This is a genomic window from Mycobacterium sp. PO1 (genome assembly GCF_017312405.1).
Lineage (GTDB): Bacteria > Actinomycetota > Actinomycetes > Mycobacteriales > Mycobacteriaceae > Mycobacterium.
The window spans coordinates 1-57,671 of record NZ_BLTG01000045.1; the positions used below are offsets into that span (position 1 = coordinate 1).

Sequence of the window (57,671 nt, forward strand, 5' to 3'; positions counted from 1 at the left end):
GGCCCACGGCGAAACACCAGTCGGCACCGGCCGGCACCGACTCGACGGCCGAGGTGCTCGCCACCCCCGCCACGGCGGAGAACTCCGTCACCTACACCGCGCCACCGTCGCTGTTCGACAAAGTGGCCCTCGCGGGTCTGTATGTGCTGAAAGGCATTTCGAAGCTGATCGGCGTCGACCTCTACAGTGCCTTCGGCAAGGCCATCACCAGCGACCGGCCGCCGTCGTTTCTGACCCGCGGCCTGCACGCCCATGGCCCGCGACACCGGCGCCACGGTGATCGTCCCGCTCTACCCGCTGGCCACCACCGAGGCCGGATCGGCCACCAGGGTGGTGCCGGCGATGGCGCAATTCCTGTCCGACCGGATCTCCGAGTACGGCGCCGACAACGTCAGCGTCTACGCCGACTCTGCGGGCCCCATCCTGGCGCTCTCGGCGGTCCGCCAGCTCGTGCTCGCCGGCAAGCCGCTGCCCGCGAGCATGGTGTTGCTGTCGTTCGCCCCGGATGCCACGCTGTCCAACCCCGCCCTCCGCGAGATCAACGATCCGGTCTTCGACCTCGATGATCTCGACTTCTACAACGACGCCGACAGGTGGACCGCCGGGCTGGCGCTGACCGATCCGCTGATCAACGTCATGTCCTTCGAGGACGCCGTGCTGGCGGCGCTGCCGAGCACCACGATGTACGTCGGGTCACTCGAATTCGCCTTGCCGGATATCCTTGCGCTGCAGCAGAAATGGTCGGCGGCCGGCGGCGCGGTGTCGACAGTGGTGGGGCAGAGCCAGATCCACGACTGGGCGCTGGCAGGGTCGCCGAACTCCCAAGCCGCCACAGTGCGGCCCGACATCTACCGCCAACTCGGCCTCAACGGCGTCGCCGCGGGCCCGCGCACCGTCACCACCGCGCCGCCGTCCTACAGCGACCGGCTGGTCGCCGACACGCTGCGGTTCCTGCGCTGGTTCTCCGAGACCACCGGCATCAGCCTGTTCAGCGGCGTGGTCGGCAGTGTCACGACTACCGACCCGCCGGTGCTCGCCACTCTCGGATTGACAGTCACCGAGCGCGAGTTCAACGGCTGGACGGTGTGGGAGCTCGCGCCGCCGCAGCCCTCCGGTGAGTACGTCGTCGCGCTGCACGGCGGCGGTTTCGCCGCCGAGGCGAACATTCTGCACTGGTCGGACTACGGGCAGATGGCCCGCGACACCGGCGCCACCGTGCTGGTGCCGATCTACCCGCTGGCCCCGCCGTTGGGCACCGGCACGGCCACGACGCTGGTGCCGCCGATGGCCGACTATCTGTCGTTGCTCATCGACGAGCACGGGGTGGACAACGTCAGCGTGTACGGCGATTCGTCGGGCGGGTCGTTCGCCGTGCTCGCGGTGCAGGAGTTGATCCGCCGTTGCCGCGCCGCGATCAGCTGCGTGCTCACCGAGTCGCAACCCTCCCGGATGGTGCTGGTGTCCCCCGCCCTGCACATCACCTTGCGCACCCCCGAGGTCGAGGCGATCGACGACCCGATTCTGCCGCGCTGGGATCCCGACGAAATTCCCGGCTACAACGGCGAATTGGACATGGACGACTATCGGGTCAACCCGATCTCCAGCGACGACCTGACGGGGCTGCCGCCGACGGCGCTCTACATCGGCACCCAGGAACAGCTCTACCCGGGCGCGCTGGCGTTTCGGGACAAGCTGCTGGCCCAGGACCCCGACGCCGACTTCACCGTGATCATCGGTGACGGTCAGTTGCACGGGTGGGCGCTGGGCGGCCTCGTCATCAACTCCCAGGCGCCCATCTGGCGGTCCACCGTCTACCGGCAGCTGGGCCTGCTCCACGAGGTGAATTCGGCGCGAATTGCGACCGTGACCGTCGCATAACGCGCCCGATTTGCAGTCCGGCGTCCTAGGCTCGGCGCATGAGCCTGACGGAATACCCGCCCGGAACCACATTTCCGGGCCGGATCGGTCGCACGATCGGCGACTCCGATCCGGCGTGGCCGACCCCCAACCGCGCGCGACCGGACGCCCCGAACGTCGTCTACATCGTGCTCGACGACACCGGTTACGGACAGTTCGGTTGCTACGGATCGCCGATCAACACCCCCAACCTGGACCGGCTCGCGCAGAACGGGTTGCTCTACACGAACATGCACACCACGGCGCTGTGTTCGCCGTCGCGGTCGTGCATGCTGACCGGGCGCAACCACCATTCCAACGGCATGGCGTGCATCACCGAGGGCTCGACCGGCTATCCGGGCTCCAACGGGGCCATCCCGTTCGAGAACGGGTTCCTCTCGGAGATGTTGCTGCCGCACGGCTACGCAACCTACTGCGTGGGCAAATGGCACCTGACCCCGGCCGAGCAGATCAGCGCCGCGGGCCCTTATGACCGGTGGCCGCTGGGCCGCGGCTTCGAGCGCTACTACGGCTTCCTCGGCGGGGACACCCATCAGTACTATCCCGACCTGGTCTTCGACAATCACCAGGTGGAGCCGCCGAAGACGCCCGAGGACGGCTATCACCTGACCGAGGATCTCACCGATCGGGCGATCAGCTTCATCGCCGACCTCAAGCAGGTCGCGCCGGAGAAGCCGTTCTTCCTGTACTTCGCCACCGGCGCCAACCACGCCCCCCACCAGGCACCGCCGGAATGGGCGGCGAAATACCGCGGCAAGTTCGACGATGGCTGGGACGCCTACCGGGAGAGGGTCTTTGCGCGCCAGAAGGAGCTCGGCATCGTGGCCCCGGATGCTCAGCTTTCCCCGCACGACCCTGACGTGCAGCGCTGGGATGAACTGTCCGACGACGAGCGTCGGCTCTATGCGCGGATGATGGAGGTGTTCGCCGGGTTCTTCGAGCACACCGACCACCAGATCGGCCGCCTGCTGGATTACCTGGAGAAGTCCGGTCAGCTGGACAACACGATGGTGATGGTGATTTCCGACAACGGGGCCAGCGCCGAAGGCGGTCCCCACGGTTCGGTCAACGAGAACAAGTTCTTCAACAACGTGCCCGACGATCTCGAGCAGAATCTGGCGGCCATCGACGAACTCGGCGGACCCGAGCACTTCAACCACTATCCGTGGGGTTGGACCTTCGCCGGCAACACGCCGTTCCGGCGGTGGAAGCGCGAGACCTACCGCGGCGGGGTGGCCGACGGGTTCCTCGTGCACTGGCCGGCCGGCATCAGCGCCAAGGGTGAAGTGCGACACCAGTACGGCCATGTCATCGACATGGTGCCCACGGTGCTCGAGTCGCTGGGCATCGATCCGCCGACCGCGGTTCGCGGGGTGACCCAGTCCCCGATCCAGGGGGTCAGCCTGGCGCACACCTTCGACGATGCCGACGCCCCGTCGAAGCATCACACGCAGTACTTCGAGATGTTCGCCCACCGCTCGATCTATCACGACGGCTGGCGCGCGGTGTGCCCGTTCCCCGGCACCTCCTTCGCCGAGGCGGGAGTCAGCTTCGGCATGCTCGAATTGACCGAGGAGAAGCTGCGCGAACTCGACGCGACGGGCTGGGAGCTCTACCACGTCGAGGTCGACCCGACCGAGACCCAGGATCTGGCCGCGCAGGAACGTCCACGCCTGATCGAGATGATCGCGTTGTGGTACACCGAGGCCGGTAAATACAACGTGCTGCCGTTGGACAGCCGCGGCACGATGCGTTTCGCCGATCCGCGCCCGCAGATCGCTGCGCCGCGCGACACCTACGTGTATCGGCCTGACACGCAGGTGGTTCCGGAGAACGTGGCGGCCAAGGTGCTCAACCGGGCGCACAGCGTCACCGCGCAGGTGGAGCTGGCCGACGGGGACGAGGGGGTGGTGGTCTGCCACGGCAGCAACACCGGCGGCTACACCCTGTTCATCCAGGACGGGTTGCTGCACTACGTGCACAACTACGTCGGCGTCGAGGAGTTCAGCGTGAGCTCCACCGATCCGGTGGGCGTCGGGAAACATACGCTGCGTTACGAATTCGAGCCGACCGGGCTGCCGGACTTTGTGTCCGGCAAGGGCACGCCCGGCCATGCGCGGCTGCTGGTCGACGGTACCGTGGTCGGCGAGGCCGACTTCCCGGTGACCATTCCGCTGGCGATCGGCATCGGTGGCGGCCTCGTGGTGGGGCGCAACGCCGGTTCCCCGATCACCCGGCGCTATACCTCGCCGTTCCCGTTCACCGGCCACGTCGAGGAGGTCACCGTCAGCACCGCAAGCCCGGAGCATGCCGACGCGGACGAACAGAAGCGCGCCGAGGCCCGCATCGCCATGGCCCGTCAATGATTTCGGCGTGATCGTCGCTCAGCGCGGACACCGACGCCGCCGTCACTCCGGAGCGGCGCCCATCGTGTAGGACTGCAGCACCACGGCGTCGTGGGTGTCGTCGAGAAACACCCGGGTGCTCTTGCCTTCCCCGCCGAACGCCATGTTCAGTTCGACGCCGCTGCGGAACGGTCCCGGTGGCAGCTCGGGCTCGAGCACCGCCTGCACGGCGGGTTCCTGGCCGCGCGCCTCGGTGGGGTGCTCGGCGACGAGGCGGTCCATCGTCTGCGGGGACACCTGGGCAACGGCGTCGATCCACACCACCTTCACCCGGGAGCCTTCGGCGACGCGGCTGTTGTCCCACATGATCCACGACGCCGACTCGGGTTCGCCGAGTAGGGGGAACATCTCGGCCAGCGGCGCGGTGTCGTGACGCACCTCGAGCGCAGGCGCCGTACTGGTTTCCGAATCCTCCTGCGCGCCTTGGCCACAGGCACTCAACATGAGCGCTGCGGCCAGCACCGACGCAAATCGGGCGCGCACGCCGACCGCGGTGGTCGTGGTGCGCGCCCGATTCATCGAGACCATGTCAGTAGCGGTAGTGCTCCGGCTTGTACGGGCCTTCGACGTCGACACCGATGTACTCGGCCTGCTCCTTGCTGAGCTTGGTCAGCGTGCCGCCGAGTGCCTCGACGTGGATGCGCGCCACCTTCTCGTCGAGGTGCTTGGCCAGCCGGTAGACGGCGTTGTCGTACTCGTCGTTCTTGGTCCACAGCTCGATCTGGGCGATCACCTGGTTGGAGAAGCTGTTGCTCATCACGAACGACGGGTGGCCCGTCGCGTTGCCCAGGTTCAGCAGTCGACCCTCGGAGAGCACCACGATCGACTTGCCGTCGTCGAACACCCACTGGTCGACCTGCGGCTTGATGTTGATGCGCTTGGCGCCGGAGCGCTCCAGGGCGGCCATGTCGATCTCGTTGTCGAAGTGGCCGATGTTGCCCAGGATCGCCTGTTCCTTCATCTGGCGCATGTGGTCGAGGGTGATGATGTCCTTGTTGCCGGTGGAGGTGATGACGATGTCGGACGAACCGATCGCCTCCTCGACGGTGCGCACGTCGTACCCGTCCATCATCGCCTGCAGCGCGTTGATGGGGTCGATCTCGGTGACGGTGACCCGCGCACCCTGACCGGCCAGCGACTCCGCGCAGCCCTTGCCGACATCGCCGTAGCCGCAGATCAGGACCTTCTTGCCGCCGATCAGTACGTCGGTGCCGCGGTTGATGCCGTCGATCAGCGAGTGGCGGGTGCCGTACTTGTTGTCGAACTTGCTCTTGGTGACCGAGTCGTTGACGTTGATCGCCGGGAACGGCAGCTCACCCTGCGCCTCGAATTGGTACAGGCGGAGCACACCGGTGGTGGTCTCCTCGGTGACGCCCTTGACGGCCTCGGCGATCTTGGTCCACTTGGTCTTGTCCTGCTCGAAGCGCTCGCGCAGCACGCCGAGGAACACCTTCCACTCGGCCGGGTCGTCGTCCTCGGCGGGCGGCACGACGCCGGCCTTCTCGTACTGCGCGCCGCGCAGCACCATCATGGTGGCGTCGCCGCCGTCGTCGAGGATCATGTTCGCCGGCTCACCCTCCCAGGTGAGCATCTGCTCGGCGGCCCACCAGTACTCCTCGAGGGTCTCGCCCTTCCACGCGAACACCGGGATGCCCTTGGGCTCCTCGGGGGTGCCGTGCGGTCCGACGACGACGGCCGCGGCGGCCTCGTCCTGGGTGGAGAAGATGTTGCAGGACGCCCAGCGGACCTCGGCGCCGAGGCTGGTCAGTGTCTCGATCAGCACCGCGGTCTGCACGGTCATGTGCAGCGAGCCGGAGATCCGTGCGCCCTTGAGCGGCTGGACGTCGGCGTACTCGTAGCGCAGTGCCATCAGACCGGGCATTTCGTGCTCGGCCAGGCCGATCTCCTTGCGGCCGTACTCGGCCAGCGACAGGTCGGCGACCTTGAAGTCGATGCCGTTGCGGACCTCGACGGTCATGTTCGATGCAGTCATATAGAGCCCCTTTTTGTCGTTCGTCGATGCTGGTGTCGCAGCTCATCAGCGACACCCATGCGGACACGGACACCCATAGCCTGCGGGCTCGCGGGACAGGCGCTGAGGCGCTCTGCCGGCTAAGCGGTATCTATGACACCGTACCGTTCGGCGAACGGTGACATCAGCCGGGCCAGATCGCGTGCGACGTCGTGGTCGGCTTCCGGGGGCATCGAGACGTAGCTCATCGCCAGCCGCACGATGGCGCGGGCCAGCACGCCGGCGTCTTCCTGGCTGCACCGCACCCAGCTGGCCATGAACGATTCGGTCAGCCGCGCCGAGCAGTGGTTGATGATCGGCGCGCTGTCGGTGGTGATGATCTGGAGCAGGTCGGGCTTGGAGCCGCCGGTCAGCAACGAGATCACCAGCGGGTCGGCGGCCGACTCGGCGAAGAAATCGCGGAATCCCTGCAGGAAGGCGGCGTAGACGTCGCCGATGTTGTCGTTGATCGCGTCGTGGATCTGGTCGACGAGCCGGTCGGCCAGCCGCAGCGCGTAGCCCTGGGCCAGGCCCTGCCGGGAGCCGAACTCGTTGTAGATGGTCTGGCGGCTGATACCGGCGGCGCGCGCCACATCGGACAGCGTGATCGACGACCAGTCGCGGTTGAGCAGCAGTTCACGCATGCCGTCGAGGATGGAGTCGCGCAGCAGTACCCGGGACGCTTCGGCGTAGGGCACGCGCTGCGCGACTCGTCGATTCGGGGCGCTGCTCACACGCGCGACAATATCGCTTCTCGGTGCCGCGCCGAGTGAGGCGAGCCGCCCCGTGACGACCCCCGCCCACGCGGTCACGGCCGTACGACCTCCACCATCTCGAAGTCCGACTTCGCCGCACCGCAGTCCGGGCAGCTCCAGTCCTCGGGGATGTCGTCCCAGCGGGTGCCCGGGGCGATGCCGTCCTCGGGCCATCCCTTGGCTTCGTCGTACTCGAAGCCGCACTGCACGCAGACGAACAGTTTGTAGTCGTTGTCACTCATCTCGACGTTTTCCTTTCTCAGATTGCGTTGAGGCTGCGCCCACGGCGGCCGCTACTCGCACTTTGTCGCCGTGGGCGCATTCTCAACGTTGTAGAGCGGGTTCGAAGTCGACCTTCTCGAGTACTGCGCAGTCCGGGCAGCACCAGTCGTCGGGCACGTCCTCCCACGGCGTCCCGGCCGGGAAGCCCTCCCGGGGCTCGCCCTTGGACTCGTCGTAGACGTAGTCGCAGCCGGGACAGCGGTAGGCACTCATCGGGCCGCCTCGGTGTTGCTCTGCTCCTCGCGCGAGCGCTCGTCGGTGCCGTAGCGGGCCAGCACTTTGTCGCGCACCCGCGGGTGGATGTTCACCCGGGTGATGTCGCCGTCGTAGTGCTCGAGCACCCGGTGGTCCATCACCTTGCGCCACAGCGGCGGGAAGTACGTCAGCGCGATCATCGACGCGTATCCACTGGGCAGGTTCGGCGCGCCGTCCATGCTGCGCAGCGTCTGGTAGCGCCGGGTCGGGTTGGCGTGGTGGTCGCTGTGGCGCTGCAGGTGGTACAGGAACAGGTTGGTCACGATGTGATCGGAGTTCCAGCTGTGCACCGGCGCGCACCGTTCGTAGCGGCCGCTGTCCATCTTCTGCCGCAGCAGTCCGTAGTGCTCCAGGTAGTTCACCGTCTCCAGCAGCGTGAACCCGAAGACCGCCGAGATCAGGATGTAGGGGATCAACGCCCAGCCGAACACCGCGATCAGCACGCCGTAGAGCAGCGCCGACATCGCCCAGGCGTTGAGCACGTCGTTGGACGGATGCCACTTGCTCTTGCCGGCGCGCTCCAACCGCTTGGCCTCGATCTCCCAGGCCGAGCGCAGGCTGCCGAACACGCTGCGCGGCAGGAACTCCCAGAACGTCTCACCGAAACGGGCCGACGCCGGATCCTCCGGGGTGGCGACGCGCACGTGGTGGCCGCGGTTGTGCTCGATGTAGAAGTGCCCGTAGCAGGTCTGGGCCAGCGTGATCTTCGACAGCCAGCGCTCCAGCGAATCCTTCTTGTGCCCCATCTCGTGCGCGGTGTTGATGCCCACGCCGCCGAGCACGCCCACCGACAGCGCCAGGCCGATCTTGGCCGGCCAGCCCAGCCCGCCGTCGAAGCCGAGCCAGCTCAGATTCGATGCGGTGAACAGGTAGGCGCCGAAGATGACGCTGGCGTACTGGAACGGGATGTAGATGTAGGTGCAGTAGCGGTAGTACTTGTCGTTCTCCAGCCGCTCCATCAGTTCGTCGGGCGGGTTCTGCCCGTCGGGGCCGAACTTCAGGTCCAGGCTGGGCAGCAGGATGTAGACCAGGATCGGACCGATCCAGAACGGCGCCTGCGCCGCGGCGTGCCAGCCGAACTGGTTGAGCCCCCAGATCAGCGGCAGCATCACGAACAGCGCCGTGGGCGGGATCAGACCCATCAGCCACAGATAGCGCTTCTTGTCGCGCCAGTTCTCGATGTCGATCGCCGGCATGTCTTGCGTGGTCACTCGATGCCTCCTTGCTGTGAGTGCAGTCACCTCGTGCCGTTGACTATAGAGCCTGTTTTGTCGCGTGTCTATACAAAGCAGCTCTTTTGTAAAGCTCGCCGTGGTGAATCGGGCGCGCAATGCGACAGCAGCGGTGCTTCAGCGCGCCGAAATCGCCGAGCGGATCAGCGCGATGACCCGGTCCGGATAGGCGGTGAGGTCCAGCCAGGTGAACCTCAGCACCTGCCAACCCAGCAGGACGAGGTCGTTCTGCCGCTGACGATCGATCTGAAACGCGTCTGCGTCGCTGTGAAACGCGAACCCGTCCACCTCGATCGCGACCTTCTGCGCCGCGAACCCGACGTCGACCCGATAACCGCCGACCCGATAATTGGCCTTCCACCCGCCGATACCGGCCTCCCGTAGCAGTTGATGCAGAATCCGCTCTGCCACCGAGTGGGCTCCCCCGGCTGCGGCTTGTAACAGCAGCCGAGACCGCGGCGCACCGGTGCGACCCTTGTTGCGCAGATGGGTGCGCCAGAGGCCGGGGAGGTCGACGTGGCGTTGTTGCAGTGCGGTGTCGAGCAATTTCGCCCCGCCTCCGCGCTGCGCGGCGGCTTCCACGACGGTCAAGCTCAGCGACGTCACCCGCATGCCCTTGAGCTCGATGACGTCGCAGCGCTGCAGGTCACGGCGACGGACCCGGGTGTCCTCATGGCGTCGGCCGTGGCTGTCGCGCGGCACCGTGACCTCGACGATGTCAGGGGCGAACCGGGTCAGGCCATGCCATGAGGCCGCGGTCAGGCCGCTGGCGGCGGCCTGTGACCCGTGCCCCCACACCGCCGCGCGGATGCGGGCCGCGTCCGAGAACGGACGGTCGTCGACGAAGTACACGCCTCGGCCGCAGCGGCGCCACTGGCCGGATTGCACGCGACGTTGCACGCTGCGTCGACTCAGTCCCGCGGCCCGAGCCTGCTCGGAGGTGATGACTCCGTCCTGGCGCCGCAGATAGTCGCTGAGCATGCCCGGTGTGACGCACCGCAGCCCGCCACGGTTCCACCGACGGCGGATTCGGCGCGCTATGCGACAGCGTGGGTGCTTTAGCGCGCCCGATTCGCAAGGATCGAGTGGCGGCGGCCGTAGACGAAGTAGACGACCACGCCCAGGGCCATCCAGATGCCGAACCGGATCCAGGTCAGCCCGGTCAGGTTCAGCATCAGCCACAGGCACGCGATGATCGCCAGGATCGGCAGCACCGGCACCCACGGCACCCGGAACCCGCGCTTCAGGTCGGGTCGCGTCCGGCGCAGCACGATCACCCCGGCCGACACCAGCACGAACGCGAACAGCGTGCCGATGTTGACCATCTCCTCGAGCTTGTCGATCGGGAACACCGTCGCAGTCACGGCGACGACCAGGCCGACGATCAGCGTGATGCGCACCGGCGTGCCGTGCCGCCCGGTCTTGGCCAGCTGTGTGGGCATCAGCCCGTCGCGCGACATCGCGAACAGCACCCGGGTCTGGCCGAGCACCAACACGATGACCACCGTGGTCAGGCCCGCCAGTGCGCCGATCGAGATCACCTTGGCCGCCCAGTCCACGCCGTTCAGCGCGAAGGCGGTGGCCAGGTTCTGCGTTTCGGCGTCGCGCAGCTGGGTGTAGCTGACCATCCCCGACAGCACGATCGCCACGGCGACGTAGAGCACGGTGACGATGCCCAGCGAGGCCAGGATGCCGCGGGGTATGTCGCGCTGCGGCTGTTTGGTCTCCTCGGCGGTGGTCGCGACGATGTCGAAGCCGATGAACGCGAAGAACACGATCGAGGCGCCGGCCAGCAGCCCGTACCAGCCGTAGTGGCTGCCTTCGGCGCCGGTAAGCAGCGAGAACAGCGACTGCTCGGTGCCGGTGCCGCCCTCCCCTGCCTCGGCGGGCGGGATGAACGGCGAGTAGTTCTCGGTCTTGATGTAGAACGCGCCGACGGCGACCACCAGCAGCACCACCCCCACCTTGACGGCGGTGATGGCCAGGCTGACCCCGGCGGACAGTTTGGTGCCCCAGGCCAGGATGGCGGTGACGAACGCGATGATCAACAGCGCGCCCCAATCCAGTTGCAGCCCAAACACTTCGGCAGATCCGCCGGCGAAGCCGAACACGGTGCCCAGGTAGCTGGACCAGCCCTTGGCGACAACCGCCGCGGCGACGGCGAACTCCAGGATCAGATCCCAGCCGATGATCCAGGCGATGAACTCACCGAACGTCGCATAGGAGAACGTGTAGGCGCTGCCGGCCACCGGCACGGTGGAGGCGAATTCGGCGTAGCACAGTGCGGCCAGCCCGCAGGAGATCGCGGCGATGATGAACGAGATCGAGATCGCCGGTCCGGTGATGTTGCCGGCGGTCGAGGCGGTGATGGTGAAGATGCCGGCGCCGATCACCACCGACACCCCGAAGACGGTCAGATCCCACCAGTTCAGGTCCTTGCGGAGCTTGGTGCTGGGTTCGTCGGTGTCGGCGATCGACTGCTCGACGGACTTGGTCCGCCATCGCCCCACGGTCTGCGTCACCGGTTCCTGAACCATCGACCGTCCCCTTTTCGTCATCGTTTCAGCGGAATGTACCCACTAGCGTGTGATCCGATGGGTCCAATGAGACACGCAGTGGTGATAGGCGCCAGCATCGGCGGGTTGTGCGCCGCCAAAGTGCTGGCGGAGTTCGCTGACCGGGTGACGGTGTTCGAGCGTGACGACCTGCCGGCGGAACCGGCCAGCCGCGCTGCCACGCCGCAGGACCGTCACGTGCACCTGTTGATGGCGCGCGGCGCCGAGGAGTTGGAGTCGCTGTTCCCCGGGCTGCTGGCCGACATGGTGGCCGACGGGGTGCCGATCTTGGAGAACCGGCCCGACTGCATCCATTTCGGGGCGGCCGGTCATGTGCTGGGCACCCAGCACCGCCTGCAGGACGAGTTCACCGCCTACGTGCCGAGCCGACCGCATCTGGAGTGGCAGATCCGCAGCCGGGTCACCGCCCTGTCCAACGTCACGGTGCAGCAGCGTGGCGTCGACGAGCCGGTCTTCGACGGGCACCGGGTCACCGGGGTGCGCACCGCTGACGGCGAGGTCGTCGACGCCGATCTCGTCATCGACGCGACGGGTCGCGGCACCCGGCTGCCGGCCTGGCTGCCCCAGTGGGGGTTCGAGCGGCCGCGCGAGGACAGCGTCGCGGTCGGCATCGGCTACGCCACCCACCGGCTCACCATCCCAGAGGATCTGGTCCGGGAGAAGGTCGTGGTGGCGGGCGCGTCGCGGGAGCAGCCGCTGGGGCTGGGCATGCTCTACTACGAGGACGACGTCTGGACGATGACGACGTTCGGGGTCGGGAAAGTGCCTCCGCCAGAGGATTTCGCGGGGATGCAGGCCTTGGCCGAGGAACTGTTGCCGGCTCATCTCAGCGCGGCGGTGCAGCAGGCGCAGCCCGTGGGTGAGGTCGCGGTGCACAAGTATCCGGCGAGTCGGTGGCGGCGGTTCGACGAACTCGACCGCTTCCCGCCGGGCATCCTGCCGTTCGGGGACGCAGTGGTGAGCTTCAATCCGACGTTCGGGCAGGGCATGACGATGACGTCGCTGCAGGCCGGGCATCTGCGCCGTGCGCTGCAGGGCCCGCCCGACGAGCTGGCCACGACGTTTCTGGCCGCCACCACCAAGACGACGTGGCCGGTGTGGACGATGAACGCGATCGGCGATCTGATCCTGCACCGGGCCGAGGGCCCGATGCCGTGGTGGTACCGCCCGGTGGGCTCGCTGTTCGACCAGTTCCTGGGTGCTGCGGAGTCCGATCCTGTTCTCGCGGAATGGTTTCTGCGCCGGTTCAGCCTGCTCGACAGCCTCTACATGGTGCCGTCGGCGAAGCTGGTGGGCCGCACGGTGCGCCACAACATGCGGCTGTGGATGCAGGAGCGGCGGTCTAGATCCCGACGGTCACCCGGAACAGCCGGGTCGGCTCCTGCGCGCTCAGCCTGATCGGTCCGTCGTCGGCGGCAACCCAGGCCGCCTTGCCGCGTTCCAGCACCACCGAGCGGGTCTTGGCGTGCACGGTGACCGCACCCTCGGCGCACAGCAGGATCTGCGGTCCGTCGTGGCGGGTGGGGGCGTCGATCTCGTGGCCGAGGTTGCCCTCGTCGATGCGCAACACCGACACCGCGAACTCCGGCGCCGGCGTGCGGTAGACGAGTTCTTCTCCGTCGGAACATGATTCGGGCCGGACCACGACGTCCTCGGCGGGGGTGAAGTCCAGCACGCGCAGCAGTTCGGGCACGTCGACGTGCTTGGGGGTCAGGCCGCCGCGCAGCACGTTGTCGGAGTTGGCCATCACCTCGACGCCGATCCCGTGCAGGTAGGCGTGCAGGTTGCCCGCGGGCAGGTAGATCGCCTCGCCCGGCGCCAGCGACAGCCGGTTGAGCAACAGCGAACACAGCACGCCGGCGTCACCGGGGTAGCGTTCACCCAGCTCGAGCACCGTCTTGGCTTCCCGCTCGAATTCGGTTGCCCCCGAACGCACGTAGTCGATCGCCCCGTCGATCACCGCGGGCACCAGCACATCGAGGTCGGGCTGCGGGAACGTGATCCACGTGGTGAACAGTGCGCGCAACCCGTCGCCGTCGGACTGTCCGTCCAGCAGACCGATGAACGGGTCGAGGTCGGCGACCCCCAGCGCACGCATCAGCTCGACGGTGCGCGCGACCGGCCGGAATCCGGCGAGCGCCTCGAACTGGTCCAGAGCGACGAGGATTTCGGGTTTGTGGCTGCGGTCGCGGTAGTTACGGGTGGGCGCGGTGATCGGGATGCCCATGCGTTCTTCGCGGGTGAAGCCCTCGAGCGCCTGCTCGCTGCTCGGATGGGCCTGCAGCGACAGCGGCTCGTCAGCGGCCAGCACCTTCACCAGGAACGGCAGCGTGTCACCGAATCGGCCGCGCACCGCCGGCCCGAGTTCGCTTTCCGGATCGGCGCGCAGCGCGTCGAGCAGTGAGCGCTCGGTGTCGTCGTCCTGCAGCCACGCCGGGTCGCCCGGGTGGGCACCGAACCATAGTTCGGCCTCCGGATGCGGTGTGGGACTGGGCGCCCCGGTGAAATCGGCAATCGCGGTTCGCGAACCCCATGCATAGGTCCGGACCGCTCCCCTCAGCAGATGCACTTACCTCAACCTCGAACCAGCCGCAGGTAGACCGCCGCCATTTCGAGGCGGACCGCCAGCAGCGCTAATTGTTGTTCGAGACGTCCCGGCGCGGTGGCCGGCACCTCCCGATCTCCCCCCGCCATCACGACGTCCGGGACGTCGTTGGCGTTGACGACCTTGATGTCGTCGAAACCCCTGAGCCGCGCGGAGATCTCGGGCCGCTGCGCGTCGGATGCCAGCACGAAGGTGCGGGTGCGCGCCGGTCGCGGTCCGTCGATCTGCTCGTCGTGGAAGATGGACAGCTCGTCACTGTCGGATGAGGGCCCGCGGCCCCACCCGGTGCCGATCGCGACCAGCACATCGGCCAGGTCGACGGCGGCGACGGTCTGGTGGGCGACGCGCAGCATCACCGTCGCGGCATGACGCGCCAGCGCGAGGGTGGCCGCGCAGTCGCCGGCGAAGACGACGTCGTAACCCGCCATCTGCTCGGCGAGCACCTTGGCCGGGTTGGTGAACAGGTCCCGCGCGGCGCTGTTGTGCAGCGCTTCGTCGTCGAGTTGGTCGGCCAGCGTGGCCAGGTCGGCCTGCGCGCCGGGCGTGATCACCTGCACGACCGCCAGGCCGGCGGCCAGGTAGCGGGTCAGGGTGAAGTCGTCGGGCATCGGCACCCGCGGCGGCAGCGCGACCGAGCGGCCGGAGGTGGCGTCGCGCAGCGGGCCTTCATACGGCGCGATGACGACGACGCGCGCACCGCGGCGCACACCGGTGGCCGCAGCGGAGACCAGCGCGGGCTCGCCCGGGTCGTCGCCGGCGAGAATCAGGACGTCGAGGGCGCCGATCCACATCGGTGGCTCGGACACGACGACGAACGGGGCGCCGACCGATCCGCCGAGCATCGCGGCCAGCATGGTGCCGGCGGTGTGGGCGTTGCCGCGCCCGGCCATCCACACGATGGTGCGCGGCGGGGAGTCCGACGCCACCGCGTCGAGGTCGCCCTCGTCGAGGGCGGCGGCGGTGGCCCGCACCTGCGCGCCTGCCATCGAGGCGGCGCGCAGCAACCCCATCCGGTCGGCTTCGAGCAGGCCCTCGGCGTCGTCGAGGTCCACCACAGCGGCCGAGGCCGGCGTGCTCACGTCAATTCCCTGGTGCCGGCGCGGATGTAGCCGCCGATCTCGTCGACGAGGCCGCTGACACCTTGGGCGGTCAACGCTTCGACGTTGAGTCGCAACAGCGGTTCGGTGTTGGACATGCGCAGGTTGAACCAGCTGCCGTCGCCGAGGTCGACGGTGACCCCGTCGAGGTGGTCGATGCCGTGCACGCGCGGCCCGAACGACTTGAGCACCGATTCGACGACGGCGGGCGCGTCGGTGACGGTGAAGTTGATCTCGCCGGAGGATTCGTAGCGTTGGTAGTCGGCCATCAGGTCCGACAGCGGGCGGTCCTGTTCGCCGAGCGCGGCGAGCACGTGCAGCGCGGCCAGCATGCCGGAGTCGGCGCCCCAGAAGTCGCGGAAGTAGTAGTGCGCGGAGTGCTCGCCGCCGAAGATGGCGCCGGTCTCGGCCATCAGCCCCTTGATGTAGGAGTGGCCGACCCGCGAACGCACCGGCGTGCCGCCGCGTTCGGTGACCAGTTCGGGCACCGCGCGGGAGGTGATCAGGTTGTGGATGACCGTCGCGCCGATCTCGCGGCTCAGTTCGCGGGCGGCGACCAGCGCGGTGACCGCCGACGGCGACACGGCCTGCCCCTTCTCGTCGACGACGAAGCAGCGGTCGGCGTCACCGTCGAACGCCAGGCCGATGTCGGCGCCGGTCTGCACGACGAACTCCTGCAGATCCACGAGGTTGGCCGGTTCCAGCGGGTTGGCCTCGTGGTTGGGGAAGGTGCCGTCGAGCTCGAAGTACAGCGGGAAGACCGTCATCGACGGGATGGGCCCCAGCACCGCCGGGGTGGTGTGGCCGGCCATCCCGTTGCCGGCGTCGACGGCCACGTTGAGCGGGCGCAGGCTGCCGACGTCGACCAGCGAGCGCAGGAACTGCCCGTAGTCGACGAGGACGTCGCGGTCGGACAGGGTTCCGCGGGTGCCGTCGTAGCCGGGGACGCCCGCGATGACCTCGTCGCTGATCGTGGTCAGGCCGGTGTCCTTGCCGACCGGTTTGGCGCCGGCCCGGCACAGCTTGATGCCGTTGTAGGCGGCCGGGTTGTGGCTGGCGGTGAACATCGCACCGGGGCAGTTCAGCAAGCCGGAGGCGAAGTAGAGCTGGTCAGTGGAGGCGAGGCCGATGCGCACGACGTCGAGGCCCTGGTCCATGACGCCTTCGGCGAACGCGGCGGCGAGCACCGGCGAGCTGGCCCGCATGTCGTAACCGAGGACGACCTGCGTGGAGTTCTCACCGTCGCGCATCAACCGCGCAAAGGAGGCCCCGACTTCGCGGACGAATGCGTCGTCGATTTCCTCACCCACGAGCCCACGAACGTCGTAGGCCTTGATCACGCGCTGCACCGCCGCGGCGGACCGGGACATAGGGCTCCTTGGACGACAGGACTGGTGGTTCCAGCCTAGCCGTCGCCGCGCATCAATATGGCCGCCCCGGGATTGCGAAATCGCATTCCATCAGCGACGTCCCTGCTGGGGAGCGATTTCGGGGATCGGGTCAGTCGGTGGGGTCGGGCAGAACGCGCAGATGGCCGCGACGACGGCCGTTGGTCTCGGGTTTGCGGGTCGGCGGTGCCATCAACGCGCCGCTCTGGGCGCCGCTGACGGGGTCGGTGAATCCGGTGAAGCCGTGTACCGGGCCCCCGCCCGCTCCTCTGCCCTCGCGGCCTTCGCGTACGGCGTCGGCCAGGGCGACCAGGTCGTCGTCATCGGGGTGCGACGGCAGCGGGCCGGCGTGGCGGACCAGCTCCCAGCCGCGCGGCGCGGTGATCCGGCCGGCGTGCATGACGCACAGGTCCCAGGAGTGCGGCTCGGACACGGTCGCCAGCGGCCCCACTACGGCCGTCGAGTCGGAGTACACGAACGTCAGCGTCGCGACCGCGTAGTGAGGGCACCCGGGCCGGCAGCAGCGACGGGGAACATTCACGGACGTGAGGTTATCGTGCAGCGTCGTCGGCATCGCGGCGGACACGCGCAGCCGCGGGCGCGCCGACTCTCAACCGTTACGATCTTCTGCGTGACGCGGCGCAACCACCGGGGGTCGCGGCGGGGCCGCGAGATGCGTGGACCACTGCTTCCGCCGAGCGTTCCGGGTTGGCGCAGTCGCGCCGAGCGCTTCGACATGGCGGTGCTGGAGGCTTACGAGCCGATCGAGCGCCGGTGGCAGGACCGGGTGGCGACGCTCGACGTGGCGGTCGACGAGATTCCCCGGCTGTCGCCGAAGGATCCGGACAGTGTGCAGTGGCCACCGGAGGTGGTCGCCGACGGTCCGATTGCGCTGGCCCGGCTGATACCCGCCGGGGTCGATGTCCGCGGAAACGCCACGCGGGCGCGAATTGTGCTGTTTCGCAAGCCGATCGAGCGCCGAGCCAAGGACACCCTGGAGCTGACCGAGCTGCTGCACGAACTGCTGGTGGCTCAGGTGGCCACCTATCTGGGGGTCGAACCGTCGGTGATCGATCCGAGCATCGACGACGACTGAGAGGGATCCGGGCGCTCGCGCGACGTGCCTTCGGTTGCACGGTGAGCGCCTGCGCGCGTGCGCGGCGGCTAGATGATGCCGCGCTTGAGGCGACGACGCTCCCGCTCGGAGAGTCCGCCCCAGATGCCGAAGCGCTCGTCGTGAGCCAGCGCGTACTCGAGGCACTCGTCGCGCACCTCGCAGCCCTGGCAGATTCGCTTGGCTTCACGGGTCGAGCCGCCCTTCTCGGGGAAGAACGCCTCGGGGTCGGTCTGCGCGCACAGCGCGCGTTCCTGCCACTGGTCTTCGATCGACTCGGTGTCGTTGTCGAAGAAGTCGTCGGTGCTGCTGCTGGGCACCAGACTCAGCTGCGGACGACCGCTGATCTCTGCCGGCATCGGTCCGGTCTGGATGTGCGAAGCACTCCCCACCGATCCGAGGAGCCTGTTGTCGAACCGGACCGAATCGCCGAAATCGGCCTGCTCAAATGCCATGTTCCCCTCCTCCAGGTCTCGTAGATCCGTTTAAAAATAAGCCCCACTATGAAGGTGCGGCCATCTCAATTCGAACAAGTGATCGAATCTCGGTCTGCGACACCGGAACCGGCCGGCCAACCGCGAAATGACACTGCTGTGATTACACACGGGTAGGCAGCGTGGGTCAAGCGCTAGAACAGGAATTCATATCATTCCGTGACATCAATTCGGCGCGTCGCGCAATGGCGTGTCGGTCACGTTCGGGTCACCCGTGATCTCCGCAACCCACCCGGCGAAACTCTTCGGCGCACAGCGCCTACTCTCGTTCGGTGTGAAAGTCACTGTACTGGTGGGCGGCGTGGGAGGCGCACGCTTCCTGCTCGGGGTGCAGCATCTGCTCGGCCTCGGCCAGTTCGGCAGCGGTGACGAATCGCCGCATGAGCTCACCGCGGTGGTCAACATCGGTGACGACGCGTGGATGTTCGGGGTGCGCATCTGCCCCGACCTCGACACCTGCATGTACACCCTCGGCGGGGGTATCGACCCGGAACGGGGTTGGGGACACCGCGACGAAACCTGGCATGCCAAGGAGGAACTCGCGGCCTACGGGGTTCAGCCGGACTGGTTCGGCCTGGGCGACCGCGATCTGGCGACGCATCTGGTGCGCACCCAGATGCTGCGCGCCGGCTATCCGTTGTCCGCGGTCACCGAGGCGTTGTGCGCCCGCTGGCAGCCCGGTGCGACGTTGCTGCCCGTCAGCGACGACCGTGCCGAAACTCACGTCGTGATCACCGATCCGGCCGACGGGGAGAAGAAGGCCATCCACTTCCAGGAGTGGTGGGTGCGCTACCGCGCTCAAGTGCCCACGGACAGTTTCGCGTTCATCGGCGCCGACAAGGCGACCGCGGCGCCGGGTGTCACCGAGGCCATCGAGGGCGCCGATATCGTGTTGATCGCGCCGTCGAACCCGGTGGTGAGCATCGGGCCCATCCTCGGCGTCGGCGGCGTGCGGGCCGCACTGCGCACGACGCCCGCACCGGTGATCGGCTACTCCCCCATCGTCGCCGGAAAGCCGTTGCGCGGCATGGCCGATACCTGCCTGAGCCTGATTGGGGTGGATACCACCTCCGAGGCGGTCGCGGCGCACTACGGCGCACGGTCGTCGACCGGGATCCTGGACGGCTGGCTGATCCACGAAGGCGATCACGCCACGGTGCCCGGTGTCGACGTGCGGGCGGTGCCGTTGTTGATGACCGAGCCGGCGGTGACCGCCGAGATGGTGCGCGCCGGCATGGAGCTGGCCGGGGTGAGGCCGTGACCGACCACGGCACGTCGGCGCGGGTGGAACTTCTTCCCGTCGCGGGCCTGCCGGAATTTCGGCCCGGCGACGATCTGGCCGCGGCGCTCGCACAGGCGGCGCCGTGGCTGCGCGATGACGATGTGGTCGTGGTGACCAGCAAGGTGCTCTCCAAGTGTGAGGGCCGGATGGTCGACGCGCCGACCGACCCTGAGCTGCGGGACACGTTGCGGCGCAGGCTGATCGACGCCGAGTCGGTGCGGGTGCTGGCCCGCAAGGGGCGCACGCTGATCACCGAGAACGCGCTCGGGTTGGTGCAGGCTGCGGCCGGGGTGGACGGCTCCAACGTCGACTCCGCCGAACTGGCGCTGTTGCCAGTCGATCCCGACGGCACCGCACGACAGCTGGTGCAGGAGTTGCGTGAGCGACTGGGCGTGCGCGTGGGTGTGGTGATCACCGACACGATGGGCCGCGCCTGGCGCACCGGCCAGACCGACGTCGCGATCGGCGCGGCGGGATTGACGGTGCTGCACGGCTACGCGGGCGAACACGATCGGCACGGCAACGAGCTGATCGTCACCGAGATCGCCGTCGCCGACGAGATCGCCGCGGCCGCCGACCTGGTGAAGGGCAAGCTGACAGCCGTGCCAGTCGCCGTGGTGCGGGGGCTGCACCTGCACGACGACGGGTCCTCGGCGCGCACGCTGGTCCGCGCCGGTGAGGAGGACCTCTTCTGGCTGGGCACCGAGGAAGCCATCGCGCTCGGTCGTTCACAGGCCCAGTTGCTGCGCCGCTCGGTGCGCCAGTTCAGCGACGAACCCGTCGACCCGACGGTGATCGAGGCCGCGGTGGCCGAGGCGCTGACCGCCCCCGCTCCGCATCACACGCGGCCGGTGCGGTTCGTGTGGGTGCAGGACCGGGCCGTGCGGCTGGCGTTGCTGGATGCGATGAAGGATCGGTGGCGCGACGACCTGGCCGGCGACGGCCGTGACCCCGATTCAGTGGAGCGTCGGGTCGGCCGCGGTCAGATTCTCTACGACGCGCCCGAATTGGTGATCCCGTTCATGGTTCCCGACGGCGCGCACACCTATCCCGACGAGCGTCGTACCGCCGCCGAGCACACGATGTTCACGGTGGCGGCCGGCGCGGCGGTGCAGGGGCTGCTCGTCGCGCTCGCGGTGCGCGGGGTGGGCAGCTGCTGGATCGGGTCGACGATCTTCGCCCCGGATCTGGTGCGCTCGTCACTGGAGTTGCCCGAGGAGTGGGAGCCGCTGGGTGCGATCGCCATCGGGCATGGCTCGGGTGGGCCGCCGCCGCCACGGGATCCGGTGCCGACCGACGGTCTGCTGGTGCGCAAGTGAGTGTGGCGATTTCGGCGTGCTTGTCTGCGCCACGCGTCGACAACCACGCCGAAGTCGCGTCGATGAGCGCTTGCGCGAAGAGCAGACGGTCCCGATGAGCGTTAGCGAAGAACAGACGGTCCCGATGAGCGTTAGCGAAGAACAGACGGTCCCGATGAGCGCCAGCAGCCAGTCCCGATGACTCTGCATCAGTCCGCGGTCGACGTGCTGGGCGCCTGGCGCCCGGAGGATCCCGCGCAGGATTCGCTGCGTCACGCGGTGTTGGCATTCCTCGATGCCCGCGCCGACGCGTGCCTGCGCGAGTGCGTGCCCGGCCACATCACCGCCTCGGCGCTGCTGCTCGACCATGACGGCACCCACGCGCTGTTGACGCTGCATCCCCGGGTGGGGCGCTGGCTGCAGCTGGGTGGTCACTGCGAGCCGTCGGACGACACCCTCGTCGCGGCGGCGCTGCGCGAAGCCACCGAGGAGTCCGGCATCGACGGGCTGGCGATCGCCCCCACGCCCGCGGCGCTACACGTGCACCCGGTGACGTGTTCGCTGGGCGTGCCGACCCGTCATCTCGATGTGCAGTTCGTCGTCCGGGCTCCCGCCGGCGCGCAGATCGTCGTCAGCGACGAGTCACTCGACCTGAAGTGGTGGCCGCTGGCCGAGCTGCCCGCCGACACCGACTTCGGCCTGGCCCAACTCGCCCACGCCGCCAAGCCCCCTGGACCCGCCTGAGGTGCCGCGAACGTGCATTCCCTGTAGTCAGGAAGCGATACCCGCTACGAGGAATGCACGTTCGCGGCTAGCTCTGGCGGCTCTCACTCGTTGAATGATCTCGAACGGTCGATCTTCGGCGATGACCTTGATGTGCAGCCACCCACGTCGGCAGATGCGTCGCACTCGACGCTGGTCGCGCACGTAGCGTTCTCGATCGGTCTGATGCTGCTTACCGTCGTATTCCACGGCGATCATGAGGTCTTCCCAGCCCATGTCCACACGGGCGAACGGCACACCGTGCTCGTCGAGCACCGGAATCTGCGTGGTCGGGCGGGGAAAGTGTTTCATCAGGAGAAGCCGCAGCCGGGTCTCTTGTGGCGACTCGGCTCCGCCGTCCATCAGGTCGAGCACCTTGCGCAGCGTCTTCATCCCCCGCGCCCCGCTGTACTGATCTGTCAGCGGTTTGACTCGTTCGGGCGTCAGACCTGTGGCATTGGCTAGCGCGTCCAGGTGCTCGACAGCTCTCTCCAGGGGCAGAAACCTGCCGAGGTCGAATGCAGTTCGGTGGACTGTCGTCGCGGCCAGATCGCCGATCTGGATCACCTCGTCGCAGCCGACTCGTTCGTTGCGGGCGATGATGCCCGCCGGCGGGCGTCGGCAGTTGAAGTTCAATTCGACCGGCGAGTGCTCATTCACCCACAGCGCCCCATGGAGTCGCGCCGCGGCTCGACCGGTGACTATTCCACGGCGGCCCGACCACAGCCAGGCACCTATTGCGTTGTCGGTCAACGATGGAGGTTGATGCCGCGGGACGTAGACGTTGGGATACAGCCGCCGGTACCCGTATCGAAGCTGGCCGGCCGTCACCAGCCCACCGGCAACAGCTTCTGTCCCAAGAATGACTTTCCCCATGCGTGGAGCCTGCGCAGCCGGACCGACAGGTCGACGGATACGACAACCGGTTATCCACAGGCCCAGCCGCCGCGAACGTGCATTCCCTGTAGCTCCGGCCGCTCTCGTGCTACAGGGAATGCACGTTCGCGGCAAAAGGCAAAAGGCAAAAGGCCCCGAGGCTAGATGTCGCTGGAGAAGCGCACGCCGCCGTCGGGAATGGTGATCCCCGGCCACACCCGGGCACCGCGCAGCAGCTCGCAGCGGGCTCCGATGTCGGCGCCGTCGCCGATCACCGCGTCGCGCAGCAGCGCCCGCGGCCCGATCCGCGCGCCGAAGCCGATGATGGAGCGTTCGATCACCGCGCCGGCACCAACGGTGACGCCGTCGAAGATCACCGCCCCGTCCAGGCGCGCTCCCCCGGCCACCTCGGCGCCTCGGCCGACGACGGTGCCGCCGATCAGCAGGGCCCCGGGGGCGACGCCGGCGCCGTCGTGCACCAGCGACTCGCCGCGATGGCCTTTGAGCGCCGGCGACGGAGCGATGCCGCGCACCAGGTCCGCCGAGCCGCGCACGAAGTCCTCGGGGGTGCCCATGTCGCGCCAGTAGGTGGAGTCGACGTAGCCGCAGACTTTGAGCCCGTCGGTGAGCAGGCCGGGGAACACCTCGCGTTCGACCGACAGCGCGCGGCCTTTGGGGATCCGGTCGATCACCGACTTCTTGAACACGTAGCAGCCGGCGTTGATCTGGTCGGTGGGCGGGTCCTGGGTCTTCTCCAGGAATGCCGTCACCGCGCCGTCGGAATCGGTTGGCACGCAACCGAATGCGCGGGGATCGCCGACGCGCACCAGATGCAGGGTGACGTCGGCGTCACGCTCGGCGTGCGAGTCCAGCAGCGCACCCAGGTCGCAGCCGCTCAGCACGTCGCCGTTGAAGACGATCGCGGTGTCGTAGCGCAGCTTCGACGCGACGTTGGCGATGCCGCCGCCGGTGCCCAGCGGTTCGTCCTCGACGACGTAGTCGATCTGCAGTCCGAGCTTGGAGCCGTCACCGAATTCCTGCTCGAACACCTTCGCCTTGTACGACGTGCCGAGCACGACGTGTTCGATGCCGGCGTCGGCGATCCGGGACAGCAGGTGCGTCAGGAACGCCAGACCGGCGGTGGGCAGCATCGGTTTGGGTGCCGACAGCGTCAGCGGCCGCAGCCGCGTGCCCATTCCGCCGACCAGAATGACGGCGTCCACTTGTGCAGGATTGACCATCAGCGCTGCCCTTTCGCCTGCGCCCTGCGGGCCTGTCGACGTGAACTCCGGACGACCAGGCGGGCTCGCGCCCCCAACGCCCCCCGAAAAGCCCACCGTAGCGGCGCCTGCCACCACTTGGGGTAGCGATCCGCGAGAAAAGTGTAGGTGCTGACGTGGTGGGCGGCGAGGTTGCGGGCCGGGTCGCGGCCGGTGGAGTGGCCTTTGGCGTGCAGCACCTCGGCGGCGGGCACGTAGACGTTCTGCCAGCCGGCGCGGCCGAACCGATCGCCGAGGTCGACGTCTTCCATGTACATGAAGTAGCGCTCGTCGAAGCCCGATACCTCCGCGAACGCCGCGCTGCGCAGCAACAGACACGATCCGGACAGCCAGCCGACGGCGCGTTCGCTGGGGGTGGCCCGGTCCTGGCGGTAGGCCGCGGTCCACGGGTTGGACTTCCACACCGGGCCGATCACGGCGTGCATGCCACCGCGGATGATGCTGGGCTGGTGGCGCGCCGACGGGTAGATCGAGCCGTCGGGGTCGAGGATCAGCGGCCCGAACGACGCCGCCGAGGGCCAGCGCCCGGCCGCCTCGATCAGCAGGTCGATGCTGTCGGGGCCCCACTGCACGTCGGGGTTGGCGACGACGAAGAAGTCGGTCGACGAGGTCAGCCCGTATTCGGCGACCGCGCGGTTGATGGCGCTGCCGTAGCCGAGGTTGCCGCCCATGCGCAGCAGCCGCGCGTTCGGGTAACGCTCGACGGCTTCTTCGGGGGCGCCGTCGGTGGAGCCGTTGTCGGCCATCAGCACGGTGACGGGCCGCTCGGTGGCGTGGGCCAGCGACGCCAGGAACCGGTCGAGGTGCGGGCCCGGCGAGTACGTCACCGTCACGACGTAGAGTTCGTCGCTCACGCGCGGCCTGCCCATCTCACGGCGTAGAGGGTAGCGGGCGCAGCGCCGTAAATCGCCGCCACCGTCAGCGCGACGCCCCGATCGCCGCGGCCAGGGCGGCGCGCCAGTCCCGCAGCGGGGTGAGCCCCGCCTCTTCGGATTTCGCCGCAGACAGCGCCGAATACGGCGGGCGGGGCGCGGGCCGGGGCTGCTGTTCGCCGGTGACGGGCTTGACCCGCTCGGGGTCGGCGCCGAGCTCTTCGAAGACGGCCCGGGCCTGTTCGAAGCGGCTGACCGCCCCGGCGTTGGCGGCGTGCAGGACGGGTTCGCGGATCGCGCTGTCGGCGATCTGCAGCAGCGCCGTGCACAGGTCGGCGACATAGGTGGGTGAGCCGATCTGGTCGGCGACCACCTCGATGTCGTCGTCGCCCGCGGCGATCCGGCGCATCGCGGCGACGAAGTCGGAGCCGTCGGCGCCTTCGTAGACCCAGGACGTGCGGACGACGCCGGCGTCGGGCATCGCGGCCAGCACGGCGACTTCGCCGCGCAGCTTGGTGCGGCCGTACACCGACAGCGGCCCGGTGGCGTCGTCGATGTCGTACGGGCGCGGCCCGCCGCCGGGCACGTCGGAGAAGTCGCCGCTGAACACGTAGTCGGTGGAGATGTGGATCAGGTCGGCGCGGGTGCGGGCGCAGGCGTGGGCGACGTTCTCGGCGCCGGTGACGTTGACGGCGAACGCCCGGTCGGCGTCGGCCTCGGCGTCGTCGACCTTGGTGTAGGCGGCACAGTTGACGACGACGTCGCCGGGGGTGATGAAGCGTTCGGCGGCGGTGGCGTCGGTGATGTCCCACTCGGCTGACGTGAGCGCCACCACGTTGCGGCCCTGGGCGCGGGCCTGAGCTGCCAACGCGCGTCCCACCATGCCGCCAGCTCCGGAAATAACGATTCGGCGGTCCATGTCACGAGTTTGGCACGCCCGTGTCACCTCCCGGGCTGGCGGGGCATCCGCCAGTAGCCTGGGCAAATGCCTGCTGCTCAGTTGATGCGTGTCATCTCCGTGGCCGTGGCGATGTTGATCGTCGTGACCACGGGGGTCGCGTGGGGCAAGATCCGCTCGTTCGAATCCGGGATCAACCACATCAACCCGGTGGCGCTCGGTGAGGGCGGCGAGGACGGCGCGATCGACATCCTGCTGGTCGGCAACGACAGCCGCACCGACGCGCACGGCAACCCGCTGTCGGCCGAGGAGTTGGCGGTGCTGCGCGCCGGCGACGACGTCTCCACCAACACCGACACGATCGTGTTGATCCGCATCCCCAACAACGGCGAGTCGGCGACGGCGATCTCGATCCCCCGCGACTCCTATGTCGAGGCCCCGGGCCTGGGCAAGATGAAGATCAACGGGGTGTACGGCTCGGTGCATCTGGAGGAACTGAAGAAGCTCGTCGAGGATCAGGGGGTCGACCCGGCCGTCGCCGAGCCGGAGGCCATCGCGGCGGGCCGCGAGGAACTGATCAAGACCGTCGCGAACCTGACCGGGGTGACGGTCGACCACTACGCCGAGATCGGGCTGCTGGGCTTCTCGCTGATCACCGACGCGCTGGGCGGGGTCGATGTGTGCCTGAACGAGCCGGTCTACGAACCGCTTTCGGGTGCGGATTTCCCGGCGGGCTGGCAGAAGCTCAACGGCCCGCAGGCGCTGAGCTTCGTGCGCCAGCGCCACGACCTGCCGCGCGGCGACCTGGACCGGGTGACGCGCCAGCAGGCGGTGATGGCCTCGCTGGCCCACGACGTCATCTCGAGCAAGACGCTGTCGAGCCCGGCGACGCTGAACCGGCTGGAAGAGGCGGTGCAGCGTTCGGTGGTGCTGTCCGACGACTGGGACATCATGGACTTCATCACCCAGCTGCAGGAGCTGGCCGGCGGCAACGTGGCGTTCTCCACCATCCCGATCGTCGAGGAGGCGGGCTGGAGCGACGACGGCATGCAGAGCGTGGTGCGAGTCGACCCCGCCGAGGTCAAGGACTGGGTGTCGGGCCTGCTCAACGACCAGGACGAGGGCAAGACCGAGGAGCTGACCTACAGCCCGGATCAGACGGTCGCCGAGGTGCTCAACGACACCGACGTCAACGGCATGGCCGCCGCGGTGTCGCATGTGCTGTCGACCAAAGGCTTCACCGCCGGCAACGTCGGCAACAACGAGGGCGAGAAGGTGACCACCAGCCAGGTGCAGGCCGCGGCGGCCGACGATCTGGGCGCGCAGGCAGTGGCCGCGGATCTGGGCGGGTTGCCGGTGGTCGAGGACCAGACGGTGCCGCCGGGGTCGGTGCGGGTGGTACTCGCCGACGATTACACCGGCCCGGGTTCGGGCCTGGACGGCTCGGATGTGACGTTGATGGGCGGCGATTCCCTGGAGACGGGCGTGGTGACCGACACCGGTGAGCTCGCGCCGGCGCCGCCGCAGATCATCACGGCGGGCACCGACGACCCCAAGTGCGTCAACTGACGTGACGAATCTGAGCTCGGAGATCCTCGATCCGCTGCTGGCCGCGAACCCGGCGGGTCCGCGCATCACCTACTACGACGACGCCACCGGTGAGCGCATCGAACTCTCATCTGTCACTCTGGCGAACTGGGCCGCGAAAACCGGAAATTTGCTGCGCGACGAATTGGGTGCGACTGCGGGCAGCCGGGTCGCGGTGCTGCTGCCGGCGCACTGGCAGACCGCGGCGGTGCTGTTCGGTATCTGGTGGATCGGCGCCGAGGTGGTGTTGGCAGGCGGTTCGGACTGCGACATCGCGCTGTGCACCGCCGACCGGCTGGACGACGCCGACGCTGCGGTCGGCATGGGCGAAGTTGCGGTGTTGTCGCTGGACCCGTTCGGCAAGCCGGTCCCCGATCTGCCCATCGGAGTGACCGATTACGCAACAGCCGTGCGTGTGCACGGTGACCAGGTGATCCCCGAACGCGCCCCGGGCCCGGCGCTGGACGGCCGGTCGGTCGACGACGTGCTTGCTGCGGCCCGGGCATCGGCGGCAGCGCAGGGCCTGACGGACTCGGACCGGGTGGCGTCGACGGCCGCGTGGGACACCGCCGACGAGCTGATCGCCAACCTGCTCGCGGTGTACGTCACAGGCGCCTCACTGGTACAGATGGCGAACTTGGACAGCTCTTTGCTGGACCGCCGAACCGTTAACGAGAAATTGACGCGCTCGATACCGTGACCATATTGTTTCCGTAGTCACACTCTGTTCTCAGGTTGATCATCGAGGCTAGAGTGCGTCAGGGGGTTACAGTTCTGGCAAAGACGGAGGCCGCCGATGTCGTCGACCATCACCGCGATCGCGGTCATTGGAGTTCTGGCGGCCTGGCATGTCCGCAACGCCCGTCATCCCGGCTGGCGCGCCAGCTCCGAGGGACGGTTCAACATCTACTGCGGCTACTTCCTCGTGATCATCGCCGCGTACTGGTTGGTGAGTGCACCCACCGCGACAGCGTGGGAGTGGGCGCTCGGTAATGCGTGGGCGCTGGCGGCGATGGTGGCCTTCGTGTCGGGCTTCGCCCAGCTGAATCGGGCCACGGCGCGCCATGCGGAGTTCGCGCAGCTGCTCGAGACCCTGGAGACGGTGCCGGCCGGCGAGCCGCGCGATTAGGTCCGGCTAACTTTTCTTTCGTCACTGGCATGCGTTGTCGCCCTTATTGTTTGGGGCCTCAATCGCGCCGCCCCGGTGATTGTCGCACCCTTTGTGCATCATCACCCAAGCCTTCGACCAGCGGTTTTACCGGATCGCCCCCGAGTCCGGAACCGCAACCAGCAAAGCGGCGAACCCCTCTAATTCAGACCTATTTCGTTTGCTGACCACCGGAGTAGAACCTTAATGAGTAGCTGCCCTAAGTGGCCCCACGGCGAGGAAACCCTCCTGAACAGGTAATTCACTTCCAGATGAATGAGCCAGCCCTCCCATCTCGCGGCCCTATCCGAATAGCGAAAATTTACTGATTAGCTCCCCAAAACATAACGTCGGCAATATTGACGTGCTTGAATACCGCCCGTGAAACTGAGCACCTGGACCGCCACGGTCCTTGCCACCCCGGCGGTCGCCACCGGCGTCTGCCTTCTGTGTGCGTCGACGGCGCAAGCTGCGCCCGATGATGCCGGCTCCGAGACGAGCAGCGCTGCTGCCTCGTCGGCCGCGGATACCTCTGCCAGCAGTTCCACCGACAGCGACGGCGCCTCGACCAAACCCAGGGCCAACGACACCACCGACGGCGGCGGCTCAGGCAACGATTCCGACGACGCCGGCGATTCGGGCGACCTCGACAACGACGACGAGGACGCCGACGGAGACACCCGCGGGGACTCCGACGACGCCGACCTCAACGCCGAGATGGACGCCGACATCGCAGACGCGGCACTCGACGACTCCGCCGTCGACGACTCCGCCGCCGATCCCGGCCCGCACTACGTCCCGACGACGGTGCGCGAGACGCTCGTCACGGGCGACGCCGTCGACGTCGACGGCGACGGGGTCGATGACGGCCCCGTCGATGAGGACGACGAAGACACCCCGGCCGACGACGAGCCCGCCGACGACGATCCCGTCGATACCGTTCCGATTGCGCTGGAGCAGATTTCGGACGCCAAGGAAGACCTGCGGGAAGCGACCTGGGACAGCGGCAACGTGCTGGCCGGGCTGGCGGCGATGTTGCCGCAGATGTACCTGTCTGGCGCATCCGCCTCGCTGGAACGCTGGCAGCAGAACCACGCGTTGCTGCAGCAGCGCTACGCCGAAACCTATGACGATCCGTTCGCCCACTGGCTGGCCGGAGCACGCATCGAGAACAGCATCCAGCGCACCATCCGCGTCCAGGACCAGCTCGAGGCAGCGGAGAAACTGCTCACCGTCGTCGGCTGGTTCGGAACCGCGTCCCAGATGGAGGCGATCGGCCAGCTGATCGGCACCGCCGCCGACAACGGCCTCGTGTACCAGATCGTCAAGATGGAGCTGCAGTACAACGGCGACAACCCGGTCCGCACCGAGCCCGTGATCTACATCTCGGTCAACGGCGGCAAGCCGGCTCCGGTGCTCGTCGACACCGGGTCACTGGGCCTGATCATCGACCCACGAGACGTCGGTGTGGACGGTATCGGTGAACCCACCGGCACCGGCACCGCCAGCTACGGCGACGGGTCTTCGGTGTTCTTCTGGGACTCCTACGACATCCCGATCTCGGTGGATGGCGTGGAATCGTCGCCGACTCAGATCCTCGTCGTCGAGCTGCAATCCGCACAAGGGTTCACCGACTACAACGGTGACTACGTGGGCGTGTTGGGAATCGGCGCGAACGCCGGAGGGCCGGGCAACTTCAACCCGTTCCTGTCCATGCCGGGCCTGCTGAGCCAGGGGGTGCTGTTCGACGAACGGCGTCGTCGCCTGATCCTGGGGCCCAACCCGTACGGCGCACGGACGACGATCCCCGGGGCTCCGTCGAGCCAACTGCAGGTGAAGATCGGTGACGGTGAGAAGACGCTTGTCGACACCTGGGTGGATTCCGGCGGCATCCTCGGCTCGGTGCCGGACAACGTCTATGGCGACGGTCCTGAAGTGCCGCCCGGAACGGTGGTCTCGGTGTACACCGAGGACGGCGAAACCCTGCTGTACTCGTACACGACGACGCGCAAGAACACCTTGAGCGTCACCGACAGCGAGGACGATCCCCGCTTCAACACCGGGTTCACCCCGTTCAGCCTCGGCACGCTGTACTTCAGCTTCGCCGGCGCAGGATCGACCAGCTTCAACTACTGACACCTCTCGCCTTCGCGCCGTCACTCCCCGGGGTGGCGGCGCGTTGGCGTTTTGGGGTGAATGCGCTGTCAGATCCGCTGCCCCGATACCCTCAGCGGCATGGCCTCTGCTGACCGCTCCCCCCTCGACGCAGCCCTGCTCAACTCCGCCATCTCGGACACCGAATGGCGCCGCGTCGAGGTGGTCGAGGAGACGGGGTCGACGAACGCCGACCTGACGTCGCGCGCGGCGGCCGGGGAGGACATCGGCGGGGCGGTGTTGCTGGCCGAATACCAGAGCGCCGGGCGGGGACGGCACGGCCGCAGCTGGTCGGCGCCGGCCCGCTCGCAGATCTCGATGTCCGTCGCGGTCGCCACCGAAGGGGTCCCGCCCGTGGGCTGGGGCTGGCTGCCGCTGCTGACCGGGCTGGTCGTCGCGCAGACCGTCCGCGACCTGGGCGTCGACGTCGGGCTGAAGTGGCCCAACGATGTCCTGGTCGGCGACGGCAAGCTGGCCGGGATCCTGGCCGAGGTGTCAGCCCCGGTGGTGGTGATCGGGCTGGGGCTCAACGTGTCGTTCGACGAGACCGAGCGACCGGACCCCAACGCGGTGTCGCTGTCGATGCTGGGCCATGCCGCGGACCGCAACGAATTGGCAATCTCCCTGCTGCAAGGCCTCAGCGCCCGCCTCGCGCACTGGCGCGCCGCAGCCGGCGCGGATGCCGACCTTGCCGCCGACTACCGCAATGCCAGCACCACGATCGGCACCCAGGTGCGGGCGGTGTTGCCAGGAGACTCCGAAATCGTCGGCCTGGCAACGGGTATCGACGACGCCGGCAGGCTGCTCATCGACGACGCCGGGACGACAGTCACCGTGTCAGCCGGCGACATCACCCACCTGCGTCAGGCTTAACGCTCCCGCATGATCGTGGTCAGCATGTCCACGATCCGCTGCTGCCCTGCCGCGGCCGCATCGAACCTGCCGCGCATCTCCATGAAACCCTGATCAACCTGCTCGAATCTCCGGTCGACGTGCTCGCGTAGATCGGCGAAGTCCTGGCGCAGGTCGACGAAGTCCTGGCGAAGCGCGTTGAAGCTGGCAGTCGTGGCGTTACGAAAGTCACGAAGCTCACCGCGGATCTCGCTGACGTCGCGATCGGCAGCGCCGGCCAGCACCCGCGCGGCCGCCGCGTCCTGCTGAGTGACCTGCACTTTGGCGGTCAGATCGCGCACCTGGTTCTCCAGGGCTTCGACGCGCGGTTCGAGGTCGCCGGACTCCATATGGGGAGCTTACCGAGACGAGCAGGCATCGAGGAGCACCAATTGCCCGCGAGCGTGCTCCCCCGGTAGCGGTAACTCGAGATCCACTACAGGGAATGCACGTTCGCGGACCAGCAGCGGCAACCTACTTCAGCAGGGCGCGGCTCATCACCACGCGCTGAATCTGGTTGGTGCCCTCGTAGATCTGGGTGATCTTGGCGTCGCGCATCATCCGCTCGACCGGGAAGTCGACCGTGTAGCCGGCGCCGCCGAACAGCTGCACCGCGTCGGTGGTGACCTCCATGGCCACATCCGAGGCCAGGCACTTCGACGCCGCGGAGATGAAGCCGAGGTTGCCCTCGCCGCGCTCGGCGCGGGCGGCGGCGCTGTAGACCATCAGCCGGGCGGCTTCGACCTTCATCGCCATGTCGGCGAGCATGAACTGCACACCCTGGTTGTCGGCGACCGGGCGACCGAACTGCTTGCGGTCCTTGGTGTATTCGATCGCTGCGTCCAGTGCACCCTGCGCGATGCCGACGGCCTGCGCGCCGATCGTCGGGCGGGTGTGGTCGAGGGTGGCCAACGCGGTCTTGAAGCCGGTGCCCGGCTCGCCGATGATGCGGTCGCCGGGGATGCGGCAGTTCTCGAAGTACAGCTCGGTGGTCGGGGAACCCTTGATGCCGAGCTTCTTCTCCTTGGGTCCGACGGTGAATCCTTCGTCGTCCTCATGGACCATGAACGCCGAGATGCCGTTGGCGCCCTTGTCGGGATCGTTGACCGCCATCACGGTGTACCACGACGATTTGCCGCCGTTGGTGATCCAGCACTTGGCGCCGTTGAGGATCCAGTCGTCGCCGTCGGCCTTGGCGCGGGTACGCATCGAGGCGGCATCGGAGCCGGCTTCACGCTCGGACAGCGCGTAGGAGGCCATGGCCTCGCCGGAGGCGATCGCCGGCAGCACCTTCTTCTTCAGCTCATCGGAGCCACGCAGGATCAGACCCATGGTGCCGAGCTTGTTGACCGCGGGGATCAGCGACGCCGAGGCGTCGACGCGGGCGACTTCCTCGATGACGATGCAGGCGGCCACCGAGTCGGCGCCCTGCCCGCCGAACTCCTCGGGGACGTGCACGGCGTTGAAGCCGTTGGCGACGAGCGCGTCGAGCGCCTCCTGGGGGAAGCGCGAGTTCTCGTCGACGTCGGCGGCGTGCGGAGCGATCTCCTTCTCACACAGCGCGCGGATCGCGGTGCGCAGCTCCTGGTGTTCCTCCGGCAACTGGAACAGGTCGAACGACGGATCTCCGGCCCAACTAGCCATCATCATCTCCTTGCTACTCGCCGGTAACTTTACCGTTCTCGCCGCGCGAAACGAAGTCGGGTCTTCTCAGTAACGACTCAGCTTCGTCGAGGTTGGCTCTCATAGTCGGTGGGTACTTTTCAAATTATGAGCATGCAGGTGTACATCGAGGGCCCCGCCTTCCGCCGTACCGCGCAGTGCGAGTGTGGTTGGCACGGTACTCCGCGCCGGATGCGGGCATCAGCCGTTGTCGACGCCGGAATCCACGCCGCGCAGACGGGCCACATCCAGACGCCCGTGCCGGCGCTGGCTTCCGCAGCGCCGGTCGTCGTCCTCAAGGCCTCCTGAGGCCGGCCCGGGTCCACGGCCCATGCGGGCAACCCTGCATTGAGCCTGCGCCGAGCAGCGCAGCGCTCAGTGTCGCGTGAACTGCTGAGCGTGGACCGGTTTCTAGGCACCCGAAAGCGGTGCTCACTCCCGGACAACACGACGCACTTCCGCTACCTACTGCGCACCCGACATCGACGGCAGAAAGCTGACGATTCCGGGGAAGGCAATCAGCAGCGCGACCACGACGAGGTCGGCCAGCACGAACGGCACCAGTCCGCGGAACACCCGGTCCAGACCTGCTTCGCGCACCGCTCCCGAGTAGACGAAAGCGTTCATCCCCACCGGCGGCGTGATCAGCGCCATCTCGGCGACCTTGACGATCAGCACACCGATCCAAATGCCGTCGAAGCCGTACCCGGTGAGAATCGGGTGCAGCAGCGGCGCGGCGATCAGGATCATCGAGATGCCGTCGAGAAACATGCCGAGCGGCAGCAGGATGGCCAGGCAGGCCACCAGAACCACATAGGGCGGCAGGTCGGCGGCCGTCACCGCATTCACCAGCGAGGTGCTGGCGCCGCTCAGGGCCAGTACATAGGTGAACACCCCGGCGCCGACCATCAGCAGAAATGTCATCGCGGTCAGCCCGACCGCTTCGCGCAGCGATTCCTCGATGGTGCGCAGCCACGCCGAGGGGCGGCTCCGCAGCAGCAGGATGATCAGCGCGGTGAACGCACCGAACGACGCCGCTTCGGTGGGGGTGGCGATGCCCAGGTAGATCGTGCCGACCGACACCGCGAAGATGACGACGAGGTAGCCGACGCCGGTGATGTCGCGCCCGATCGTCTCCCCCGGCTCGTCGGCGACGTCGGGTGCCGCCGAACCGGATCCCGCACCGACGAGCGCCTCGGCGCGGTCCGGGGTTCGACGTCGCTGCCAGGCGACCAGCGCGAAGATCGTCAGTGCGTACACCGCGATGGTCAGCACTCCGGGCCCGATTCCGGCGATCAGCAGCTGCCCGATGCTTTCTTCGGTGACCACCCCGTAGAGCACCAGGACGATCGACGGTGGAATGAGCACGCCGAGCGTCCCGCCGGCGCACACCACACCCGCGGCGAGCCGAATGGTGTAGCCCGCGCGCACGATCGCGTCGGTCGATACCCGGGCCATGGTCGCGACCGTCGCGACGCTGGACCCGGTGACCGCGGCGAACATCCCGGATCCGGCCAGCGAAGCCAGCGCGGGTCCGCCGGGAAGCCGCCGGAACGCCGAGGTCGCCAGATCGAAGGCCGCCTTGGCGAGTCCGGCCCGGACGGCGAAGACGCCCATCACGATGAACAGCGGGATGATCGTCAGGGAGTAGTCGGCCGCGGTGGAGAACGGTTGGTTGGACACGGTGCTGACCGCGGCGCCGGTGCCGCGCAGGATGAGGACGCCGGCCAGTGCCGACACCATCAGCGCGAGCCCGACGTGCAGACGGATCGACAACAGCGCGAAGAACAGGACCAGGACGACGACGAGCGCGCCGACGGTGGCGGCGGTCATCGCGGACCACCCGTCTGTGCGGCCCGCTCGGCCGAAAAGGTGTGCAGCTCACGCCAGATCGCGACGACGAAGAACGCCGCGAAGGAGATCAGCAGGACGATCTTCGCGGGCCAGGTGGGCAGCCGCAGGATGTCGTTGGTCGTCTCACCGCGCTCGACGGCGCTGATCAGGACCTCGCTGAGCCCCCACGTCATCAGGGCGCCGAGCCCCACCAGCACGGCCGAGCGCAGCGCGGAGAACACCAGCCGGGCGCGCGCGCCGAAGCGGCGTTCCACCAGTTCCACCGAGACGTGCCGCCCGTCAGCTTCCGCCGACGCCAGGCCCAGGTAGGCGGTGGCGACCAACAACATCGTCGACATGTCGACGACGCCGACGATCGAGCGGTCCCGAAGATTCCTGCTGACCACATCGCCGACGGTGAGAAGAATGATGACCAGCAGCAGCACCCCGGCCACCAGGCCCATCCCGCGGATGAGCAGGGTCAGGGGGCGGGGCAGGGCGGTTTCGGCACTCATCGGTTCTGCCCTTCCAAACACTCGATGAACGGGTCGGCGTAGGTCGACCGTGCGGTCTCCTCGGCGACGATCCGGCGGAAGTCGGCCAGCACACCCTCGGCGTCGTACCCGCGCTCGGTGTATCGCTGCACCCACTGCCGGTCGATGCCCGCCTGCTTCTTCCACTGCTGCGCCGCGTCGGCGGGCATGGCGGACAACGGCGTTCCGGCCTCACGCAGTTCGGCGCAGGCACGCTCGCCCAGCGCATCCATCTCCTCGAGCCCGTTGGCGATGGCGTTCTCGGAGGCCTGGGCCAGCGCATCCTGGGTCTCTGCGGGCATCCGCGCCAGCAGTTCGGAGTTGATCACCACGATCGACGAGCCGTACGTCCCGATGCCCGGGTCGACGAGGTAGGGCGTCGTGCTGGCCAGCCCGAAGGTCGGCAGGTTCGCGATCGCCAACGAGGTGTAGCCGTCGACGACGCCGCGTTCCATCGACTCGTAGACGTCGGTCGCCGTCATCGCCACCGGGTTGGCGCCCACGGCGAGCAACGCCTGCGACGTCAGACCGCCCGACCGGATGCTGCGGCCGGCCAGATCGGCGGGCACCGCGGCGCCTTCTTTGAGTCCCACCACGGCGATACCCACCGGCAGCGGGAACAGCAGGCTCACCCCCTGACGGTCGAAATCGTCGCGGTAGGTCTGGTTTTCGGTGTAGAGCCGTGCGGCCGTGCGCATCTGGACTTCGGGGTTGTTGGTCTCGAAGGGCAGCTCGATGACGGTGTACATCGACAGGTCCGAGGCCGCGTAGATCGAGCCGACCTGGGCCAGGTCGGCGCGGCCGTCCAGGGTGGCCTGCACCGATTCGTCGGCCCCGACCAGGCTCTGCGAGTAGTGGAAGCGCACCTGCACGTCCCCGTCGGTGAGTTTCTCGACGTCCTGCGCCCACCGCTGCACCGTGCGCGACTGATCCGACGTCGGCGAGGAGTACGTGGTGTAGTGCAGCACGTACTCGCCGTCGCGCTGCGCGCACGACACCAGTGCCGACGCGGTCAGCGCGACCAGCGCCGCCGCGGCTGCCCGCCGCACCCGAGCCACGTCAGTGGTCCGGCTCGACCCGGTAACGCCGCAGCGTCAGGGCCGGGTTGATGGTGCGGACGCTGTCGAGGCGGTCCCGTTCCAGCACCGCGACTCCGACTCCCGCAGCCTCGCCGAGCGCGGCCAGCGGTGTGCCCATCGGGTCGAGGATGGCGCTGTTGCCTGATCCGCCGGGCGCGATCTGGTCGGCGGCCACGACATAGACGGTGTTCTCGATCGCCCGCGCCCGCAGCAGCGTGTTCCAGTGATACTCCTTCAAGGGGCCCGGAACCCATTCCGCCGGAAGCGCGATGACGTCGGCGCCGGCGTCGACAAGCCACCGCGTGGTTTCCGGGAAGCGCAGGTCGTAGCAGGTCTGCATGCCGATCCGGAACCCGTTGAGCTCGAGCAGCTCTGGGGTCGACGGGTCAGCGGCCAGCACCCGGTCGGACTCCTTGTACCCGAACGCGTCGTAGAGGTGGACCTTGCGGTAGACGGCGGCGATGGCGCCGCCCTGCAGGGCCACCAACGTGTTGTGGATCCGCCCGTTACCTGCGGGCTCGTTGAGCCCGACCACGACGCTCAGACCGAGCTCGGCCGACGCCTGGGCCAACCGGGTGACCGACGGACCGTCCAGTGGTTCGGCGCTGTCGACGAAGCGGTCGTCCATGGCGGACGCGGTGAAGACGGCGAATTCGGGCAGCACGACGAGGTGCGCGCCGTGGTCCGCGGCCCGCGTCAGCAGGCCGATCATCGTGTCGACGTTCGCCGCTTTGTCCTCGCCGGGCGCGAACTGGGCGATCGCTGCGGTCAGGCTCATCGGATGCTCCCCATCTCGGCCTCGATCCGGCGCAGATTCTGTCGTGTCGCGGTGAAGCCACTCAGCATGGCGCCGAATTGCATCACCGCGACGATCGTGTGCGCGCCTTCTTCCACGGCGAGCTGCTGCTCGGGTTCGGTCCAGGCGGGCAATACCCAGGGTTTGCCCGCGGCGTTCGCGGAGCGGCCGAGGTGACGCAGGTCGGCGAGGTCGGCGTCGCCGGCCGAGTAGGCGCCGCGGTCACGGCGCAGCGACAGATCCGACGGGCCGATGAAGATTCCGTCGACGACGGGCAGCGCCAGGATCGCGTCGATCTCGTCGAAGGCCGAGCCGTCCTCGACCATCGGGTAGCAGTGGGTGGCGGCGTCCTGCGTGGCGACCCAGTCGTCGGTGAAGCCCCGGTAGTTGGAGGTTCGGCCGCCGGCGAACGAGCGGTCGCCCAGCGGCGGGAACTTGGCGAAGCCGCAGATCTCGGCGGCGTGTGCGGCGGAGGTGATGTGCGGAATGGCCACCGCGTCGGCACCGAAATCGAGTGCCTGCTGGATCGGGCCGCGTTCGGGGCCCAGCACTTTCGCGATGACGCGCATCCCCTTCGCACGGATGAACGGGATGATGGTGTCGAGTTCACGCAGGTCGAAGTAGCCGTGTTCGATGTCGAGCACCACGGTGTCGTAGCCGGCCAGGTGCCCCATCTCGACGGCCGGCGCCGAGGGCTCGGTGAGCCATATCGCGGCGTGCGGACCAGGCGCGTCCGCTCCGTTTTCGAGTGGTGATGGCATTCGGCACCCTTCCGAGCAGTCAGGATCGCTGTAGACACGTTGTATACACGACGGATGCACGCGGTGTAAATGGTTCAATAGCTGCATGCCCGTGCCGACTCCTCCGATCGATGCGCGGCCTGCCAGGACCTCCGCAGGCCAGCGGGCATACGAATGGATCCGCGATGCGATCCTGCGCGGCGACTTCGCCGAGGGTGAGTTCATCGACGAAGTCGCCCTGTCGGAGCGGGTGAACACGTCGCGCACCCCGGTGCGCGAAGCCCTGCAACGGTTGCAGGTCGAGCGCTACATCGACCTGCTCCCCCGGCGCGGCGCGCAGGTACGGGTGGTCACCGCCACCGAGATGCGCGAGATCTACCAGGCGCGGATCCTGCTGGAATCCGATGCGCTGCGCGGCATTTGCACGCGAGGCGCTGGGGCGCCGGACGCGGCCGTGGCGCTCATCGCCGAGATGGAGCAGGCCGGCAAAGCGCAGGACTGGAACAGCTTCGCCCAACTCGACTACCGGTTCCACGCCGCGATCGTGCGGCATCACGGCAACGCCGTCATCGCCGATCTCTACGACGCGCTACAACCCCGCCAGGTCCGGCTGGGAACCCGCACCATGATGGAAGCCCCCGGACGGCTGTCGACCATCGAGAGCGAACACCAGCAACTCATCGCCGCGATGCGCGCCGCTGACGCCGATACCTGTGTCAGCGTTCTACTGACGCACCTGCGCGAGGTTCCGGAGTTGGTGAGCGCCTTCGGCGGCACCGAACCTCGTTGATACTGCGCTGGCCGCGGCCTCTACTCGCACTTTCCCGCGCTGAGCGCAGCCTCAACGTCAGTCGCCGAGCAGCTTCTTGCGCAGTGCTTCGTCTTTCTCCAGCACCATCTGCTCGAGCCCGGCCTGGAAGCTGATCATCCGCTCCTGCAACGCCGGGTCCGACGCACCGAGGATCCGCACCGCGAGCAGCCCCGCGTTGCGCGCTCCCCCGATCGACACTGTGGCCACCGGGACACCGGCGGGCATCTGCACGATCGACAGCAGCGAATCCATCCCGTCCAGGCGCGCCAGCGGCACCGGCACCCCGATCACCGGCAGCGGGGTCGCCGAGGCCACCATGCCCGGCAGGTGCGCCGCACCACCGGCGCCGGCGATGATCACCTCGATGCCGCGCCCGGCCGCGTCGCGGGCATAGGACAGCATCCGGCCCGGTGTGCGGTGCGCCGAGACCACCCCGACCTCGAACGGCACGTCGAACTCCGCCAACGCTTCGGCGGCGTCGCCCATCACCGGCCAGTCGCTGTCGCTGCCCATGATCAGGCCTACCCGAGGGTTCATGCGTGCGGATCCCATCCGTCGGTCCAGACTGCGTGCGACAACCAGTGTGCCGCCCGCTCGGCACGCTCCCGCAGGGCCTCCACGTCACCCGAGCCGACGAGGTTGACGTGCCCGATCTTGCGGCCGGGCCGCTCCTGCTTGCCGTAGAGGTGCACCTTGGCGTCGGGCATCCGCGCAAAGAGGTGGTGCACGCGTTCGTCCATCGACATTGCCGGTGTCTGCTCGGCGCCGAGCACGTTGCCCATGACTGTCCACTCCGCCAGCGCCGCGGTGTCGCCGAGCGGATAGTCGAGCACCGCGCGGATGTGCTGCTCGAACTGGCTGGTGCGGCAGCCGTCCATGCTCCAGTGCCCGGAGTTGTGCGGACGCATCGCCAGCTCGTTGACCACCAAGTCACCCGACTCGGTTTCGAACAGCTCGACGGCCAGCACCCCGACCACCCCCAGCTCGGCGGCCAGCCGCAGCGCCAGCGACGACGCCTCCGACGCCAGCTGCTCCGACAGCCCGGGGGCGGGGGCCAGCACGGTGACGCAGATGCCATCACGCTGCACCGTCTCGACCACCGGCCACGCCGCGCCCTGCCCGAACGGTGAGCGGGCCACCAGCGCGGCCAGCTCGCGGCGCATCGCGACCTTCTCCTCGACCATGACGGGCACCCCGTCGTCGAGGTAGCGCTGCACCGCGGCGGCGGCCTCGTCGGCGCTGTCGGTGATCACCACACCGCGGCCGTCGTAGCCACCCCGGATGGTCTTGATGACCACCGGACCGCCGACGATGTCGGAGAACATCCTGACGTCCTCGACGGACGCGACCGTCGCGTAGCGCGGCACGGGGGCGCCGAGGGCCTCCAAGCGCTGGCGCATCACCAGCTTGTCCTGGGCGTGCACCAGCGCTTCGGGCGGCGGGGCGACGGCCACTCCGTCGGCGACCAACTTCTCCAGCAGTTCGGTGGGGACGTGCTCGTGGTCGAACGTCAGCACCGTGGCGCCGTCGGCGGCGCGGCGCAGCGCGTTCAGGTCGGTGTGCGATCCGAGCACCACATCGGGTGACACCTGGGCGGCGGGTTCGTCGCTGCGGGTGGCCAGCACCCGCAGTGTCTGACCCAGCGCGATTGCCGCCTGGTGGGTCATGCGAGCGAGTTGGCCGCCACCGACCATGGCGACGACGGGCGGAGTTGCGGGAGCACGGGTGGGGTCTACAGCCACGCCGCCTATCGTGTCATGATCCAGGCCACACGGTTGACCTGCGGTTCAGCAGCGATGCGGAAGATCTTGAATTGGTTCCGTACACTCGCTCTTTGTGTCCTTTGCCGATGCGACGATAGAGCGCCTGCCGGGGCCGCTCCGTCCTTTCGCGGAGCGGCACCACGAGCTGATCAAGTTTGCCATCGTCGGCGCGACCACCTTCGTCATCGACATGGCGGTGTTCTTCACCCTCAAGCTGACGATCCTGGAGCCCAAGCCGGTGACGGCCAAGATCATCGCCGGCATCGTCGCGGTGATCGCCTCCTACATCCTGAACCGGGAATGGAGCTTCCGGGACCGCGGCGGCCGCGAACGTCACCACGAGGCGCTGCTGTTCTTCGTGGTCAGCGGTGTCGGTGTGGTGCTGGCGATGGTGCCGCTGTGGATCTCGAGCTACGTGTTCATGCTGCGCGTGCCGATGGTCACGCTGGCCACCGAGAACATCGCCGACTTCGTCTCGGCCTACATCATCGGCAACCTGCTGCAGATGGCGTTCCGGTTCTGGGCGTTCCGCCGGTTCGTCTTCCCCGACGAGTTCGGCCGCAACCCGGAGAAGGCGCTGGAGTCCACACTGACCGGCGGCGGTTTCGCCGAGGTCGCCGAGGACGAATACGAGCACCGCCATCAGGGCGACAACGTCACGCCGATGCGGCCGCGCCGCGCCCGCCGGCAGCGCCCGGCCAACGATGCCGGCGACCGGATCTCGAAGAGCTCCTGACCGCGGTTTCAGCGGCGATCGCGTGGTTGGCCCCGTCAGCCGTTGATCAGCCCGGATTCGTGATATCGGCGGTTGGTGTTGGCCTGCCACGGGTCGATGTCGGCGCCGAAGTACTTCTCGACGCTGTGCATCGCACTGAGCATCGCATGGTCCTGGTTGTCGTAGTGGTGCGTGCCGTTGCGGCCCATCGGGTACAGAGCCGGATAATTGGCTGCGAGGTGGTCGCGGATGCGCTGCACACTGCGCTCTCGCGAAGCATCGTGCACCGGATACGCATATTGCGAATGCGTCACCATGATGTGCTCGATCTCGGACCCACCGCACCCGATGGCATGCAGGTCGGCGGAAACGTGCCGGATCATCTCGTTGTCGTCCGCGTCCCACAGCCCGCTCACACCGTCGACGAAGTACTCGAAGCCTAGGTGGGTGCCGTTCCACCCGGCTGGGGCCAGGCCCGCTGACCATCGGCCATAGTTCTGGATGCGCCCGCACCCGAACTCGGGACCCGGGGTGTACACCCAGTTGAAGGGGATGTCGTAGCGGGTGCGCAGCGCGACCGCGACGGTGATCAGGCCGCGATGCCGCAGTCGCGACGCGATGCCCCGGATGTGCTGTGGAGGTGCGGGGTCGAGTGCCTGAATCAGGTTCTGCAGCGGCATGGAGGAGAACACGGCATCGCCGCGCACCGTCCGGCCGTCGCGCAGCGTCACAGTCCACCCCTTGCCGTCGAACTGCGCCTTGACGACCTCGGCGCCGAGTACCGGTGCCGCGCCGGCCGCTTTCAAGGCGTCGGCAGCGGCTTCCCACAACTGTCCGGGCCCCCGCCGCGGGTATCGGAAGACATCGGTGGTGTCGAGACTGACGTCGGGACGCGGCCGCCAGTCGATGGGCTTGATGCGCTGGTTGGCCCAGTCACTGGCGATTTCACTGGGTTCGGTCAGCCAGGTTTTCCGGACATAGCCGTCGAAGAACGTTTCGTACCAACGGCGACCGAATTGGTAGGTGCCCCAGTCCCGGAAGCTGGTCAGGTCGTTGGACACGCGCGGCCCGGTACTCATCCTGGCCCACATCAGGCTGCCCAGTCCACGCAGTCCGTTGCGGACTCCACACTGCACCAGAAGGTCTCGTCCGCGTAGCGGGTAGCGGACGAACTGACCGGCGATCAGCATGGCGGAGCGGCGGGGGACGACGGTCCACTGGTCGGTCGGCAGCAGTGCGCGCCACATATCGGAGACTGCTTCGTTCTGCGTGAAGAACCGGTGTCCGCCGGCGTCGACCCGCCAGTCACCGTCAGCCGGGGTGCGGGCCAGCCCGCCGACGTTTGCCGACGCCTCGACGATCTGCGGGGTGACGCCACCTTTGATGAGCTGCAGAGCAGCGGTGAGCCCGGCTGGGCCGGCACCGATGACCAGCGGACTCCTCTTTGCCATCACGGGAGTATTACCGCCCGCGTAACTGGGGAAACCCCCGGTATTGGGCGAGGATGTCGTCGAGTTGCCCGGCGGCCAGGTCGTTGAGGGGCGTGGTCAGGAAGACCAATTGGGCGTACTGGCTCTGCAGCGGCAGGAACCCGCTGAGCAGCGGTTCGGCGGTGGTGCGGATGACGAGGTCGACATCCCCGATGTCGAGGGCGTCGGCGATGTCACATCCGTCGCGCTGAGCACGTTGCGCAGCGGTGCGCAGCTCGTCGTACGCGTCATAGGCGGCAAGGATGTTGATCTGAAAGTCGCTTCCCGTCATCGTGTCTTCCAGATGCCGCGCAGCGGCGACGTATTCGGGCGGGAGTGCGGCCACATCACCGTGCAGGCGGAATCCGCAGCCGGCCGCGTCGAAAGCGTCAGGGATCATCGTGGTGAAGAACTCGAGGGATGCCGCGTACACCGCCTCGAGTTCAGCGCCGGTGCGTCCGAGGTTGGCCTTGCTCAGGTTGTATACGGTGACGGTCTGAACGTCGTTGCGTTGCAACGCAACCAGTACCTCGATGACTTTCCTGGCACCCCGCAGATACGCCTCGGCCAGGCTGGTGTCGTTGGCTTTGGCCCACCGCCGGAGACCGTCAGGGATCAGACCGACGTGCGCGGGCCGGCTAGGCACCGGTCACTCCGCGCTTCGCAGCACAGCCAACACCGTGAGCAGCAGAATCTTCACATCCAGGAGTAGTGACCAGTTCTCGATGTAGTAGTTGTCGAACTCGGCGCGGTCGGCGATCGATGTCTGGCCGCGCAGGCCGTGTACCTGCGCCCAGCCGGTGACCCCGGCCTTGACGCGGTGCCGTTCGCCGTAGCGCCGGATCTGCATCTCGAACAGCTCGACGAACTCGGGGCGCTCGGGCCGCGGGCCCACCAGGCTCATGTCGCCGCGGACCACGTTGATCAACTGGGGCAGCTCGTCCAGTGAGGTCCTGCGCATGATCTTGCCGATCCACGTGCGGCGGTCCTCGCCCTCCACACCGCCAGGTGCGGAGCCGTCCTTGAGCTCAAAGGCGGCCGCGTTCGGATCCAGCGGTCGCATGCTGCGGAACTTCAAGCAGTCGAAGACGTTTCCGTCGCGTCCGATTCGCGGTTGGGCGAAGAAGATCGGCCCCGGAGAACTGAGCCGCACGAGCAGCATCAGCGTGAGGAAGATCGGGGAGATGAGCAGGAGCCCCAGGCCGGCCGCCACGCGGTCGCCGGTGTGCTTGACGGCGAACTGCCAACCCTTCGGGTCGATGCGGTCGAGCACGATCAGCGGTACCCCACCCAGGTGCTCGACCCAGGCGCCGCCACCCACCGCGTCCATGAGTCGCGGCACCACCCGCACCCGCATGCCGAGGCGATGAGCCTGATGCGCAAGGCGAGCCAGATCTTCGTCGGAGGTCGCTGACGGCGCGACGAGAAGTTCACAGGCCTGGGTTCTCCGAACAGCGTTCTCCAGATTCTCCGACGTGCCGAGATAGGGGACGTCGACGAGGTCGATGTCGGTCGGGCGCAAGTCGTCCAAGAGCCCGACTGGTCGTAGTCCGTAGTCCGGAACCTGCTTCATCCGGTTGACGAGTTGGTGCGCGATCGGTCCCGAACCCACTACCAACGCTGACACCCCGAAGTGGTATTTGCGCCTCAGGTAGCGCTGCAGCAGTGATCGAATCAGCCGAGTGAGCGGCAGCAGCACCGCCGCGCACACCCAGATTCGCAGCACGACTTCGCTGGGCCGCACGTATTCGGGGGTGATACCGCCCTGTGGGAGCTGCGGCACTGCCAGCATCATGACGGTCAACGTGCCGAGCGCCGCGACCGCGACAGAGGTCTCGACTGGTTCGACATCGTCGAGGAAGCGATGGTTGAGCTTCTGCCTGTACATCGATCGGGTGGCCAGGATGACAAGGACGATGGGCACGAAGAGCCAAGCGAGCGCGGCGATACCGCGCTCGCCGACCGGTCCGGAGGTCCACCACAGTCCCAGCGCGACTGCGCAGATCGCCGACCAGACATCGAGGACCACCGTCAACGCGGTGTAGCCACGCTCGTTGCGAAGAAATTCCAGCCAACGCGGGGCCGGCGATTCGTCGGGTTCGACATGCGCCGGCACGGATCTCAGCCGAGGCACGGTTGTGCGGTTACTCGGCGCGGGAGCCGTCGTCCTCGCGTCTTGATGCATGCCAGCCCCCTGGGACACAACCGTCTTCGACGCCTAACTCTAGGGCGACATCAGCAAAGAAGGCGGCCGAATCGGGTGGAAACCGGATTTGCCATGACCAACTCTTTTGGATTTGGTCCGAAGTAACCGGGCCACGCAGAACCAGCTAACGTCAGGGCCTCGGCGCGAAGATCCGCTCGGCCGCGAGTTCAGCCAGATCGCTCAGGATCTGCACGTGGCCCGTGCTCCACAGTCGCGGCTTCTCGTCGTAAACACACAGCGTGCCGATGGCATTACTCTCGCCGTCGATCAGGGGGATGCCGAGATAGGCGACGACGGTGCCGTCGACGACGGCGGGGTGGTTCTTGAAGATCGGGTCGGCACGGGCATCCTCGAGGATGAGCGGCACGCCGTTTGCCACGGCGTATTGGCACACCGACCGGTCCAATGGCGTCTGCCTTTCCTCATCGGACAGGTCCCCGAGGCCGGCTGAACTCTTGAAGAACTGGCGGTCGACGTCGACGAGGGATACCAACGCGTGCGGTGCATCCAACGCCTGTGCCGCCGCACGGGTGACGCGGTCGTACACCTCTTCGACGGGTGAGTCGAGCAGACCGGTGGCGTGCAGAGCGCGCAATCGGTCGGGGTCGTTGACGACCGCGGACACATTCGGCAACGAACTGTCGGCAAACACCGCGGCCTCAGCGAGATGGGTCATCAACTCCTCGGCGGAGCGACGCTCGGAACGCGCCAGGTCGGCCACCATCCGCGTCGCCACCGCACGCGCCACGTAGGTGTCGACGTCCTCACCGGCATCACGGGCACACTCTTGGAGCTCATCGTTGAGCCACTCGTCGTACCGCTGCAGCCACGTCGTCACACCGCTTACGGTAGCCGAAATTCCGAGATTGAATACATCGGACTTCGTATTGATCTTGCCGCCCCGAAAAGCACGCTCAGTCAGGCGATCCCGGCGTCGTCCTCGGCTCGGTCGAGGCCGGCCGCCGTCGGCGGCCGATCCAGTATGCGGCGGCCCCGATACCGATCGCAGCGACGACACTCGCTGCGATCCATGCGTGCGACAACCCGGGCCCACCCTGGTCCTGCGCGTCGGTTTGCGCGTCCGACGGTGCAGGCCCATAGACGCTGACGGGCGTGCGGTCGGGAACCATCTGGGGTTCGCTACCTTCGATGGCCACCACGGCGCTGCCGCGCAGCGCCGACCATCCCCGGGGATCGTCGTTGAGGCGCCTGAGCAGGTCGTCGAGTTGCGCCGGCGCTCCGTTGGAGGTGGCGACCAGCAGTGCGCGTTGCCCGTCGAAGACGGTCTGCAATGAACCGAACCGGATGCCCGGGTTCAGCGTCAATGTCGTCTCGGCGTCGTCGTCGCCGATCCCCACCAGGGTCAGCGATTGGTCTCGGCTGCTGACCGGAAGGGCCACCGAGTCGTAGTCCCAACCGTCAGCGCTGATCAGGACCGCCGGCTCCTGACTGTCGAGCGCCGCTTCGATGGGCGTCACCTCGGTCAGTAACGGCACCACGCTCAGCCGCTGCAGCCCGACGACGATCTGGATCGCGCGCTCGGTGTCGGCGAAGTTTCCGGGAGTGAGCCCGACCTGCATGCGCGGCATCAATGCCTGTGGCAGCGACCCGAACCCGGGCGGAATCGGCGGCGACGCGGGTGTCGACTCCACCACGGTGCTGCCGTCGATGGTCAGGGTGATGGGGCGAAATTCGCCGCAGCGACCGGTATTTCCGCTGGTATCCATTCCGACGACCAGGTTGGTGTAGCGGGTCACCAGCCGGTCGGGGATGTCGATCCAGTGATCGATCGTGCTGTCCGGGCCGGTTCCCCACGAATCGATGACGTCCCCGTTCACCGAGGCGGTCAGCCGCGCACCGACCTCGGCCGGAGCGGGGGTGTGCGTCCCCATCAGGTGCACCCGGAATCCCTCGGTGGGGTGCCCGAAACGCGTCTGGTCCAAGGGCAGACTCACCTGCGGAGCAACGCCCACGTTCGACAGGGACAGCGCCCCGAGCTGAGACACCGTCGTCGAATCCCCGATGGCGGGCGGAGTCGGCGGGCGCATGTCTCCGGCGACCACGCTGGTGCTGACAGCCAGGCTCAGCGATCCGTCGGTCAGCAGGCGGATCTGGTCGGCGAGCTGCTCGGCCGAGCCGGAAAACAGCAACTGCGGAACCTCGCCGGCCATGAGCGACACGCCTTCCGGCCCTCCTTCTCTGATGACGATGCGCCGTTCGAAGGGCTCCGCCGGACCGGCGATGGTGGTGTCTTCGCCGGGAAGTGGGACGAGAACGACGCGCGGCGACTGACCGCGGAACTTCGCCTGCAGGGCGGCCGCCAATTGGACGGCCGCATCCGACTCGGCCTGGCTTGGGGACTCCGGTACCCCGAGGGTGACGGCACGCAGAATCGGCGGAAGGAAATCGGCGACGGTGGTGGGTACGGGTTCGGTACCGATGTAGGTGACCGATCCGTTCAGCAGTCCGACGGCGTTCTCCTGATCCAGGCAGTAACCGTCCTCGGCAAGAGCGCTGAGTCGCAGTGTCACCGTCACGGTGTCGTCGGTGACCTCGACAGCGTCCAGAGGAAGCACCACCGGTGCGAGATCGGTGGTGGGCAACCCGATCCTGCTGACGAGCCGTTCGTCCTGCAGCACCGAGAGCGTTCCAGACCGCACCGGGAACGGAAGATCCAGCGTGGCGTTCAGCGTGGCCGGCCGCAGCCCTGTCGGTACCGGGAACGACAGCGACGTCGAGCTGGTGTCGCCGTAGAACATCAGGGTGCGTTCGGATCCCACGTCGGCCAGCGACAGCGTGAGATCCGCTGCCGGCGGCTCTCCGTCGGCCGGTTGCGCGTTTGCCGGTGCGGCCAGTCCGACGACCAGCGCGAGGGCGGCTAGGACAGCGACAAGGTGCGGAAGCCGCCGGGCGCTGGCTTCATTGGTCGTAGGCAGCTCAGTCTCCTCGGCATGGGTCCACAGCGCTAGACGCGGTAGCCAACTTACAAGACTGCCTGCGTCTGGTGCAGGATTTCGCCCCGGGGACTCCGGCTACACATTGAGCGTCGTCGGCGCGAGGACGCGCAGGGACGACCAGGGGATCTTGTTCATGTCGTAGTAGTCCCACGCCAACCCGGCGCTGGTCCACACGGAGCCGGGCGAGCTGGAGGTGGCGTCGTCAACCAGCTCGAAGGCGAACGCCATCCGGGCACCGCCCTGGTCCACGACATAGGCGCCGTAGGTCTGCAGCGTTTTGGCGATCACCTTCTCGCCGGCGGTGATTCCGGGGATCGCGTCGATGTCCAGGGTGGGGTCCAGCTGGATTCGGTAGCCCTCGGGGATGGGTGTGACCACTCCGGCCCAGTTCTGTCCATCGGATTTGATTGCCGGGTAGACGAAGTCGGGACCGGCGAGGTCGGTGGAGAAGGCCAGTGCGTGGTTGAGACCGGTGTTGGCGGCCACGGCAGCCGCGAATTCGTCGGCGGTGACGACGCCGGCGTAGCGGGCGATGGCGGCCGCGGTCGCCGATCCGGTCTCGTCGATGCCGTCACCGTTGAGGTCGGTCATCCCGCCCCACGACCCCGACCACGTGTCGGTGGAACTGTTGTACGACGCCTGCCAGATCCCGTATGCCGTGCCGGTGGTCGGATCGAGGATCGCGAGATGGCCGTCGGAGCCGGGCGGGATCTTCGTCCCGGCCGGGATCGGCACCGTGGTGGATCCGAACGGGTCGCTGCCCCACGGTTGAGTGAGGGTGACGTCGTAGCGCGGTGTGCTCGAGGTGATCTCGGAGGCCGACACCATCGCCACCGAGTATTCGTAGAGGTTGGCCACCCGTTGCGCATTCGTGGCGGACAGATAGCTCACCCACGTCGCGCTGTTGGCGTCGAGAACGGGGTTGGCGCCGATGGGATTCCACAACCAGTCGGCGCCTCCGAAGTATCCGGGGCCGCCGGTGCTGGAGGCAGGAGGCGGCGGGGGCTCGACCGCCGCGGCGACCGCGGTGACGCTGTCCAGCCGCAGGTTTCGATCTCCGTACTTGCGGGAGTACAGGTCGTTGGTGAAGGCCACCGTGACGGTGTAGGTGCCGGCCGGGCCGCTGTAGTCGACCGTGTAGTCGGTCCATGAGGTGGCAGCGACGGCGACGGTGGACACGACCTTGCCGTTGACGGACACCCGCATGGTTGGGGCGCCGCGGTACTGGTCGCCTTTGGCGCGGATCACGAGGCTGCTGAACTCGGCGAGTGCGGCAGTGGTGGACAGCGACGAGTTCTTGTTCAGTACCACCGCGGAGCCACCGGAGGCGGTCGCATCGGTGTAGGTGGTTCCGTTGCGGGTGCGGGAGATCTTCATCGACTCGGCTTCGATCACCTCGTCATCAGCGACGGTCGGTGCGGCGGCCGAGTCGGCCGTAGCGGTGAGTGCGGTGGTCTCGGCGACGCTTTCCGCGGCGGTCGGCGCCGCGTCTCCGGAGCGGCGGGTCGACGCCGACGCCGACGCGGTCACCAGCAGGGCGCCCTGAGCCGGACCGGCGGGAGTCTGCGGGGCGTCCGAAGGGCGGGAGGTCACTTGCGTGACGTCGAGGTCGACCTCGGCAGAGGGTGTACTCGCGCGGTCCTCGCGCGAGTCGGCGGACGTGCTCGCGGCGTCTGTCGTGCCCGAGGCGTCTGACGGGCCCGAGGCGCGCGAGTCGTCGGAGTCGACGTCGTCGGAGTCGCGGACCGAGTCGTCGTCGTCTTGGCCGTCGTCGTCGGTTGTGGTCGACGAGCCGCCCGGCGCCCCGGGTCCCCGATCGGAGGCACTGTCGTCGTCCTTCTTCTTTTTCTTCGGCTCGCGCTTGTCGCCGGCCGAAGAACGGTCGTTCGATGCGCGGCCGGCCGACGAACCGGCGTTGGTGTCGGACCCTGATCCCTGCGCGCGTTCGGTGGACGATCGTGGCGAACCGGAGTCGGGTTTGTCGGCGGATGCGATTCCCGGTGCGGCGACGAGCGCGGCTCCCACACCGAGCATCACGGCCAGCGCACCGACGCGGCCGATTCGCTTGGGATCGCTCAGGAAGGGGCTCCCATTCGCCCGGCGGCGGCCGAGCGGCACGACAGGAACTCGACGACCGCCGACGGTTTCAGCAAACTTTTGCTCAGCAAATGACTGGTTGCTGCCCGGACGGGAATCGGACGATGCTTGCCAGTGCAAGATCTTGGACTCGCGCTCAACTGACATGTCCTCTCCCCCAACCTTGTTCGAGACCGGTGAAGAGAAGATACTCCACCGGAGGCGGGGAGCAAACACAGAAGTCGACAAAGTCGCCCGCTAACGAATCGGCTGCGTGTCCACGGTTACCCCGCGCACGTCAAACCGCGGGCAGATACTCCGACATGAGCCCGGTCAGCGCGACGATCGACTCGTGGAGGTCGAATTCGGTGGTCACCAGTCGCCGCCCCGCCGCGGCGAACTCGACCGCATCGCCGCCCCGGCGGACCATCGCGGCGAGGACCTCGTTGAGACTCTCGGGATCGGCGGGCGTCGCCAGCAGACCGGTGACGCCGTCGACGACGATCTCCGGGATCCCGGACAGTCTGGTCGAGATCGTCGGCACACCGCACGCCAGGGCTTCCATGAGAGCCACCGGCAGACCTTCCATCTGGCCGTCGTCGGCCACGATGCTCGGCAGCACGAACAGGTCGGCGGCGTCGAGCGCGCCGCGCACTTCCTGCTCGCTGCAGCTGCCCCGGAACCGCACCCGCTCACGCAGCCCCAGTCGGTCGACACGGTCTTCGAGGTCGGCACGCAGCACACCGTCGCCGATGAGGTCGAGCGTGATGCGGTCCACCTCGGGTCCACCCTGCGCCAGCGCGGCCAGCAGCACGGCATGGCCTTTGTACTGCTGCAGTGAGGCGACGGTCAGCGTCCGCACTGGCCCGTCGAGCGGGATGCCGCGGGGCCGAAAGGTGTAGGCCGTGGTGTCGATGCCGGCGTGCACGACGCGGATGGGTGTTCCGGTGGCGTTGTGGTGCTCGAGCAGCGCCCGGTTGTACTCGGAGATCGTCACCACGTAGCGGGCGCCGGCGATCTTGCGGTCCAGCATCGACGTGTCGACCTGGATGTCGTGGGCGTGCGCGGTGAAGCTGTAGGAGCACCCGACGAGCTTCCGGCACACCCACGCGGCCAACGCCGGGTACGTCGCGTAGTGCGCATGGATGTGACAGGGGCGGCCGGATTGCGCGAGATCCCGGGCGTGGGCACATGCCAGCAGCACCGTCGTCAGGGCCCGCACCAGCAAGGGGGGATGCCGGAGATAGCCGGCGGTGACAGCGGCGAGCACTCGCAGTGTCGAGACCGGGCGGGTGAGCATCGCCCAGGCGAAGCCCGCGAGACCCTGCGGCGCGGAGGGCCGAACGAGGCGCTGCGTCCACCGGCGGGCGATGTCGTGCACCGCAGTATCCGGGGACGGGAACAGTGACCTGATCTCGAGGTCGTACCGGTCCAGCCGGTCGAGCGCCTCGAGTTCGCGGACGATGAACGTCTCGGAGGTGACCGGGAATCGGGACACCAGGTAGACGATGTGCGGTCGGCTCACTGCCGGGAGCCGATCGCCTCGAGGTAGGTGGTGCGCAGGCGCTGCACCCAGGCGGTGGCCGAGAACTCCTGCCGTGCTCGTTCGCCGGCTGCCGTGCCCAGGGTGCGGCGCAGCTCGGCGTCGTCGAGCAGACGGCACACCGCATCGGCCAGGCCTTCGGTGGACCCGGCCTCGAACAGCAACCCGGTTTCGCCGTCGGGCACGATGTCGGGGATCCCGCCGATCCGTGACGCCGCGATGGCGCACTCGGTGGCCGACGCCTCGATGAGCACGGTCGGCAGGTTCTCGCCGTACGTGGACGGCAACAGCACGACATCGGCGGCGCGGTAGACCTCGGGCATGTCGGTGCGCACGCCGACGAAGATCACCGAGTTTTCCAGTCCGAGTTCGGCGACCAGTCGGCGCAGGTCGTCTTCGAGTTCGCCGCCACCGGTCAGGGCGAGGACGGCATCCGGATGCCGCGCGAGTACCTGCGGCCAGGCGCGGATCGCGATCGGGATGCCCTTGAAGTCGCGGAATGCGGCGGGCAGCACGACGACGGGACCGGCGTTGCTGGCGGCGAGGTCGCTGTGCACCTGTGGGCTGGCCGGGCCCGGGGAGAAGTTGGTGATGTCGATGCCGTTGTGCATGACTTCCCAGTTGTCGGGCATGCGGTGCGGGCGATACGTTTCGGCGAAGGACCGCCGCGACGCCTCGGAGACGAACAGCGCGCGCCGCGAGCGGGTCGCCGCTTCCACGGCCAGGCGCTCGCGTTTGGCGGCGCGGCCGGTCAGCGGGTGCGCGACGTGGTGAAACGTGCACACGACCGGCCGCCGAACCAGTAGACCGGCGGGTACGGCCAGCGTCATGGCCATCTCGAGGTGCGCGTGCACGATGTCGTAGCGCCCGGCCCGGATGGTGCGGACCAGCCGTGGCAGCGCCACGGGATCGAGCAAGCGCCGAATCCCCAACGAGCGGGTGCTGATTCCCGCCTCGGCGAGAATCGCCATGGTCTTCTCGGAGTTCCACTCGGCGGGCGAGATGCTGACGACGTCCATCGTGACGTCGGTGTCGCGGGAAGCGCTGATCATCGGCGCCAGCAGTGTTTCGGCGCCGCCCATGCGGAACGCGTCGATGAGCACGAGGGCTTTGATTCCGGTTGTCATTCCAGCACTCTCAGTCTGTCCCATGGCACGTTCTCCATCGCGTCGTAGTCCCAGCGGAAACCGGCGTCGGAATAGGTCTGGCCCACCTCGCCCGGGGCGGCATCGCGGTCGAGTTCGAAGCTGACGCTCAGCGGTGCGGCGGACACGTCCATCAGGTAGCCGCCGTAACGCTGCATCGCCCGGGCCACCGCCAACTCGCCGGGTCGCAGATTCAACGCGTCCAGGTCGACGGCGGGGTCCAGTTGCAGGCGCGCGCCTTCGGGGATGCAGTCGGGTCGCGTCGAGTATCCGTCGCTCTTGAGAGCCGGCGGGCGGAACGTCGGGCAGGCGTTGTTCGATTGCAGCGCCAAGGCGTGCGGGATCTCGCCGTCGGCGATCTCGGCGAGCCGGATCACCCCACCGAGCCGGGAGGCACCCGAGCCGGTGGCGGCGCCGCCCCATCCCGAGCCGCGCAGACTGTTGACGGCCGCGAATTCGGTGCTCCAGGTGTCGCCGTCATGGGTTGCGCGCCAGAATTCGAAGATGGTGCCGGCCGATTCGTCGACGGTGACCAGCACGCCGTCGGAACCGGAGTTGGGTTCGGCTCCGTCGGGGATGGCAACGGGCCACCCGGCGAACGGGCAGATGCCGTAATCGATGCGCGTGCACGTCACGGTATGGGTGGGGGTGTCGCCGTCGACCGCGACGATCGGGATGCCGTACTCCCCCAGGTTCGCGTTCAGCGCGGGCTCGGGTTGCACCGCCGCGATCATCGCGGTGCTCTGCGGGTCGACGCGTACCTCGGCCGGGATCGGCTGCCGCCACGGGCTGCTGTCAGAGAACGGGCTGGCAAGTGTGTCGTCTGTCGGCGGTGACGTGCAGCCCACCGCGCCGGCCAGCACAGCTACGGCCACCGCTATCGTCTGCCGCCTCACTGATTCTCCTTCTGTGCAACGTGTTTCGGATCGGCGAGCGCGTCGGCGACCCGCTCCGCGGCGACCGCCCAGGCGTCGGTGACGCTGGCTTCGCCCGCTGCGCCGAGCCGGGCTGCCAGCTCGGGGTCGCGCAGCAACTCAACGAGGGCAACGGCCAGCGCCGTTGCGTCAGCGGGCTCCACGAGCAGCCCGGTCGCACGGTCGACGATGACGTCGGCGAGGTCACCGATATCGGAGGCAACGACGGGGCGACCGAACGTGTAGGCCAGATGCGCCACACCGCTCTGGGTGGCGCGAATGTAAGGAGTGGCGACCACGCGCGCGGCGTCGAACAGTCCGGCGACGTCATCGACGGCGACATAGCCGGGACGGGCATCGATGTTGCCGATCCGGTCGCAACGCTCGAGGACTGCGGCGACGTCGATGTCGGCGCTGGGCGCGCCGGCGAGCACCAGCCTGGCCTCGGGGATCTGGTCGCGCACGAGCACGAAAGCGTCCAGCAGGATCTCGATACCCTTGTACTTCGACCAAACCCCGAAGAACAGCACCACCGGTTCGGTGTCGGTGACGGCGCGCACTTGCGTGCCGCCGCGCAGACCGGGTTCGGCACCGTGCGGGATGACGACGACCGGGCATCGCGGCTGCCAGTAGGAGACGGCCATGTCGCGAGTGCGCGGGCCGAGCACGAAGGCCACATCCAGCCGCTGCCAGGCGGCGCGGAACGCCCGGGTGAGCAGCTTGCCGGATTTCGGGGTGCTGGTGTCCTTGGCGTCCGACCGCGGCAGCGGCTCGTGGGCGATGAGCCCGAGAGTGCTGGCGCGCAACACCGTCGCCAGGGCGGCCACGAACAGCGGTTCGAATGCGAACCGCCACTGCGACCACAGCACCGCCCGCGGACGTGTCGCGAGCAGTCGCACGCTCAACACCGTCCAGGCGAGAACGAGCTGCGCTGCGCGCACGGCCCGTCGCGCGAGCCGGAACACCCGGGAGTGCACCTCGGTGTCACCGGGGTGCCAGGTGGGAAGAACCGGACGCACCGTGAAACCCCGCTGCGTCGAATCCAGTTCGGGTCGGGGTCCGGTCCACAGCTCGACGCACTCGCCGCGGGCGGCCAGCGCGCTGCCCAGCTCGAACGCGAACTGGAACAGCCCGCCCGAGGGCGACATCTCGACGAGAACAATGGGTTTGGCGGGTTTGGTCACGGTACCGGTGTCGCCTCCTGCGGTGGGGTGACGGTGGGCTCGACGCGGCGCCGCGCGGCCCGCAGCAACCACAGGCCGGCCGCCACCGTGGTGCCGGCCCCGACGGCGACCGCCGCGATCGTGGCCAGCGGTGAGCGTTGCTGCACGTCGAACACCCGCATGCTGCCGACGGTCTGCAGCGCATACTGCTGATAGCCGATGCTGCTGCGCAGGGAGGTTTCGGCCTCGGCGACGGCGAGCCGGATGTCATCACGCGCGGCATCGACGCTGGGGGCGGTGGTGGTGAACACCAGCACGCCGCGCACCGGGTCAGCGACAATGTCGACTGACGAGCCACGCTGATCCATCAGGGTCGCGAAGGTGGGCAGCAGTTCCACCCGGGAGCGGATGTCGAGCGCGTACGCGTACCAGCCGTCGACGGCCCCGGCCGGTACCACCGTCATCGGCTGGCGCACGGTGACCGCGGCAGAGCTGCTCGCCGAGAGCAGCGCCCAGCACGCTCCGAGGCCCAGCAGGCCGGCCAGGCCCCACGCCAGTGCGCCGCGGATCAGCTGGCGTAACGGCTCGGCCGCCGCCGGCCACGCCGGCGCGAGTCCCCCGGCCAGCGCGAGCACGACTCCGAAGGTGCGGAAGTACGCCATGTGCAGGCCGATGCTGGCCACCGACCACGCCACCAGCGCGGCGCACACCGCGGCGGCCAGAACACGGTCGCGGGACAGCGGATTCGTCAGAATTCCCAACACGACGACCGCCAGAAATCCGAGGATCACGACCGCCCACCCGATCAGCCCTACCCAGCCCGCCTCGGCGGCGAGCTCGGCGTACAAGTTGTGTGGGGCGTTGGTCGGTTCCCGGACCGCGGTGGGTACCCGGCCGGCGAAGTTGATCACCTCACCGGGAAACGTCGCCGGCCCGAACCCGAACACGGGCCGCTCCGCGAACATCGCCCACGCCTCCTGCTGAGCGGCGAGGCGCTGCGCGACCGAGGGGTCGATGTCGGTCTGCACGTCGGCCTGCAGGAAGTCCTCGAGCGCGGCGATGAGCCTGTTGCCGACGCCGGGCACCACCAGGACGGCCGCGGAGGTCGGGATCAGGATCAGCGCCCACCGCCGCACCCGCGGTTCGACGGCGACGAACCACACGGCGATCGCGACGCCGGCGGCCAGGAAGGTGCCACGGGACTGGGTCAGGTAGATGCCGCCGAGCAGCAGGAGCAGCGCACTCCCCCACCCGGCCACGGTGACGTCCTGCCTGCTGCGCAGCGCGCGGGTCAGCAGCGCCGCCGCCATCGGCAGTCCCATCACCAGGTGCCGGCCCCAAAAGTTCGAGTCGGGTAGCGGCCCGCCGTACCGCAGCGTGGTCACCAGTTCACCTGATGCCGTGGTGACCGTGGACAATCCGCCGAAGGTGGCGGTGCCGTCGAAGAAGACCTGGCTGATGATGGTCAGCGAGCAGATCGCCGCGAGCGTGACGACGATGACGGCGGCCACCGCCCAGGGCCGCGCGGTGAGCTGGATGAGGATCAGCACCACCATGACGAATGCACAGTCGATCACGTGGCGTTGCAACGCGGCCGCCGATTCCACCGGGTCGACGCTGCCGATCAGGGCGATCCCCTGGGTGGCGACGTAGACGCCGAGCAGTCCGGCGCAGACGACGGTCCAGCCGTTGATGCGGCTGCGGAGTTCCGGGTCGCGCAGCGCCAGACCGATGGCGACCACTCCCAGCAGCAGGGACGCCTGGAAGATCGGTATCCCGCTGCGTTCGGCGAGCAGGCCGGACAGGTTGGTGAACTCGATGGCGACCATGATGCCGAGCGCGACCAGCGGGCGACGCGCCGCAAGCATCAGGGCGACCGCACCGATCGGCGCGGCGATGAGAAGAAGTTCACTGCGCGAGCCGAGGATGATCAGTGCACCGAACACGGCGCCGCCCGCGGCCAGGGACAGCAGCGCGAGATCGGTTCGATCGGTTCGGGTGTGACGACTCATGAGTCCCGGACGGCGCCGGCTGGGTGCCCGTCGCCTGACGGGCTGGCGGCCGGGCCCTCGTCGGCGGGCCGACCGGAGATTTCGTCGGCGGGCCGACCGGAGATAGCGTCGGCATGCGGGCCGTCGGAGTGCCGACCGGGCATGCCGGCGTGCCGGCCCGGCATTTCGGCGGTGGGGCGACGTCGCTGCAGAAACCAGCCGACGCCCGCTCCGAGCAGCAGTCCGCCGAGGGCACCCGCGGCGGCCAGTTGAGTCCGGCTCGGTGCGGGCTCGGCCCACGAGCTGTTCTCGGTGGGCCACAGCACTTTGACGAAGAACGGCGCCGCCAGCGAACTCACTTCGGGCGTCGCGGTCACCAGCACCGTGTTCAGTGCCGTCTCGGCGGCATCGGGTGAGCCGGCGGTGACGGTGACCGACAACATGGTGGTGTCCGGCAGCGCGGACGCCGCCAACGTCAGGTCGTCGCGCGGCACGCCGGCGTCGGCGGCCGCCTCGGACAGCCAGCGCGGGTCGTCGTAGATGATGGCAGCCGTTCGGGTGATCTGCCCGCGGGTCAGCACCTCCCAGAAGCTCGACGCCTCCTCGGAACTCAACTCGGGTGCGGGCAGGAACGCGACGTTGGCCATCGCGACGTAGCGGCTCGAGCTCGCGCCCAGCACCGCCCCGATCGCCGCGCCCAGCACGGCGCCGATCAACGCGAGGACCACCACAGTGATTCGACGCTTCGTCATGGCCCTTCTTTCACCCGATTTTCCGATGTCCCCGCCGAGCGGGAAAGCCGCCGCCGCACTGCGCCGTACGCGGTCTTGACCAGTTGGGGTGCCGTGAATCGTAATAGCAGCACGTAGACGACCACGCCGACAACGACGAGGAGCAGCAGCTCCAGCGGGTCGGCGAGACGGTCGATCACGCGGGCCAGGGCGAGCAGCACCAGTCCCATCGGCAGCGCCGCGGCGGCGGGGCGCCACAGCGCCCCGGCCACCGCCCCCCAGCCGGTTCCGGTCAGCCACCGCAGCACAGACATGCGGACCAGGAAGTGGAGCACCTCGACCGCCAGCAGCGCCCACGCCACCATC

General features: G+C 68.1%; 54 protein-coding genes (1 of these 54 running past the window's edge). 15 read left to right on the forward strand and 39 right to left on the reverse strand.

The genetic code is table 11. The features are described 5' to 3' along the window. Positions 1–252 precede the first annotated feature (252 nt). Together J3476_RS15875 and J3476_RS15880 are read left to right on the forward strand one after the other, a co-directional pair. A complete protein-coding gene (locus J3476_RS15875; RefSeq protein WP_286183203.1) occupies positions 253–1,878 on the forward strand; it encodes an alpha/beta hydrolase fold domain-containing protein in 1,626 nt (541 codons plus the stop codon). A 38-nt stretch (positions 1,879–1,916) separates the two neighbouring features. Beyond that, entirely contained in the window at positions 1,917–4,283 is a 2,367-nt protein-coding gene (locus J3476_RS15880) for an arylsulfatase (RefSeq protein ID WP_207067385.1), read from the forward strand. Positions 4,284–4,325: 42 nt separating this feature from the next. Here the strand turns inward: J3476_RS15880 and J3476_RS15885 are convergent, their stop codons facing one another. The 8 genes from J3476_RS15885 to J3476_RS15920 form a co-directional block, all read right to left on the reverse strand. Further along, positions 4,326–4,850 (reverse strand): hypothetical protein, encoded by a 525-nt coding sequence (locus J3476_RS15885; RefSeq protein ID WP_286183204.1) that lies wholly within the window; start codon positions 4,848–4,850, stop codon positions 4,326–4,328. Between the two features lies 1 nt (position 4,851). Beyond that, positions 4,852–6,315 carry an adenosylhomocysteinase gene (gene ahcY, locus J3476_RS15890; RefSeq protein WP_207067386.1) on the reverse strand — a complete coding sequence of 488 codons (1,464 nt, stop codon included), beginning with the start codon at positions 6,313–6,315 and terminating at the stop codon, positions 4,852–4,854. 119 nt (positions 6,316–6,434) lie between these two features. Then, positions 6,435–7,067: a TetR family transcriptional regulator gene (locus J3476_RS15895; RefSeq protein ID WP_207067387.1), complete on the reverse strand. Its 633-nt coding sequence runs from the start codon at positions 7,065–7,067 to the stop codon at positions 6,435–6,437. A gap of 74 nt (positions 7,068–7,141) precedes the next feature. After that, positions 7,142–7,330 carry a rubredoxin gene (locus J3476_RS15900; protein WP_207067388.1) on the reverse strand — a complete coding sequence of 63 codons (189 nt, stop codon included), beginning with the start codon at positions 7,328–7,330 and terminating at the stop codon, positions 7,142–7,144. 82 nt (positions 7,331–7,412) lie between these two features. Then, positions 7,413–7,583 (reverse strand): rubredoxin, encoded by a 171-nt coding sequence (locus J3476_RS15905; protein WP_163673477.1) that lies wholly within the window; start codon positions 7,581–7,583, stop codon positions 7,413–7,415. Continuing rightward, positions 7,580–8,821 (reverse strand): alkane 1-monooxygenase, encoded by a 1,242-nt coding sequence (locus J3476_RS15910; protein ID WP_163680023.1) that lies wholly within the window; start codon positions 8,819–8,821, stop codon positions 7,580–7,582. Before J3476_RS15910 ends, J3476_RS15905 begins: the two co-directional genes overlap by 4 nt. A 153-nt stretch (positions 8,822–8,974) precedes the next feature. Further along, a complete protein-coding gene (locus J3476_RS15915) occupies positions 8,975–9,838 on the reverse strand; it encodes a type IV toxin-antitoxin system AbiEi family antitoxin domain-containing protein (RefSeq protein ID WP_207067389.1) in 864 nt (287 codons plus the stop codon). Between the two features lie 77 nt (positions 9,839–9,915). Next, positions 9,916–11,394, reverse strand: coding sequence for an APC family permease (locus J3476_RS15920; protein ID WP_207067390.1), 1,479 nt, complete (start codon positions 11,392–11,394; stop codon positions 9,916–9,918). Between the two features lie 66 nt (positions 11,395–11,460). On the opposite strand from J3476_RS15920, the gene J3476_RS15925 reads away from it, so the two are divergent. Further along, a complete protein-coding gene (locus J3476_RS15925; RefSeq protein ID WP_373889074.1) occupies positions 11,461–12,831 on the forward strand; it encodes an FAD-dependent oxidoreductase in 1,371 nt (456 codons plus the stop codon). Here the strand turns inward: J3476_RS15925 and manA are convergent. From manA to J3476_RS15945, 4 genes are all read right to left on the reverse strand, one after another. After that, positions 12,776–14,002, reverse strand: a complete 1,227-nt coding sequence (gene manA / locus J3476_RS15930) for a mannose-6-phosphate isomerase, class I (RefSeq protein ID WP_163673472.1) — start codon at positions 14,000–14,002, stop codon at positions 12,776–12,778. The two genes, J3476_RS15925 and manA, sit on opposite strands and share 56 nt — an antisense overlap. 5 nt (positions 14,003–14,007) lie before the next feature. Then, the gene (locus tag J3476_RS15935) at positions 14,008–15,117 is read right to left on the reverse strand and encodes a TobH protein (RefSeq protein ID WP_207067392.1); all 1,110 of its coding nucleotides are present in this window, start codon (positions 15,115–15,117) and stop codon (positions 14,008–14,010) included. Further along, positions 15,114–16,505 carry a phosphomannomutase/phosphoglucomutase gene (locus J3476_RS15940; RefSeq protein WP_207067393.1) on the reverse strand — a complete coding sequence of 464 codons (1,392 nt, stop codon included), beginning with the start codon at positions 16,503–16,505 and terminating at the stop codon, positions 15,114–15,116. Before J3476_RS15940 ends, J3476_RS15935 begins: the two co-directional genes overlap by 4 nt. 130 nt (positions 16,506–16,635) lie before the next feature. After that, on the reverse strand, positions 16,636–17,064 hold the full coding sequence (locus tag J3476_RS15945) for a DUF3499 domain-containing protein (RefSeq protein ID WP_152516189.1): 429 nt from the start codon (positions 17,062–17,064) through the stop codon (positions 16,636–16,638). Positions 17,065–17,196: 132 nt separating this feature from the next. Between J3476_RS15945 and J3476_RS15950 the strand changes: the two genes are divergently transcribed. Further along, positions 17,197–17,619 (forward strand): metallopeptidase family protein, encoded by a 423-nt coding sequence (locus J3476_RS15950; protein ID WP_207067429.1) that lies wholly within the window; start codon positions 17,197–17,199, stop codon positions 17,617–17,619. Between the two features lie 68 nt (positions 17,620–17,687). On the opposite strand, the gene J3476_RS15955 is transcribed toward J3476_RS15950, so the two are convergent. Beyond that, the gene (locus J3476_RS15955; protein WP_207067430.1) at positions 17,688–17,957 is read right to left on the reverse strand and encodes a WhiB family transcriptional regulator; all 270 of its coding nucleotides are present in this window, start codon (positions 17,955–17,957) and stop codon (positions 17,688–17,690) included. Positions 17,958–18,405: 448 nt separating this feature from the next. On the opposite strand from J3476_RS15955, the gene cofD reads away from it, so the two are divergent. From cofD to J3476_RS15970, 3 genes are all read left to right on the forward strand, one after another. After that, a complete protein-coding gene (gene cofD / locus J3476_RS15960) occupies positions 18,406–19,392 on the forward strand; it encodes a 2-phospho-L-lactate transferase (protein WP_207067394.1) in 987 nt (328 codons plus the stop codon). Then, positions 19,389–20,732, forward strand: a complete 1,344-nt coding sequence (locus J3476_RS15965; RefSeq protein ID WP_207067395.1) for a coenzyme F420-0:L-glutamate ligase — start codon at positions 19,389–19,391, stop codon at positions 20,730–20,732. Before cofD ends, J3476_RS15965 begins: the two co-directional genes overlap by 4 nt. 177 nt (positions 20,733–20,909) lie before the next feature. After that, positions 20,910–21,455, forward strand: coding sequence for an NUDIX hydrolase (locus tag J3476_RS15970; protein WP_207067396.1), 546 nt, complete (start codon positions 20,910–20,912; stop codon positions 21,453–21,455). Positions 21,456–21,482: 27 nt separating this feature from the next. Here J3476_RS15970 and J3476_RS28145 read toward each other — a convergent pair whose 3' ends face one another. The 4 genes from J3476_RS28145 to rfbD form a co-directional block, all read right to left on the reverse strand. Continuing rightward, positions 21,483–22,040, reverse strand: coding sequence for a hypothetical protein (locus J3476_RS28145; RefSeq protein ID WP_307726951.1), 558 nt, complete (start codon positions 22,038–22,040; stop codon positions 21,483–21,485). Positions 22,041–22,510: 470 nt separating this feature from the next. Further along, positions 22,511–23,590 carry a sugar phosphate nucleotidyltransferase gene (locus tag J3476_RS15980; RefSeq protein WP_207067398.1) on the reverse strand — a complete coding sequence of 360 codons (1,080 nt, stop codon included), beginning with the start codon at positions 23,588–23,590 and terminating at the stop codon, positions 22,511–22,513. After that, the gene (locus tag J3476_RS15985; protein ID WP_207067399.1) at positions 23,590–24,483 is read right to left on the reverse strand and encodes a glycosyltransferase family 2 protein; all 894 of its coding nucleotides are present in this window, start codon (positions 24,481–24,483) and stop codon (positions 23,590–23,592) included. Before J3476_RS15985 ends, J3476_RS15980 begins: the two co-directional genes overlap by 1 nt. Before the next feature lie 64 nt (positions 24,484–24,547). After that, on the reverse strand, positions 24,548–25,420 hold the full coding sequence (rfbD, locus tag J3476_RS15990; RefSeq protein WP_207067400.1) for a dTDP-4-dehydrorhamnose reductase: 873 nt from the start codon (positions 25,418–25,420) through the stop codon (positions 24,548–24,550). 66 nt (positions 25,421–25,486) lie between these two features. Between rfbD and J3476_RS15995 the strand changes: the two genes are divergently transcribed. From J3476_RS15995 to J3476_RS16015, 5 genes are all read left to right on the forward strand, one after another. Next, the gene (locus J3476_RS15995; protein ID WP_152516180.1) at positions 25,487–26,968 is read left to right on the forward strand and encodes an LCP family protein; all 1,482 of its coding nucleotides are present in this window, start codon (positions 25,487–25,489) and stop codon (positions 26,966–26,968) included. Position 26,969: 1 nt separating this feature from the next. Next, entirely contained in the window at positions 26,970–27,686 is a 717-nt protein-coding gene (locus J3476_RS16000) for a TIGR03089 family protein (protein WP_207067401.1), read from the forward strand. A 96-nt stretch (positions 27,687–27,782) separates the two neighbouring features. Then, the gene (locus tag J3476_RS16005; RefSeq protein ID WP_207067402.1) at positions 27,783–28,115 is read left to right on the forward strand and encodes a hypothetical protein; all 333 of its coding nucleotides are present in this window, start codon (positions 27,783–27,785) and stop codon (positions 28,113–28,115) included. Between the two features lie 399 nt (positions 28,116–28,514). Next, the gene (locus J3476_RS16010; RefSeq protein WP_207067403.1) at positions 28,515–30,269 is read left to right on the forward strand and encodes a PecA family PE domain-processing aspartic protease; all 1,755 of its coding nucleotides are present in this window, start codon (positions 28,515–28,517) and stop codon (positions 30,267–30,269) included. Positions 30,270–30,368: 99 nt separating this feature from the next. Further along, positions 30,369–31,160, forward strand: a complete 792-nt coding sequence (locus J3476_RS16015; RefSeq protein WP_207067404.1) for a biotin--[acetyl-CoA-carboxylase] ligase — start codon at positions 30,369–30,371, stop codon at positions 31,158–31,160. On the opposite strand, the gene J3476_RS16020 is transcribed toward J3476_RS16015, so the two are convergent. Next, positions 31,157–31,528 (reverse strand): hypothetical protein, encoded by a 372-nt coding sequence (locus J3476_RS16020; protein ID WP_207067405.1) that lies wholly within the window; start codon positions 31,526–31,528, stop codon positions 31,157–31,159. The two genes, J3476_RS16015 and J3476_RS16020, sit on opposite strands and share 4 nt — an antisense overlap. 124 nt (positions 31,529–31,652) lie before the next feature. After that, positions 31,653–32,822 (reverse strand): acyl-CoA dehydrogenase, encoded by a 1,170-nt coding sequence (locus J3476_RS16025; RefSeq protein WP_207067406.1) that lies wholly within the window; start codon positions 32,820–32,822, stop codon positions 31,653–31,655. 126 nt (positions 32,823–32,948) lie between these two features. On the opposite strand from J3476_RS16025, the gene J3476_RS16030 reads away from it, so the two are divergent. Beyond that, positions 32,949–33,149 carry a hypothetical protein gene (locus J3476_RS16030; protein ID WP_163673454.1) on the forward strand — a complete coding sequence of 67 codons (201 nt, stop codon included), beginning with the start codon at positions 32,949–32,951 and terminating at the stop codon, positions 33,147–33,149. Between the two features lie 156 nt (positions 33,150–33,305). Here J3476_RS16030 and J3476_RS16035 read toward each other — a convergent pair whose 3' ends face one another. From J3476_RS16035 to J3476_RS16055, 5 genes are read right to left on the reverse strand one after another with little or no spacing between them, the layout of a single operon-like run. Then, entirely contained in the window at positions 33,306–34,673 is a 1,368-nt protein-coding gene (locus tag J3476_RS16035; RefSeq protein WP_207067407.1) for a TRAP transporter large permease, read from the reverse strand. After that, positions 34,670–35,188, reverse strand: coding sequence for a TRAP transporter small permease subunit (locus J3476_RS16040; protein ID WP_207067408.1), 519 nt, complete (start codon positions 35,186–35,188; stop codon positions 34,670–34,672). The genes J3476_RS16035 and J3476_RS16040 overlap by 4 nt, the downstream gene beginning before the upstream one ends. After that, positions 35,185–36,255, reverse strand: coding sequence for a TRAP transporter substrate-binding protein DctP (gene dctP, locus J3476_RS16045; RefSeq protein WP_286183207.1), 1,071 nt, complete (start codon positions 36,253–36,255; stop codon positions 35,185–35,187). The genes J3476_RS16040 and dctP overlap by 4 nt, the downstream gene beginning before the upstream one ends. A gap of 10 nt (positions 36,256–36,265) precedes the next feature. Continuing rightward, complete coding sequence (locus J3476_RS16050; RefSeq protein ID WP_207067410.1) at positions 36,266–37,063, reverse strand: carbon-nitrogen hydrolase family protein; 798 nt, start codon at positions 37,061–37,063, stop codon at positions 36,266–36,268. Next, positions 37,060–37,842 (reverse strand): HpcH/HpaI aldolase/citrate lyase family protein, encoded by a 783-nt coding sequence (locus tag J3476_RS16055; protein WP_207067411.1) that lies wholly within the window; start codon positions 37,840–37,842, stop codon positions 37,060–37,062. Before J3476_RS16055 ends, J3476_RS16050 begins: the two co-directional genes overlap by 4 nt. A gap of 85 nt (positions 37,843–37,927) precedes the next feature. Between J3476_RS16055 and J3476_RS16060 the strand changes: the two genes are divergently transcribed. Continuing rightward, positions 37,928–38,611: a GntR family transcriptional regulator gene (locus J3476_RS16060; RefSeq protein ID WP_207067412.1), complete on the forward strand. Its 684-nt coding sequence runs from the start codon at positions 37,928–37,930 to the stop codon at positions 38,609–38,611. A 57-nt stretch (positions 38,612–38,668) separates the two neighbouring features. On the opposite strand, the gene purE is transcribed toward J3476_RS16060, so the two are convergent. Continuing rightward, positions 38,669–39,184 (reverse strand): 5-(carboxyamino)imidazole ribonucleotide mutase, encoded by a 516-nt coding sequence (gene purE / locus J3476_RS16065; protein WP_207067413.1) that lies wholly within the window; start codon positions 39,182–39,184, stop codon positions 38,669–38,671. Further along, positions 39,166–40,326 (reverse strand): 5-(carboxyamino)imidazole ribonucleotide synthase, encoded by a 1,161-nt coding sequence (locus J3476_RS16070; protein WP_286183221.1) that lies wholly within the window; start codon positions 40,324–40,326, stop codon positions 39,166–39,168. Before J3476_RS16070 ends, purE begins: the two co-directional genes overlap by 19 nt. Before the next feature lie 142 nt (positions 40,327–40,468). Between J3476_RS16070 and J3476_RS16075 the strand changes: the two genes are divergently transcribed. Further along, a complete protein-coding gene (locus J3476_RS16075) occupies positions 40,469–41,131 on the forward strand; it encodes a GtrA family protein (RefSeq protein ID WP_163673444.1) in 663 nt (220 codons plus the stop codon). A gap of 35 nt (positions 41,132–41,166) precedes the next feature. Here the strand turns inward: J3476_RS16075 and J3476_RS16080 are convergent, their stop codons facing one another. From J3476_RS16080 to J3476_RS16140, 13 genes are all read right to left on the reverse strand, one after another. Then, positions 41,167–42,561, reverse strand: coding sequence for an FAD-dependent oxidoreductase (locus J3476_RS16080; protein ID WP_307726950.1), 1,395 nt, complete (start codon positions 42,559–42,561; stop codon positions 41,167–41,169). A gap of 10 nt (positions 42,562–42,571) precedes the next feature. Then, entirely contained in the window at positions 42,572–43,225 is a 654-nt protein-coding gene (locus J3476_RS16085; protein WP_207067415.1) for an undecaprenyl diphosphate synthase family protein, read from the reverse strand. Between the two features lie 3 nt (positions 43,226–43,228). Then, the gene (locus J3476_RS16090; RefSeq protein WP_207067416.1) at positions 43,229–44,764 is read right to left on the reverse strand and encodes a sugar transferase; all 1,536 of its coding nucleotides are present in this window, start codon (positions 44,762–44,764) and stop codon (positions 43,229–43,231) included. A gap of 151 nt (positions 44,765–44,915) precedes the next feature. Beyond that, positions 44,916–45,623, reverse strand: coding sequence for a GAF domain-containing protein (locus J3476_RS16095; RefSeq protein WP_286183209.1), 708 nt, complete (start codon positions 45,621–45,623; stop codon positions 44,916–44,918). Between the two features lie 76 nt (positions 45,624–45,699). After that, on the reverse strand, positions 45,700–47,565 hold the full coding sequence (locus J3476_RS16100) for a hypothetical protein (RefSeq protein ID WP_286183210.1): 1,866 nt from the start codon (positions 47,563–47,565) through the stop codon (positions 45,700–45,702). A gap of 252 nt (positions 47,566–47,817) precedes the next feature. Next, complete coding sequence (locus J3476_RS16105; protein WP_286183211.1) at positions 47,818–49,860, reverse strand: carbohydrate-binding domain-containing protein; 2,043 nt, start codon at positions 49,858–49,860, stop codon at positions 47,818–47,820. 256 nt (positions 49,861–50,116) lie between these two features. Further along, positions 50,117–51,343 carry a glycosyltransferase gene (locus J3476_RS16110; protein ID WP_207067418.1) on the reverse strand — a complete coding sequence of 409 codons (1,227 nt, stop codon included), beginning with the start codon at positions 51,341–51,343 and terminating at the stop codon, positions 50,117–50,119. Next, positions 51,340–52,488: a glycosyltransferase gene (locus J3476_RS16115; RefSeq protein ID WP_207067419.1), complete on the reverse strand. Its 1,149-nt coding sequence runs from the start codon at positions 52,486–52,488 to the stop codon at positions 51,340–51,342. Before J3476_RS16115 ends, J3476_RS16110 begins: the two co-directional genes overlap by 4 nt. Continuing rightward, positions 52,485–53,369 carry a hypothetical protein gene (locus tag J3476_RS16120; protein ID WP_373889075.1) on the reverse strand — a complete coding sequence of 295 codons (885 nt, stop codon included), beginning with the start codon at positions 53,367–53,369 and terminating at the stop codon, positions 52,485–52,487. The genes J3476_RS16115 and J3476_RS16120 overlap by 4 nt, the downstream gene beginning before the upstream one ends. Positions 53,370–53,398: 29 nt before the next feature. Next, positions 53,399–54,604, reverse strand: coding sequence for a glycosyltransferase family 4 protein (locus tag J3476_RS16125; protein WP_307726949.1), 1,206 nt, complete (start codon positions 54,602–54,604; stop codon positions 53,399–53,401). Then, positions 54,601–56,595 (reverse strand): O-antigen ligase, encoded by a 1,995-nt coding sequence (locus J3476_RS16130; RefSeq protein ID WP_207067420.1) that lies wholly within the window; start codon positions 56,593–56,595, stop codon positions 54,601–54,603. Before J3476_RS16130 ends, J3476_RS16125 begins: the two co-directional genes overlap by 4 nt. Next, the gene (locus J3476_RS16135) at positions 56,592–57,326 is read right to left on the reverse strand and encodes a hypothetical protein (protein WP_207067421.1); all 735 of its coding nucleotides are present in this window, start codon (positions 57,324–57,326) and stop codon (positions 56,592–56,594) included. The genes J3476_RS16130 and J3476_RS16135 overlap by 4 nt, the downstream gene beginning before the upstream one ends. Beyond that, positions 57,323–57,671 carry the 3' end of a lipopolysaccharide biosynthesis protein gene (locus tag J3476_RS16140; RefSeq protein WP_207067436.1) on the reverse strand. Its footprint extends 1,124 nt past the window's final position, so only the last 349 of its 1,473 coding nucleotides appear in the window; its start codon lies beyond the right edge, outside the window; the stop codon is at positions 57,323–57,325. The genes J3476_RS16135 and J3476_RS16140 overlap by 4 nt, the downstream gene beginning before the upstream one ends.

What these genes read in the sequence shown, in the direction of transcription:
- J3476_RS15875 (WP_286183203.1), top strand. Translation starts at nt 253, where the DNA reads ATGGCCCGCGACACCGGCGCCACGGTGATCGTCCCGCTCTACCCGCTG.
- J3476_RS15880 (WP_207067385.1), top strand. Translation starts at nt 1,917, where the DNA reads ATGAGCCTGACGGAATACCCGCCCGGAACCACATTTCCGGGCCGGATC.
- J3476_RS15885 (WP_286183204.1), bottom strand. Translation starts at nt 4,850, where the DNA reads ATGGTCTCGATGAATCGGGCGCGCACCACGACCACCGCGGTCGGCGTG.
- ahcY (WP_207067386.1), bottom strand. Translation starts at nt 6,315, where the DNA reads ATGACTGCATCGAACATGACCGTCGAGGTCCGCAACGGCATCGACTTC.
- J3476_RS15900 (WP_207067388.1), bottom strand. Translation starts at nt 7,330, where the DNA reads ATGAGTGACAACGACTACAAACTGTTCGTCTGCGTGCAGTGCGGCTTC.
- J3476_RS15905 (WP_163673477.1), bottom strand. Translation starts at nt 7,583, where the DNA reads ATGAGTGCCTACCGCTGTCCCGGCTGCGACTACGTCTACGACGAGTCC.
- J3476_RS15910 (WP_163680023.1), bottom strand. Translation starts at nt 8,821, where the DNA reads ATGCCGGCGATCGACATCGAGAACTGGCGCGACAAGAAGCGCTATCTG.
- J3476_RS15915 (WP_207067389.1), bottom strand. Translation starts at nt 9,838, where the DNA reads ATGCTCAGCGACTATCTGCGGCGCCAGGACGGAGTCATCACCTCCGAG.
- J3476_RS15920 (WP_207067390.1), bottom strand. Translation starts at nt 11,394, where the DNA reads ATGGTTCAGGAACCGGTGACGCAGACCGTGGGGCGATGGCGGACCAAG.
- J3476_RS15925 (WP_373889074.1), top strand. Translation starts at nt 11,461, where the DNA reads ATGAGACACGCAGTGGTGATAGGCGCCAGCATCGGCGGGTTGTGCGCC.
- J3476_RS15940 (WP_207067393.1), bottom strand. Translation starts at nt 16,505, where the DNA reads ATGTCCCGGTCCGCCGCGGCGGTGCAGCGCGTGATCAAGGCCTACGAC.
- J3476_RS15950 (WP_207067429.1), top strand. Translation starts at nt 17,197, where the DNA reads ATGCGTGGACCACTGCTTCCGCCGAGCGTTCCGGGTTGGCGCAGTCGC.
- J3476_RS15970 (WP_207067396.1), top strand. Translation starts at nt 20,910, where the DNA reads ATGACTCTGCATCAGTCCGCGGTCGACGTGCTGGGCGCCTGGCGCCCG.
- J3476_RS15980 (WP_207067398.1), bottom strand. Translation starts at nt 23,590, where the DNA reads ATGGTCAATCCTGCACAAGTGGACGCCGTCATTCTGGTCGGCGGAATG.
- rfbD (WP_207067400.1), bottom strand. Translation starts at nt 25,420, where the DNA reads ATGGACCGCCGAATCGTTATTTCCGGAGCTGGCGGCATGGTGGGACGC.
- J3476_RS15995 (WP_152516180.1), top strand. Translation starts at nt 25,487, where the DNA reads ATGCCTGCTGCTCAGTTGATGCGTGTCATCTCCGTGGCCGTGGCGATG.
- J3476_RS16005 (WP_207067402.1), top strand. Translation starts at nt 27,783, where the DNA reads ATGTCGTCGACCATCACCGCGATCGCGGTCATTGGAGTTCTGGCGGCC.
- J3476_RS16015 (WP_207067404.1), top strand. Translation starts at nt 30,369, where the DNA reads ATGGCCTCTGCTGACCGCTCCCCCCTCGACGCAGCCCTGCTCAACTCC.
- J3476_RS16020 (WP_207067405.1), bottom strand. Translation starts at nt 31,528, where the DNA reads ATGGAGTCCGGCGACCTCGAACCGCGCGTCGAAGCCCTGGAGAACCAG.
- J3476_RS16025 (WP_207067406.1), bottom strand. Translation starts at nt 32,822, where the DNA reads ATGGCTAGTTGGGCCGGAGATCCGTCGTTCGACCTGTTCCAGTTGCCG.
- J3476_RS16030 (WP_163673454.1), top strand. Translation starts at nt 32,949, where the DNA reads ATGAGCATGCAGGTGTACATCGAGGGCCCCGCCTTCCGCCGTACCGCG.
- J3476_RS16035 (WP_207067407.1), bottom strand. Translation starts at nt 34,673, where the DNA reads ATGACCGCCGCCACCGTCGGCGCGCTCGTCGTCGTCCTGGTCCTGTTC.
- J3476_RS16040 (WP_207067408.1), bottom strand. Translation starts at nt 35,188, where the DNA reads ATGAGTGCCGAAACCGCCCTGCCCCGCCCCCTGACCCTGCTCATCCGC.
- J3476_RS16050 (WP_207067410.1), bottom strand. Translation starts at nt 37,063, where the DNA reads ATGAGCCTGACCGCAGCGATCGCCCAGTTCGCGCCCGGCGAGGACAAA.
- J3476_RS16055 (WP_207067411.1), bottom strand. Translation starts at nt 37,842, where the DNA reads ATGCCATCACCACTCGAAAACGGAGCGGACGCGCCTGGTCCGCACGCC.
- J3476_RS16060 (WP_207067412.1), top strand. Translation starts at nt 37,928, where the DNA reads ATGCCCGTGCCGACTCCTCCGATCGATGCGCGGCCTGCCAGGACCTCC.
- purE (WP_207067413.1), bottom strand. Translation starts at nt 39,184, where the DNA reads ATGGGATCCGCACGCATGAACCCTCGGGTAGGCCTGATCATGGGCAGC.
- J3476_RS16070 (WP_286183221.1), bottom strand. Translation starts at nt 40,326, where the DNA reads ATGGTCGGTGGCGGCCAACTCGCTCGCATGACCCACCAGGCGGCAATC.
- J3476_RS16080 (WP_307726950.1), bottom strand. Translation starts at nt 42,561, where the DNA reads ATGGCAAAGAGGAGTCCGCTGGTCATCGGTGCCGGCCCAGCCGGGCTC.
- J3476_RS16090 (WP_207067416.1), bottom strand. Translation starts at nt 44,764, where the DNA reads ATGCATCAAGACGCGAGGACGACGGCTCCCGCGCCGAGTAACCGCACA.
- J3476_RS16115 (WP_207067419.1), bottom strand. Translation starts at nt 52,488, where the DNA reads ATGACAACCGGAATCAAAGCCCTCGTGCTCATCGACGCGTTCCGCATG.
- J3476_RS16130 (WP_207067420.1), bottom strand. Translation starts at nt 56,595, where the DNA reads ATGAGTCGTCACACCCGAACCGATCGAACCGATCTCGCGCTGCTGTCC.
- J3476_RS16135 (WP_207067421.1), bottom strand. Translation starts at nt 57,326, where the DNA reads ATGACGAAGCGTCGAATCACTGTGGTGGTCCTCGCGTTGATCGGCGCC.